General features: G+C 68.4%; 50 protein-coding genes and 1 tRNA gene (1 of these 51 only partly in view). 18 read left to right on the forward strand and 33 right to left on the reverse strand.

Annotated elements, in window-relative coordinates; genetic code table 11:
- Positions 1-1,517: CoA-acylating methylmalonate-semialdehyde dehydrogenase (locus tag AC3FOF_RS19195; protein ID WP_488727494.1), on the reverse strand; the 1,517-nt coding region annotated here is incomplete at its 3' end.
- A 37-nt stretch (positions 1,518-1,554) separates the two neighbouring features.
- The gene (aptA, locus tag AC3FOF_RS19200; protein WP_017226371.1) at positions 1,555-2,886 is read right to left on the reverse strand and encodes an omega-aminotransferase AptA; all 1,332 of its coding nucleotides are present in this window, start codon (positions 2,884-2,886) and stop codon (positions 1,555-1,557) included.
- A 353-nt stretch (positions 2,887-3,239) separates the two neighbouring features.
- Between aptA and AC3FOF_RS19205 the strand changes: the two genes are divergently transcribed.
- Positions 3,240-4,757, forward strand: coding sequence for an aminotransferase-like domain-containing protein (locus tag AC3FOF_RS19205; RefSeq protein WP_488727495.1), 1,518 nt, complete (start codon positions 3,240-3,242; stop codon positions 4,755-4,757).
- 198 nt (positions 4,758-4,955) lie between these two features.
- Here AC3FOF_RS19205 and AC3FOF_RS19210 read toward each other — a convergent pair whose 3' ends face one another.
- From AC3FOF_RS19210 to leuC, 6 genes are all read right to left on the reverse strand, one after another.
- Positions 4,956-6,146: a M24 family metallopeptidase gene (locus AC3FOF_RS19210; protein WP_488727496.1), complete on the reverse strand. Its 1,191-nt coding sequence runs from the start codon at positions 6,144-6,146 to the stop codon at positions 4,956-4,958.
- Between the two features lie 104 nt (positions 6,147-6,250).
- Complete coding sequence (locus tag AC3FOF_RS19215; RefSeq protein WP_488727497.1) at positions 6,251-7,219, reverse strand: Bug family tripartite tricarboxylate transporter substrate binding protein; 969 nt, start codon at positions 7,217-7,219, stop codon at positions 6,251-6,253.
- Between the two features lie 184 nt (positions 7,220-7,403).
- Positions 7,404-8,045, reverse strand: coding sequence for a TetR family transcriptional regulator (locus AC3FOF_RS19220; protein ID WP_017224562.1), 642 nt, complete (start codon positions 8,043-8,045; stop codon positions 7,404-7,406).
- A 114-nt stretch (positions 8,046-8,159) separates the two neighbouring features.
- The gene (locus AC3FOF_RS19225; RefSeq protein ID WP_017224563.1) at positions 8,160-9,044 is read right to left on the reverse strand and encodes an alpha/beta fold hydrolase; all 885 of its coding nucleotides are present in this window, start codon (positions 9,042-9,044) and stop codon (positions 8,160-8,162) included.
- A 17-nt stretch (positions 9,045-9,061) separates the two neighbouring features.
- Positions 9,062-9,712, reverse strand: a complete 651-nt coding sequence (gene leuD, locus AC3FOF_RS19230) for a 3-isopropylmalate dehydratase small subunit (RefSeq protein ID WP_276264222.1) — start codon at positions 9,710-9,712, stop codon at positions 9,062-9,064.
- Positions 9,705-11,123 (reverse strand): 3-isopropylmalate dehydratase large subunit, encoded by a 1,419-nt coding sequence (gene leuC / locus AC3FOF_RS19235; RefSeq protein WP_488727498.1) that lies wholly within the window; start codon positions 11,121-11,123, stop codon positions 9,705-9,707. The genes leuD and leuC overlap by 8 nt, the downstream gene beginning before the upstream one ends.
- A 212-nt stretch (positions 11,124-11,335) precedes the next feature.
- Between leuC and AC3FOF_RS19240 the strand changes: the two genes are divergently transcribed.
- Positions 11,336-12,256, forward strand: coding sequence for a LysR family transcriptional regulator (locus tag AC3FOF_RS19240; protein ID WP_488727499.1), 921 nt, complete (start codon positions 11,336-11,338; stop codon positions 12,254-12,256).
- Positions 12,257-12,301: 45 nt separating this feature from the next.
- Here AC3FOF_RS19240 and AC3FOF_RS19245 read toward each other — a convergent pair whose 3' ends face one another.
- Together AC3FOF_RS19245 and AC3FOF_RS19250 are read right to left on the reverse strand one after the other, a co-directional pair.
- The gene (locus AC3FOF_RS19245; protein ID WP_276264219.1) at positions 12,302-13,186 is read right to left on the reverse strand and encodes a response regulator transcription factor; all 885 of its coding nucleotides are present in this window, start codon (positions 13,184-13,186) and stop codon (positions 12,302-12,304) included.
- Entirely contained in the window at positions 13,170-16,583 is a 3,414-nt protein-coding gene (locus AC3FOF_RS19250) for a hybrid sensor histidine kinase/response regulator (protein WP_488727500.1), read from the reverse strand. Before AC3FOF_RS19250 ends, AC3FOF_RS19245 begins: the two co-directional genes overlap by 17 nt.
- 289 nt (positions 16,584-16,872) lie before the next feature.
- Here AC3FOF_RS19250 and urtA point away from each other — a divergent pair, with 289 nt between their 5' ends.
- From urtA to AC3FOF_RS19285, 7 genes are all read left to right on the forward strand, one after another.
- Positions 16,873-18,177: an urea ABC transporter substrate-binding protein gene (urtA, locus tag AC3FOF_RS19255; RefSeq protein ID WP_488727501.1), complete on the forward strand. Its 1,305-nt coding sequence runs from the start codon at positions 16,873-16,875 to the stop codon at positions 18,175-18,177.
- A gap of 233 nt (positions 18,178-18,410) precedes the next feature.
- Positions 18,411-19,325 (forward strand): urea ABC transporter permease subunit UrtB, encoded by a 915-nt coding sequence (urtB, locus tag AC3FOF_RS19260; protein WP_017228065.1) that lies wholly within the window; start codon positions 18,411-18,413, stop codon positions 19,323-19,325.
- Positions 19,326-19,431: 106 nt separating this feature from the next.
- Positions 19,432-20,574 carry an urea ABC transporter permease subunit UrtC gene (urtC, locus tag AC3FOF_RS19265; RefSeq protein ID WP_488727558.1) on the forward strand — a complete coding sequence of 381 codons (1,143 nt, stop codon included), beginning with the start codon at positions 19,432-19,434 and terminating at the stop codon, positions 20,572-20,574.
- Between the two features lie 123 nt (positions 20,575-20,697).
- Positions 20,698-21,441, forward strand: a complete 744-nt coding sequence (gene urtD / locus AC3FOF_RS19270; RefSeq protein ID WP_017228062.1) for an urea ABC transporter ATP-binding protein UrtD — start codon at positions 20,698-20,700, stop codon at positions 21,439-21,441.
- 27 nt (positions 21,442-21,468) lie between these two features.
- A complete protein-coding gene (gene urtE, locus AC3FOF_RS19275) occupies positions 21,469-22,158 on the forward strand; it encodes an urea ABC transporter ATP-binding subunit UrtE (protein WP_488727502.1) in 690 nt (229 codons plus the stop codon).
- A 53-nt stretch (positions 22,159-22,211) separates the two neighbouring features.
- Positions 22,212-23,444: a formamidase gene (fmdA, locus tag AC3FOF_RS19280; protein WP_017228060.1), complete on the forward strand. Its 1,233-nt coding sequence runs from the start codon at positions 22,212-22,214 to the stop codon at positions 23,442-23,444.
- 66 nt (positions 23,445-23,510) lie between these two features.
- Positions 23,511-23,837 (forward strand): zinc ribbon domain-containing protein, encoded by a 327-nt coding sequence (locus AC3FOF_RS19285; RefSeq protein WP_017228059.1) that lies wholly within the window; start codon positions 23,511-23,513, stop codon positions 23,835-23,837.
- Here the strand turns inward: AC3FOF_RS19285 and AC3FOF_RS19290 are convergent.
- From AC3FOF_RS19290 to AC3FOF_RS19305, 4 genes are all read right to left on the reverse strand, one after another.
- A complete protein-coding gene (locus AC3FOF_RS19290; protein WP_488727503.1) occupies positions 23,827-24,933 on the reverse strand; it encodes a bifunctional nicotinamide-nucleotide adenylyltransferase/Nudix hydroxylase in 1,107 nt (368 codons plus the stop codon). The two genes, AC3FOF_RS19285 and AC3FOF_RS19290, sit on opposite strands and share 11 nt — an antisense overlap.
- A gap of 63 nt (positions 24,934-24,996) precedes the next feature.
- Positions 24,997-26,691, reverse strand: a complete 1,695-nt coding sequence (locus tag AC3FOF_RS19295; RefSeq protein ID WP_488727504.1) for an NAD+ synthase — start codon at positions 26,689-26,691, stop codon at positions 24,997-24,999.
- A 37-nt stretch (positions 26,692-26,728) separates the two neighbouring features.
- Positions 26,729-27,961, reverse strand: coding sequence for a nicotinate phosphoribosyltransferase (gene pncB / locus AC3FOF_RS19300; protein WP_276268981.1), 1,233 nt, complete (start codon positions 27,959-27,961; stop codon positions 26,729-26,731).
- 42 nt (positions 27,962-28,003) lie between these two features.
- The gene (locus AC3FOF_RS19305; RefSeq protein ID WP_488727505.1) at positions 28,004-28,813 is read right to left on the reverse strand and encodes a cysteine hydrolase family protein; all 810 of its coding nucleotides are present in this window, start codon (positions 28,811-28,813) and stop codon (positions 28,004-28,006) included.
- A 249-nt stretch (positions 28,814-29,062) separates the two neighbouring features.
- Here AC3FOF_RS19305 and AC3FOF_RS19310 point away from each other — a divergent pair, with 249 nt between their 5' ends.
- Both AC3FOF_RS19310 and AC3FOF_RS19315 read left to right on the forward strand, forming a co-directional pair.
- The gene (locus tag AC3FOF_RS19310; RefSeq protein ID WP_017225204.1) at positions 29,063-29,722 is read left to right on the forward strand and encodes an NUDIX hydrolase; all 660 of its coding nucleotides are present in this window, start codon (positions 29,063-29,065) and stop codon (positions 29,720-29,722) included.
- A gap of 29 nt (positions 29,723-29,751) precedes the next feature.
- Entirely contained in the window at positions 29,752-30,672 is a 921-nt protein-coding gene (locus AC3FOF_RS19315; RefSeq protein ID WP_488727506.1) for an ADP-ribosylglycohydrolase family protein, read from the forward strand.
- 61 nt (positions 30,673-30,733) lie between these two features.
- Here the strand turns inward: AC3FOF_RS19315 and AC3FOF_RS19320 are convergent, their stop codons facing one another.
- Positions 30,734-31,177: a GNAT family N-acetyltransferase gene (locus tag AC3FOF_RS19320; RefSeq protein WP_017225202.1), complete on the reverse strand. Its 444-nt coding sequence runs from the start codon at positions 31,175-31,177 to the stop codon at positions 30,734-30,736.
- A gap of 318 nt (positions 31,178-31,495) precedes the next feature.
- On the opposite strand from AC3FOF_RS19320, the gene AC3FOF_RS19325 reads away from it, so the two are divergent.
- Complete coding sequence (locus AC3FOF_RS19325) at positions 31,496-31,771, forward strand: hypothetical protein (protein WP_017225201.1); 276 nt, start codon at positions 31,496-31,498, stop codon at positions 31,769-31,771.
- Between the two features lie 105 nt (positions 31,772-31,876).
- On the opposite strand, the gene AC3FOF_RS19330 is transcribed toward AC3FOF_RS19325, so the two are convergent.
- Both AC3FOF_RS19330 and AC3FOF_RS19335 read right to left on the reverse strand, forming a co-directional pair.
- Positions 31,877-31,952: transfer RNA gene (locus tag AC3FOF_RS19330), tRNA-Cys, on the reverse strand.
- 92 nt (positions 31,953-32,044) lie between these two features.
- Complete coding sequence (locus AC3FOF_RS19335) at positions 32,045-32,464, reverse strand: hotdog fold thioesterase (RefSeq protein ID WP_276268986.1); 420 nt, start codon at positions 32,462-32,464, stop codon at positions 32,045-32,047.
- 186 nt (positions 32,465-32,650) lie between these two features.
- On the opposite strand from AC3FOF_RS19335, the gene AC3FOF_RS19340 reads away from it, so the two are divergent.
- Positions 32,651-33,673, forward strand: a complete 1,023-nt coding sequence (locus AC3FOF_RS19340) for a helix-turn-helix transcriptional regulator (RefSeq protein WP_488727507.1) — start codon at positions 32,651-32,653, stop codon at positions 33,671-33,673.
- Positions 33,674-33,822: 149 nt separating this feature from the next.
- A complete protein-coding gene (locus tag AC3FOF_RS19345; RefSeq protein WP_276268988.1) occupies positions 33,823-35,259 on the forward strand; it encodes an amidase in 1,437 nt (478 codons plus the stop codon).
- A gap of 184 nt (positions 35,260-35,443) precedes the next feature.
- Here the strand turns inward: AC3FOF_RS19345 and AC3FOF_RS19350 are convergent, their stop codons facing one another.
- The 5 genes from AC3FOF_RS19350 to glmU all read right to left on the reverse strand — a co-directional run bounded on the left by AC3FOF_RS19350 (position 35,444) and on the right by glmU (position 42,299).
- On the reverse strand, positions 35,444-35,806 hold the full coding sequence (locus AC3FOF_RS19350) for a hypothetical protein (RefSeq protein WP_488727508.1): 363 nt from the start codon (positions 35,804-35,806) through the stop codon (positions 35,444-35,446).
- A gap of 168 nt (positions 35,807-35,974) precedes the next feature.
- Complete coding sequence (locus AC3FOF_RS19355) at positions 35,975-36,721, reverse strand: response regulator transcription factor (RefSeq protein ID WP_276268990.1); 747 nt, start codon at positions 36,719-36,721, stop codon at positions 35,975-35,977.
- Positions 36,718-38,697, reverse strand: a complete 1,980-nt coding sequence (locus AC3FOF_RS19360; RefSeq protein ID WP_488727509.1) for a sensor histidine kinase — start codon at positions 38,695-38,697, stop codon at positions 36,718-36,720. The genes AC3FOF_RS19355 and AC3FOF_RS19360 overlap by 4 nt, the downstream gene beginning before the upstream one ends.
- Positions 38,698-38,978: 281 nt before the next feature.
- The gene (gene glmS / locus AC3FOF_RS19365) at positions 38,979-40,817 is read right to left on the reverse strand and encodes a glutamine--fructose-6-phosphate transaminase (isomerizing) (RefSeq protein ID WP_276268992.1); all 1,839 of its coding nucleotides are present in this window, start codon (positions 40,815-40,817) and stop codon (positions 38,979-38,981) included.
- A 120-nt stretch (positions 40,818-40,937) separates the two neighbouring features.
- Complete coding sequence (glmU, locus tag AC3FOF_RS19370; protein WP_488727510.1) at positions 40,938-42,299, reverse strand: bifunctional UDP-N-acetylglucosamine diphosphorylase/glucosamine-1-phosphate N-acetyltransferase GlmU; 1,362 nt, start codon at positions 42,297-42,299, stop codon at positions 40,938-40,940.
- A gap of 179 nt (positions 42,300-42,478) precedes the next feature.
- Here glmU and AC3FOF_RS19375 point away from each other — a divergent pair, with 179 nt between their 5' ends.
- On the forward strand, positions 42,479-43,423 hold the full coding sequence (locus tag AC3FOF_RS19375; protein WP_276268994.1) for a DUF6279 family lipoprotein: 945 nt from the start codon (positions 42,479-42,481) through the stop codon (positions 43,421-43,423).
- A 33-nt stretch (positions 43,424-43,456) separates the two neighbouring features.
- On the opposite strand, the gene ttcA is transcribed toward AC3FOF_RS19375, so the two are convergent.
- The 3 genes from ttcA to AC3FOF_RS19390 all read right to left on the reverse strand — a co-directional run bounded on the left by ttcA (position 43,457) and on the right by AC3FOF_RS19390 (position 45,852).
- Entirely contained in the window at positions 43,457-44,398 is a 942-nt protein-coding gene (gene ttcA / locus AC3FOF_RS19380; RefSeq protein WP_017226191.1) for a tRNA 2-thiocytidine(32) synthetase TtcA, read from the reverse strand.
- Positions 44,399-44,558: 160 nt separating this feature from the next.
- Positions 44,559-44,960, reverse strand: a complete 402-nt coding sequence (locus AC3FOF_RS19385; protein ID WP_035810337.1) for a dihydroneopterin aldolase — start codon at positions 44,958-44,960, stop codon at positions 44,559-44,561.
- A gap of 58 nt (positions 44,961-45,018) precedes the next feature.
- Complete coding sequence (locus tag AC3FOF_RS19390; protein WP_276266445.1) at positions 45,019-45,852, reverse strand: SDR family oxidoreductase; 834 nt, start codon at positions 45,850-45,852, stop codon at positions 45,019-45,021.
- Positions 45,853-45,867: 15 nt separating this feature from the next.
- Here AC3FOF_RS19390 and AC3FOF_RS19395 point away from each other — a divergent pair, with 15 nt between their 5' ends.
- Together AC3FOF_RS19395 and AC3FOF_RS19400 are read left to right on the forward strand one after the other, a co-directional pair.
- Positions 45,868-47,073 carry a class I SAM-dependent methyltransferase gene (locus AC3FOF_RS19395; protein ID WP_488727511.1) on the forward strand — a complete coding sequence of 402 codons (1,206 nt, stop codon included), beginning with the start codon at positions 45,868-45,870 and terminating at the stop codon, positions 47,071-47,073.
- 34 nt (positions 47,074-47,107) lie between these two features.
- On the forward strand, positions 47,108-47,302 hold the full coding sequence (locus AC3FOF_RS19400; protein ID WP_017224937.1) for a DUF2905 domain-containing protein: 195 nt from the start codon (positions 47,108-47,110) through the stop codon (positions 47,300-47,302).
- Positions 47,303-47,515: 213 nt separating this feature from the next.
- On the opposite strand, the gene AC3FOF_RS19405 is transcribed toward AC3FOF_RS19400, so the two are convergent.
- The 4 genes from AC3FOF_RS19405 to AC3FOF_RS19420 form a co-directional block, all read right to left on the reverse strand.
- Complete coding sequence (locus AC3FOF_RS19405) at positions 47,516-48,751, reverse strand: multifunctional CCA addition/repair protein (RefSeq protein ID WP_488727512.1); 1,236 nt, start codon at positions 48,749-48,751, stop codon at positions 47,516-47,518.
- A gap of 8 nt (positions 48,752-48,759) precedes the next feature.
- The gene (locus AC3FOF_RS19410) at positions 48,760-49,449 is read right to left on the reverse strand and encodes a glutathione S-transferase family protein (RefSeq protein WP_488727513.1); all 690 of its coding nucleotides are present in this window, start codon (positions 49,447-49,449) and stop codon (positions 48,760-48,762) included.
- A 213-nt stretch (positions 49,450-49,662) separates the two neighbouring features.
- Positions 49,663-50,688, reverse strand: coding sequence for a complex I NDUFA9 subunit family protein (locus AC3FOF_RS19415; RefSeq protein ID WP_488727514.1), 1,026 nt, complete (start codon positions 50,686-50,688; stop codon positions 49,663-49,665).
- A 130-nt stretch (positions 50,689-50,818) separates the two neighbouring features.
- Complete coding sequence (locus tag AC3FOF_RS19420) at positions 50,819-52,765, reverse strand: lytic transglycosylase domain-containing protein (RefSeq protein WP_276269580.1); 1,947 nt, start codon at positions 52,763-52,765, stop codon at positions 50,819-50,821.
- A gap of 102 nt (positions 52,766-52,867) precedes the next feature.
- Between AC3FOF_RS19420 and AC3FOF_RS19425 the strand changes: the two genes are divergently transcribed.
- Entirely contained in the window at positions 52,868-53,515 is a 648-nt protein-coding gene (locus tag AC3FOF_RS19425; protein WP_488727515.1) for a 5-formyltetrahydrofolate cyclo-ligase, read from the forward strand.
- A 25-nt stretch (positions 53,516-53,540) separates the two neighbouring features.
- Here the strand turns inward: AC3FOF_RS19425 and AC3FOF_RS19430 are convergent, their stop codons facing one another.
- The 4 genes from AC3FOF_RS19430 to AC3FOF_RS19445 form a co-directional block, all read right to left on the reverse strand.
- Complete coding sequence (locus tag AC3FOF_RS19430; RefSeq protein WP_276265935.1) at positions 53,541-54,308, reverse strand: Mut7-C RNAse domain-containing protein; 768 nt, start codon at positions 54,306-54,308, stop codon at positions 53,541-53,543.
- 48 nt (positions 54,309-54,356) lie between these two features.
- A complete protein-coding gene (locus AC3FOF_RS19435) occupies positions 54,357-54,719 on the reverse strand; it encodes a TfoX/Sxy family protein (protein WP_017226153.1) in 363 nt (120 codons plus the stop codon).
- Positions 54,720-54,747: 28 nt separating this feature from the next.
- Positions 54,748-55,578 (reverse strand): methylenetetrahydrofolate reductase [NAD(P)H], encoded by an 831-nt coding sequence (metF, locus tag AC3FOF_RS19440; RefSeq protein ID WP_017226152.1) that lies wholly within the window; start codon positions 55,576-55,578, stop codon positions 54,748-54,750.
- A gap of 80 nt (positions 55,579-55,658) precedes the next feature.
- Positions 55,659-55,836, reverse strand: the 3' portion of a protein-coding gene (locus AC3FOF_RS19445; RefSeq protein WP_017226151.1) for a phage holin family protein. The gene runs 176 nt beyond the window's last position; 178 of the gene's 354 nt are visible here — the last part of the coding sequence; its start codon lies off the right edge, out of view — the gene reads right to left on this strand; the stop codon is at positions 55,659-55,661.

Raw genomic sequence — 55,836 nt, forward strand, 5'->3', positions numbered from 1 at the left:
TACTTCGCCACCGGCATGGTGAACTCCGCGCCCTTGCCGATGCTGTCCGGCCAGCGCTGCATGATGCTCTTGTAGCGCGTGTAGAAGCGGATGCCCTCCTCGCCGTAGGCGTGGTGATCGCCGAACAGCGAGCGCTTCCAGCCGCCGAACGAATGCCACGCCATCGGCACCGGGATCGGCACGTTGATGCCGACCATCCCCACCTGGATCTGCCGCGAGAACGCGCGCGCCACGCCGCCGTCGCTGGTGTAGCACGATACGCCGTTGCCGTACTCGTGCGCGTTGATCAGGTCCACCGCCTCGGCAACATCGTGCACGCGCACCACCGACAGCACCGGGCCGAAGATCTCTTCCTTGTAGATCGTCATGTCCGGCGTGACGTGGTCGAACAGCGTGCCGCCGACGTAGAAGCCGCCTTCATGCCCATCCACCTTGTGGCCCCGGCCATCCGTCACCAGCTGCGCGCCCTCTTCCACCCCCTTGGCGATATAGCCTTCCACCTTGGCCTTGTGCGCGGCGGTCACCAGCGGGCCCATCTCGGCATCGGCCTCCATGCCGTTGCGGATCTTCAGCGCCTGCGCCCGTGCGGCCAGGCGCGGCACCAGCCGGTCGGCCACCTCGCCCACCGCCACCGCCACCGAGATCGCCATGCAGCGCTCGCCCGCCGAGCCGTAGGCCGCGCCGATCAGCGCGTCCACCGCCTGGTCGAGATCCGCGTCGGGCATCACCACCAGGTGGTTCTTGGCGCCGCCCAGCGCCTGCACGCGCTTGCCGTGCCGGGTGCCCTCGGCATAGATGTACTCGGCGATCGGCGTGGAGCCGACGAAGGACAGCGCCTGCACGTCCCGGTGCGCCAGCAGCGCGTCCACGGCTTCCTTGCCGCCCTGCACCACGTTGAACACGCCGTCGGGCAGGCCGGCCTGCTTGAGCAGGTCGGCGATCAGCAGCGAGGGCGAAGGATCGCGCTCGGACGGCTTGAGCACGAAGGTGTTGCCGCAGGCCAGCGCCACCGGGAACATCCACATCGGCACCATCACCGGAAAGTTGAACGGCGTGATGCCGGCCACCACGCCCAGCGGCTGGCGCAGGTTCCAGTTGTCGATGCCGCCGCCGATGTTGTCGGTGAAATCGGTCTTGAGCAGGTTGGGAATGCCGCAGGCGAATTCCGCCACCTCGATGCCGCGCGTGACCTCACCCTTGGCGTCCGAGAACACCTTGCCGTGCTCGCGCGTGATCAGCGCGGCGAGGTCGTCGTGGTGGCGGTCGAGCAGTTCCTTGAACTTGAACAGGATGCGCGCGCGCTTGAGCGGCGCGGTCTCGGACCAGGCCGGGAAGGCCGCGTGCGCGGCGGCCACCGCGGCGTCCACGTCCTGCGCCGAGCCCAGCGCCACACGCCCGGCCACGGCGCCGGTGGCCGGGTTGAAGACGTCGGCAAAGCGGTCCGACGAAGCGGCGCGCACGGTGCCGCCGATGTAGTGCGCGATTTCGGCGATCTGCCGGTTTTCTGCGATGTTCACGTCAGTATTCCTTGCGTTGTCCCTGCCATCGATGCAATTACTGCACCTCTTGCAGGACCTTCTTCACGGTGTCGAACATGTCGCCGATCTGCGCTTCCGTGATGATCAACGGCGGCGAGAAGGCGAGGATGTCGCCGGTGTAGCGCACCAGCACGCCGCGCTCCAGGCATTTGAGGAAGGCTTCGTAGCCGCGCGCGCCAGGCTGGCCGGGACGCGGCTCAAGCTCGATGCCGGCGACTAGGCCGAGGTTGCGGATGTCCTTCACATGCGGCGCGCCGCGCACGGCATGCGCCGCAGCCTCGAAGACGGGCGCCAGCGCGGCAGCGCGGCCAAACAGGTTCTCGTTCTTGTAGATATCCAGCGTGGCGATGGCCGCGGCCGCGGCCAGCGGATGGCCGGAATAGGTGTAGCCGTGCAGGAACTCGATCGCGCCCGGCGCGGCGGAGTTGACCACCGTGTCGTGCACTTCGCGCCTGACCGCCACCGCGCCCATCGGCACGGCTGCATTGTTGATGGCCTTGGCCATGGTGATCAGGTCCGGCGTGACGTTGAAGCGCTCGGCGGCAGTGGCCGCGCCCAGGCGGCCGAAGGCGGTGATGACCTCGTCGAAGATCAGCAGGATGCCGTGCTTGCTGGTGATCTCGCGCAGCTTTTCCAGGTAGCCCACCGGCGGCACCAGCACGCCGGCCGAACCGGCCAGCGGCTCGACGATCACGGCGGCCACATTGGACGGATCGTGCAGCGCCAGGATGCGTTCCAGGTCCTCCGCCAGGTGCGCGCCCCATTGCGGCTGGCCCTTGGAGTACGCAGCCTCGGCAATATTCAGCGTGGCCGGCAGGTGGTCGGTGCCGGGCATCAGGTTGGCCGAGAAGACCTTGCGGTTGCCGCCGATGCCGCCCACCGCCATGCCGCCGAAGCCCACGCCATGATAGCCGCGCTCGCGGCCGATGAAGCGGGTGCGCTGGCCTTCGCCGCGGGCACGGTGGTAAGCCAGCGCGATCTTCAGCGCGGTGTCGACCGATTCCGACCCCGAATTGGTGAAGAAGATACGGTCCAGCCCGGACGGCATGATGGCGGCCAGCTTGGTGGCGGCCTCGAAGGTCAGCGGGTGGCTCATCTGGAACGGCGGCGCGTAGTCCAGGGTCTGCACCTGGCGCGCGACCGCTTCCGAGATCTCCTGGCGGCAGTGGCCGGCGGCCACGCACCACAGGCCGGCGCAGCCATCGAGGATCTGGCGGCCGTCATGCGAGGTGTAGTACATGCCGCTGGCCGAGGCGAGCAGGCGCGGCGCCGCCTTGTACTGGCGGTTGGCGGTAAACGGCATCCACAGGGCATCGAGATCGGGGATCACGGTCTTGGCGGCATCCATACGTCCTCCTCAGGGCTTGTTTCGTGGGCGGCGGCCGTGGCCGCCGCGCCGGGGTTGTCAGGCGATTCCGGTGAATGCGGCCACTGTAGCGGGCCGGCCTGGCATAAAGAATATACGGTCGGCAAAACGCCGCCTTACCGTACAGCCGAGACTGAGACAACTGTACAGTTTCGCCAGCGCCTCCTGCGCCCCGGCGGGTCGATGCGTCCTGCCGCTTCGCTTCCACCAGGACGGAAAGTCAGCCCTGATGCGGTTTTTGCGTTGCGGTGCCGCAATCCTCGATCGCATGAAGACGCTTCCCAGTGAACGGCGACGGCTATTAAACTGTACAGGTCGATTCTTACACGTGACGCATGCTTAACCTTGAACTCGTCCGCAGCCGCCGCAGCGGAGACACCCTGACCGAGCAGATCGTGGCCGGCATCGCCGGCCTGGTCGACCGGCGCGTGCTGCGCGCCGGCGTGGCGCTGCCCTCGGTGCGGCGCTTTGCCCAGCAGCATGGCGTCAGCACCTTCACCGTGGCCGAGGCCTATGGCCGCCTCACCGCGCTGGGCTACCTCAGCGCGCGGGTGGGCTCGGGCTATACGGTGGCGCACCGCCACGCGCCGGCCGGCCAGCCGCCGGCGGCGCGCTGGGAAGCGCCGGGGCTGAACGCCGCCTGGCTGCTATCCGACGTGTTCGCCGACCATTCGGTGCCGATCAAGGCCGGCGCGGGCTGGCTGCCCGGCGACTGGCTCAACGAGGAAGGGCTGCACCAGGCCATGCGCGCCGCGGCGCGGGTGCCGGCGGCGCAGGTCTCCGGCTATGGCCATCCCTATGGCTTTGCCGCGCTGCGCGAGCATATCGCCGCCGGGCTCAGCCAGTACGGCATGCCGGTGCAGGCGCAGCAGGTGGTGCTGACCCAGGGCGCCACCCAGGCGCTGGATCTGGTGGTGCGTACGCTGCTGCGCCCGGGCGACACCGTGCTGGTGGAGGACCCGTGCTACTGCAACCTGCTGCAGATCCTGCGCCTGGCCGGCCTGCAGGTGGTGGGCGTGCGCCGCACCGCCAGCGGGCTCGACACCGACGCGCTCGACCACGCCATCCGCACCCACGCGCCGCGCGCGCTGTTCGTCAATACGGTGCTGCAGAACCCGACGGGCGGCACGCTCACCAGCATGAATGCGCACCGCGTGCTGCAACTGGCGGAGCAGTACCGGCTGCTGGTGGTGGAGGACGATATCTACCGCGAACTGGCGCCTGCCGGCTCGCCCATGCTGGCGGCGATGGACGGCCTGTCGCACGTGATCTACGTGAATGGCTTTTCCAAGACGATCACGCCGTCGCTGCGGGTGGGCTATCTGGCGGCCAGCCCGGAGCTGGCCAAGGCGCTGGCGCGCACCAAGATGGCGGTGGGGCTGACCTCGTCGGAAGTGACCGAGCGGCTGGTGTACTCGGTGCTGACCAGCGGCCACTACGGCCGCCACGTGGCGGCGCTGGCCGAGCGGCTGCGCGCCCAGCAGGACCGCATCACGGAGAAGATGGAAGCGCATGGCCTGGAAGTGCTGCTGCGGCCGGAAGGCGGGATGTTTGCCTGGGCGCGGGTGCGGCCGGATGGAGACAACGATCCGGCCGCCCTGTCGGGCAACCGGCTGGCGACGCTGGCGCTGGAGCATGGCATCTGGCTGGCGCCGGGCTCCTACTTCGTGCCGGAAGAAAGCGATTCGCCGTGGATACGGTTCAATGTCGCGACCAGCGACGCGCCCGCGCTATGGCGATTCTTCGACGCGCTGCGCAGTGAAGAAGGGATGCCGGCCGTGCCGGCCAGGCTCCCGGAATCGTCCTCGCGCACCGCGCGCGGTGCGCGCGCAGGCATGGCCAAGCTGGCCTGAGCCTCAGGACCAGAGACGCTCCACCACCCAGCCCGCGGTCACGCAGATCGCAAGCCAGGCGCCAAGGCATCCGGCAATAAAACGGTAAGTCATAGTCAATTTCCGCAACAAACGCTCGGGGGACAAGCGAATCAAGCCGGAATTATACATCCATCCGCGAATGTATGTTTGACCGGACCCATCCCAGGGCACGGCGCGTCAGGCCACCGTGGCGTACTCCAGTGTCTTCGGTGTCGTCACGATCACTTCCGGGCGCTCCCCTACCACCACGGTATCGTCCAGGCGGAAGCCGCCCAGCCCGTAGACATAGATGCCAGGCTCGGCCGAGTAGACTTCGCCCGGCAGCAGTGCCCGCGTATTGAAAGCCATGTCTTCCGGATACTCATGCAGCATCAGACCGACCGCGTGTCCGGTACGGTGGAAGATATATTCGCCCAGGCCGGCGCGCTCGATCACCGCCTGCGCGGCCGCATCCATATCGCACACGCGGCGGCCGGTCACCGCGGCGGCCACGGCGGCATCGGTGGCCTCGGCGGCGACCTGGTAGCAGCGGGCCTGGCGCTCGTCCGGCCGGCCGCAGAACCACGTCCGTTCGTTCTCCACGTAGTAGCCGTTCAGCCGCGGCAGGATCAGGTTGACGACCGTGTCGCCGGCGGCGATGCGCGCACCGCACGCGGCGCCGTCGCCATGCGGCGAAGCCGAGGCCGGCCCGGTCAGCGTCCAGCACTTGAGGATATCGAAATCCTCGCCGGGAAAGCGGCGCGCCGCCTCCTCGACCATCAGCGCCGACATGGCATGGTCGAGCTCCTGCACCAGGCGGCCCGGGCGGATGTTCTCGCGATAGCGGTCCTGCACCCAGTCGGTCAGCGCGCCCAGTTCACGCATCACCTGCAGTTCCTCCGCATGCTTGACCCAGCGCATGCCGCGCATCTCGGCCAGCGCCGGGCGCAGCGTGAGCTCCGGCAGGTAGCGCTGCGCCGCCGCCAGGATCGGATGGGGCAGGTCCACGGCGATGCGCGAGCCCGCCAGTCCGTGCGCAGCCAGCAGCGAGGCCACCACTTCAGGCAACTGCGGCGCCAGCGCCAGCCGCTGCGAAACGCGCGGATGTTCGGCGTAGTAGGTCACGTCGCGCAGCCACACCTTGTCCTTCTCGGTGCACAGGCGCATGTGGTTGGTGGACAGTTCGTTCATCACCGCGAAGGGCTCGCCGTTGCGCGGCACGAACACGAACACCGGCCGCTCCCACGGCCAGACATCGAGCTGGAAGTTGGTGGCGAACTGGAAAAAGTCAGGCGTGCCGAAAACCAGCGCGTCGACGCGCAGGCGATCCATCAGCCTGTGCATCATGGCGAGGCGATAGTCGCGTACGGCCGTGGTGATCTGGGGCATGAAAGTCTCCTTGTTCCCGTGTGGGATGTCGTTGAAGAATGCTGCGGCGAATCTTGCGGCGAGCCGCGCGCCTGCGGCACCTGCGGCAGCGCCTGCAACACCGCCTATAGCGCGATACCGAGCTTGCGGATCAGCGGCCCCCAGGTCTGCGCATCGCGCCGCATATAGCGCTCCACCTCGGCCGGGGGCCCCTTGATGGGGTCGAGGAACTGGTAGCCAAGCTTGTCCTTGAACGCCGGCTCGTCCATGGCGGCATTGATATCCGCGTTGATCTTCTGCACCAGCGCCTGCGGGGTGCCCGCCTTCGCCACGATGGCGTACCAGCCCGGCACCGCCACGTCGTAGCCGAGTTCCTTGAAAGTGGGCACATCCGGCAGCGCGGCAAGCCGCCGCTCGCCGGTCACCGCCAGCGGCACCAGTTTCTTGCCGGCGATATAGGGCTGCACGCCCGCCACCACATTCATCATCGCGGGGGTCTCGCCCGACATCAGGCTGGTCGAGCCACCGGCGCCGTTGAACGGCACATGCATCAGCTTGATGCCGGCACGCTCGGCTACCAGTTCCATGGCCAGGTGCGTCGAATTGCCGATACCGCCGGAGGCATAGCTGATCGCCCCGGGCCGAGCCTTGGCCATGCGCACGAACTCGGCGAAACTGCCCGCATGCAGCGATGGCGCGACCACCAGCATGAAGGGCGAGTTCGCCAGCATGGCCACGCCCGCGAGGTCACGCTGGGGAACATACGGCAGCGTGGGATAGAGAAAGGGATTGAAGGCCAGGTTGGAGACGCCGGCAAAGAACAGCGTGTGGCCATCCGCAGGTTGCTGCAACACATGGCTGATCGCCAGCACGCCGTTGGCGCCGGGCTTGTTTTCCACCACGACGCTGCCGCCCCAGCGCTTGCCCAGCGCCTCGGCCAGCGCCCTCGCCAGCACATCGTTGCCGGTGCCGCCTGCCTGCGGCACCACCAGCCGCACGGGGCGCTGCGGCCAGGCCTGCGCCTGGGCCAGGCCCGTGCATGACAATCCAGCCGCGACCAGCGCGGCACCCAACAGCAGCTTGCGTCTCTCCACCTCGATCTCCTTTCACGGCCCGGAAACGGCACCTGTCCGCCAGTGCTTCCGGTTTACTGTACCACGTGGTACATCAAAAGCAAGATACGGATGAAACGCAGCGTTTGCGGTCTTGCAGACCGGAGAAAATCCGGCGCGATCGTGAAACGGAGAAGGCAGCGCCGGTCGCGGCGTCGCGCGGGATTCAGGCTTCGGGGTCGGGGTTCCCGTCCTGCGCCCTGGGGGCGTTGAGCATGCGGGCGAAGTATTTGAGCGCGGCGGTGGTGCCCTTGCGATCGCCCGTCGTGACCAGGTCAAGCAGCAGTCCACGCACCGTGGCCACCTCGATGCGCGCCCGCAGCCTGGCTTCGCCCGTGCTCAAGCCCAGCTGCTTGTGAAAGCGCTCGGTCAGCGCGCCGGTCCAGCTGCCGATGACATCGTCCAGGAAGATGTGAAAGCGCTCGCGATCCCGGATGGCACGGCCATAGATCTCGAACAGCAACTGGATGATGGGCAGGTAGTTGTCCGCCGAATAGCGCGCCCAGGCCACCTCCAACGCCCGGGCGGGATCGGTTTCGGTGGCGGCCAGGCTGGCGCGCGCATCCAGCTCGGCATGGCGGATGCGACGCAGCACCGCCTCCCAGAACTGGTCGGCCGAGCCGAAATAGTAGATCAGCATGCGATGGCTGGTACCGACCGCTTCGGCGATATGGCGCAGCGACAGGTCGCCGATGCCATGCTCCATCACGTGATTCACGGCACTGTCGAGCAGCTGGATGGCCTGGTCGCTGGTAGCGCGGCTTTCCGCAAGGGTTTCGGTGGCGGCAGTGGGCTTGCGGGGCGGCATGGGCAGGACGGAACGCGTTCGGTTGGCACGGGTGCGAAGACAGCGAGTGTAAGCCAGCCCGCTTCGCCATGCATCCGTGCCGCGCCAAAATGCCGCCGCAGTTGCCGCCCTGCCTCAGGCGCCGGCCAGCAGGAAAGGCAAAGTCTCCTCCAGCAGCAGTTCCGGCATTTCCTCGGCGATATAGTGCCCGCACGGCAGGCTCTTGCCGCTCGCGCGGCGCGCCACCTTGCGCCACTCTTCCAGCGGCGCGAAACAGCGGCCCACCGCACCTTGCTCGCCCCATAGCGCGAGCATGTCGCACTCGACCTTGCGCCCAGCGGCCAGGTCGGCGCGATCGTGCTCGAGGTCGATCGAAGCGCTGGCGCGGTAATCCTCGCACAAGCCATGCGCCGCGCCCGGCAGGCTGAGGCAACGCAGGTACTCCGCCATCGCGGCCTCGGTGAAAGGCGCCAGGCCGGCGCTGCGGCTGCCCATGGTGCTGCGCAGGTAGAGCGCCGGGTCGGCCTCGATCAGCGTCTCCGGAAACGGCGCTGGCCGGATCAGGAAGAACCAGTGGTAGTACGCCAGCGCGAACTGCAGGCTGGTCTGCTCGTACATCGCCAGCGTAGGCGCGATATCCAGCGTGACCAGCCGCCGTACGGCATCCGGATGATCCAGCGCCATGCGGTGGGCCACGCGCGCGCCGCGGTCGTGCGCCATCACCAGGAAACGCGCGAAGCCCAGCGCGCGCATGGCCGCCACCTGGTCCCGCGCCATGCTGCGCTTGCTGTAGTTGGCATGGTCCGGCAGCCCCGCGGGCTTGCCGCTATCGCCGTAGCCGCGCAGGTCGGTGGCGACCACCGTGAAATGCCGCGCCAGCGCGGCGGCCACCTTGTGCCAGATCACATGCGTCTGCGGATGGCCGTGCAGCAGCAGCAAAGCGGGGCCCTGCCCGCCAACCACCGCATGGATCTCGACGTCGCCGCAAGGCATGCGGTGCTGCGTAAAACCTTCAAACACGTTGTCTCCTTGTCTTCTCAGGCAGCGGCCAGCCGCGCCATGGTCTTGGCGGCGACGTCCTGCAGCCAGGGCTGTTCCCGGTGATGCCGCTGCGCGAACGCCGCGATCCGCGCCTGCTGCGATAGCGTCGCGCCGATCATGTCCAGTCCCTGGCGGAACAGCTTGCGATGGCGCTCGGCCAGCGTGAAGACGGTATGGAAAGCGCCCGCCCTTACCGTCATCGCATCGAGATCGAGCTCGATGCGCACCGGCGCCTCACCTGACACTTCGGCCATCAGGGCATCGACCTCCGCCTGCGGCAGCATCACCAGCAGCAGGCGGTTGTTGATGGCGTTGGAATAGAAGATCTCGCCAAAGCTCGGCGCGATGACCGCGCGGATGCCGGCCTGCTGCAGCCCCCACACGGCATGCTCGCGGCTCGAGCCGCAGCCGAAGTTCGGGCCGGCCACCAGCACGCCGGCGCCCCGGTAGCGCGGCTGGTTGAGCACGAAGCCGGGGCGCGGCTCGCCCTGCGCGTCGAACCGCATATCGTAGAACAGGCCACGGTCCAGTCCCGCCTTGTCGATGATGCGCAGGAACTGCTTGGGCATGATCTGGTCGGTGTCGAGATTGCCGATGGGCAGGGGTGCGCCAAGGGCGGCGATCAAGCCGGAATCACGGTCAGGCATCGGCTTGCTCCAGGCGGCGTACATCGGTAATGCAGCCGGTCAGTGCCGCGGCGGCGGCCATGGCGGGACTCATCAGGTGGGTGCGCCCGGCGCGTCCCTGGCGTCCCTCGAAATTGCGGTTGGTGGTGGAGGCGCAGCGCTCGCCCGGGGCGAGCACATCGTCGTTCATGGCCAGGCACATCGAGCAGCCCGGCTTGCGCCATTCGAAGCCGGCCTCCTGCAGCACCCGCGCGATGCCCTCGTCCTCGGCCTGCCGGCGCACCGCGCCGGAGCCCGGCACCACCATCGCGCGCACGCCCCCGGCCACCTTGCGCCCACGCACGATGGCGGCCACCGCACGCAGGTCTTCGATGCGGCCATTGGTGCAGGAGCCGATGAACACGCGTTGCACCGGCAACCCTTCGAGCGTGGCGCCCGCTTGCAGGCCGATATAGTCGAGCGCCTTGACGGCGGCGGCGCGCGCCACGTCGTCCACGGCATCGGCGGGCAGCGGCACGCGCGCGTCGATGGGGATGGCCTGGTCAGGGCTGGTGCCCCAGCTCACATACGGCGCCACCACGCCGGCATCGAACACCAGCTCGCTGTCGAACCGCGCGTGCGGATCGGAACGCAACTGCTGCCAGCACGCCAGCGCGCGTTCGCGCATCGGCGCATCGATATCGGCGGCCCGCGCCAGCACGTAGCCGATGGCCGCCGCATCCGGCGCGATCAGCGCGCCGCGCGCACCGGCTTCCACGGTCATATTGCACAGGGTCATGCGCGCTTCGATGGACAGCGCATCGATGGCCGGGCCCGCGAACTCCACCACGTAGCCGCGTGCGCCCTGCGCGCCGATGCGGCTGATGATATGCAGGATCAGATCCTTGGCGGTAGCGCCGCGCGGCAGCACGCCGTCCACGCGGACGCGCATGGCCTTCGCCACGCGGTACACCAGCGTCTGCGTGGCCAGCACATGCTCCACCTCCGACGTGCCGATGCCGAAGCCGAGCGCGCCCAGCGCGCCGTAAGTGGTGGTATGGCTGTCGCCGCACAGCACCACCATGCCCGGCCGGATCATGCCGTGTTCGGGCGCGATCACATGCTCGATACCCTGCAGCGCATCGTCGGTATCGAACAGCCCAATGCCGTGCCTCTCGCAGTTGCGTTTCAGATTGCGCGCCTGCAGCGCCGAGGCCGGATCCTGGATGCGGCGCGGGTGCTCGGCATGGGTGGGGATGACATGGTCCACCACCGCCACCTGCTGGCCCGGCGCGGGCACGCCACGGCCCTGCGCGGCCAGCCCGGCGAAGGCCTGGGGGCTGGTGTATTCGTTCATCAGGTGCAGATCCGCATAGAGCAGCACGTGGTCGGCATCGAGCGCGGCCACGGTGTGCGAATCCACCAGCTTGCGGTAAAGGGTAAGGCCTGGCATGGGACAGCCTGCATGAAGATGGAAGGAGAGAAGGTGAGTCGGAACGTGGCTGGGGAGGATCGCCATGAAGACTCGCGCGTCGTGCCTCCAGACGCGATGGCTGGCAGTTTAACCATTGAATCCATCGCTATAATTTCATTCTCGGACTTTCATTCATTCCTTCTATTCACGAATCATTTCGTGAATCCGATCGCTTCCAGGGGCATCGCAACGTGGACACCTTCTCCGACCTCGCCTTCTTCGTCACGCTGGTCAAGCGCGGCAGCCTGGTGGGCGCGGCGCAGCAGTTCGGCATCACGCCCTCCGCCGCCAGCAAGCGGCTGACGGCGCTGGAGGCACGCCTCGGCGTGCGCCTGCTCAACCGCACCACGCGCCGCCTGAGCGTGACCCAGGAGGGTGAGGCCTACCTGGCGCAGGGCGCGCGCATCCTGGCCGAACTGGAAGAACTGGAACAGGGACTGGCCGGCAGCCGGGTGGCGCCGCGCGGCCTGCTGCGGGTCAACGCCACGCTGGGCTTTGGCCGGCGCCATGTGGCGCCCGCGGTGGGTGCGTTCCTGCTGGCCTGCCCGGAGGTGGAAGTGCAGCTCGAACTCACCGACCGGCCGCTCAACCTGGCGCAAGCCGGCTTCGATGTCGGCATCCGCGTGGGCGACCTGCCCGACGCCCGCCTCGCCGCCCGGCCCATCGCGCACAACCGCCGCCTGCTGTGCGCGGCGCCACGCTACCTGGCCAGCCACGGCGAGCCGGCTTCGCCGCGCGAACTGCAGCAGCACCGCTGCATCGTGCTCCGGGAAAGCGACGCCACCTATGGCACCTGGCACCTGCGCTCGGCCAGCCGCCAGGAAACCGTGAAGGTGCGCGGGCCGGCCAGCACCAACGATGGCGAAGCGGCACTCGGCTGGGCCCTGCAGGGCCACGGCATCCTGATGCGTTCGGAATGGGAGGTCGCGCCGATGCTCAGGTCCGGACGGCTGCGCCAGGTCTTGCCCGACTGGTCAACGCCGGCGGCCGACGTGTTCGCGGTGTTTCTCACGCGCGACCACCTCACCGCCAAGGTGCGCGCCTTCGTCGATTTCCTGGCAGAGCGCTTCGCGGCGCACCGTGTGCCGGACGCGCCTTATAGCGGTTGGTAGCAACGCCTGGCGCGGCGGCGGCGCACCGGCAGGCCGGGCAGCGTACTAAGCCAGGCCGCGCCGCGCGGCCGCCACCGCAGCCGTGCGCGTTTCCACGCCGAGCTTCTCGTAGATGTGCTCGAGGTGCTTGTTGACCGTGCGCGGGCTCATGCCGAGTATCTCCGCCACGTCGCGATTGGTCTTGCCGCGTGCCACCCATACCATCACTTCCGCCTCTCGCGGCGTCAGTTCCGCCGGCGCCGCACCGTCACCCGCCGCTGCCTGCGCGGCCAGCTCCACCACGGTCACGCCCGCCGTCACGCCAGTCAGCCGGCGCAGCCGTAGGCCGCCCAGCCGCAAGTCCTGCGTGCCCGGGTCCTCCTGCAGCGCCTGCAGCGCGCCCGCCAGCGGCGGCGCCAGCGTCCCGCCCGGCGGCACCGCCGCCCAGCCGTGTGCCTGCAGCAAGGCCGCTGCGCTGGCATTCATCCACATCAGCTGCCCGCCCGCGCTGGCCGCCAGCATGGCCACCGCGCTGCCCAGCACGGCCTCGCGTGCGCTGCGCGCCAGACGTGCCTTGGCGGCGTGCGAGCGCACTCGCGCCACCACCTCGGCAACCGCCACCGGCTTGGTCACGTAGTCGCACCCGCCCACCTCGAAGCCGCGCACGATGTGCCCGGTCTCGCCCAGCCCGGTCATGAAGATCACCGGCAGGTCCGCATGGCGGTCCACCATCGCCGCGCAGGTAGCGAAGCCGTCCATGCCCGGCATGTCCACATCGAGCAGCACCGCGTCGGGCTCGAAGAATGCCAGCGCAGCGAGCGCGGCGTCGCCGCTGTGTGCGGCATGCACCGCCATGGCCTCGCCGCCGAGTGCTCGGGCCAGGAAGCCGCGCGCATCGGCGTTGTCGTCCACCACCAGCACGCGGGTCTGCAGATCAGGAGCGGGAGTCATGGAGCGCCTCGCCGAGAGAGTGTGTCAATGCGGCACCGTCCGTGCGGGCCAGCACCAGCATGCGTGCCGCCCAGGCCGAGGCGGCATCGGCGCCGTCGGCCAGCTCGGCCAGTTGCGCCTCGAGCGCGCGCTGTCGGCCAGTGGCGCCAAGCAGCAGCAGTTCACGCAGCAGTTCCGGCGCGGGCGCGCCATGGGCATCGATAGCAGCGCCATCCATCGCAGTCACGGTGGCTGCGCCCGTCTGCGCCTGCGCATCTTCGCGCGGTGCGGCGCCCGCCAGCGCGCGCCGCACCACCTCGATCAGTTCCGCCTCGCGCACCGGCTTGCTGATGAAGGCGAAGTGCCCATGCGTGGCGCGCGCCTCTTCGGTGTTCTCATGCGCATTGGCCGAGACGATCACCACCAGCGGCGCAGGCGCCTGCGCGCGCAGCAGGCGGCACAGGTCCCAGCCCGATGCATCGGGCAGGTTGAGATCGAGCAACACCAGTTGCGGGCGCCAGCGCTGCACCGCCGGCAGCACCCCGGCGCCGTCGCCAATTTCATGTACCACGAGGCCCAGCGGCGCCAGGAAGCCGAGCAGCACCGCGCGATGCGCGGCGCGGTCGTCCACCACCAGCACCCGCGAGCCGGCCGGCAGCCGGGTGCCCGGCGCGGCGGCCCGGCACGCAACCGGCGCCGTCACCGCCGGCAGGTACAGCCGCACCGTGAACTCGCTGCCGGCGCCGGGCGCGCTGCGCAGGCGGATCTCGCCGCCCATCAGGTCGGCCAGCAGCCGCACGATCGCCAGCCCCAGGCCGATGCCTTCGCGGTCATCGTGGCCGCCGGCGCGCTCGAAGGGATCGAAGATACGCTCCTGATCGGCGATCGCAATGCCCGGCCCGGTATCGCTGACGGAGATGGTGGCCAGCTCGCGCTGGTGCCGCACGCTCAGGGTGACCGCCCCTCGCTCGGTGAACTTGATGGCGTTGCTGACCAGGTTGATCACGATCTGCCGCAGGCGCTTCGGGTCGCCATGCACATGGGACGGCAGCATGCCTTCCACGCGATAGTGGAACGCCAGCCCGCGCGCGGCCGCCAGCGGGCGGAACATGCGCACCAGATCGTCGAACAGGCCTTCCAGCGCCACCGCCTCCTGCGCCAGGCGCAGCTTGCCGGCCTCGATGCGCGACAGTTCCAGCAGGCCGTCGACCAGGCTGGAAAGATGCTCGCCAGCACGCCCGATGGTGCGCACGTCCTCGCGCAGCGCGCCGGGCAGCGTGGCGGCGCGCAACAGCAACTGCGAATAGCCGAGGATGGAATTCAGTCCGGCGCGCATCTCATGGCTCATGCCGGTGATAAAGCGGCTTTTGGCCAGGTTGGCCTTCTCCGCCACTTCCTTGGCGCTTTGCAGCAGCGCATCGGTATGGCGGTGCGCATCGATTTCCTTTTGCAGCAGCATGTTCTGCCGCTCCGACTCCTCCTGCGCCACCACCCGGCTCTCATTGGCCAGCACCAGCCACCACGCCGCCACCGCGGCGAACAGCAGCAGTCCGGCGAAGATCTTGATGAACAGCCCGGCTCGCGGCAGCGTGGCCGCACCCTGCCCGACCGACCCGACTGACAATTGCTCCTGCGTGTACAACAGCCACAGGAAGGTGCCGAACACGAACACCATGCCGGCCAGCACCAGGCAGAACTGGCCGATGCGGCGCGCCATCACCGGCGGCGTGCCCGCCGGCAGCACGCGCGTGAGCGCGGTCACGATCTGCTCCTGCGCGCTGGCGCCGGGCTTGCAGCGGTCGCCGCAGCGCGCGTCGAGCGTGCAGCACAGCGAGCAGATCGGCCCGCGATACGCCGGGCAGGAGGCCACATCCTCCACCTCGAAGGGATTGCGGCAGATGGTGCAGCGAACCACCTTGTGGCGCGGCCCGAAATCCGCCGGCGCACGCGCGATGAAGTAGCGGCTCTGGGTGGCCAGCGCGATCAGCGGCGGAATGGCGATGGCAAGCAGCAGCGCCGCCCCGATCGAAGCCGGACGCAGCGTCTCGCCGAACACACCCAGGTGCACCAGCAGCGACGCCGCCGAGGCCAGCATCATGCCGCCGAACCCGGCCGGGTTGATATCGAACAGGTAGGCGCGGCGGAACTCGATGGCGCGCGGCGACAGCCCGAGCGGCTTGCTGATGACGAGATCGCCGACGATGGCGCCGACCCACGCCACCGCCAGATGCGCATACAGCGCCAGCACCTGCTCGAGCGCCTCGAACACGCCCATGGCCATCAGCATCACCGCGATCAGCACATTGAAGGCCAGCCACACCACCCGGCCCGGATGGCTGTGCGTGAGCCGCGCGAACACGTTCGACCAGGCCAGCGAGCCGGCGTAGGCATTGGTGATGTTGATCTTGGTCTGCGACAGCAGCACGAACAGGCCGGTCAGGGCCACCGCCGTCCAGCCTGGCCACCCGGCGCCGAGGGCGCGCGCGAAGCCCGCCAGGTACATCTGGGTAGGCTCCAGTGCATGCGCGATCGGCACTTCGGCCTGCAATGCCACAAAAGCCAGAAAGGCCCCGCCCGCCATCTTGGCCGCGCCCAGCACGATCCAGCCCGGGCCGGCCGCGATCAGCGCGCTCCACCAGCGCAGCCGGTTGCGCGGCGTCAGCTCCGGCATGAAGCGCAGGAAATCCACCTGCTCGCCGATCTGCGCGATCAATGCGGCGGCGACGGTGGCCGCGGCGCCGAACGCATGCCAGGAAAAACCGTCGCCTTCGGCCACGCGTCCGTTGAAGGAGAGGAAATCGGCGTAGAGGCCCGGCTCGCGCCACCCGATCGCCGCATAGGGCAGCGCCAGCAGCAAGAGCCACAGTGGCTGGGTCCATAGCTGGATGCGGGAGATCAGCGTCACGCCGTGGGTCACCAGCGGAATCACCACCAGCGCGGAGAGCAGGTAGCCCAGCGGACGCGGCAGGCCGAACAGCAGCTCGAAGGCCTGCGCCATGATGGCCGCCTCGAGCGCGAAGAAGATAAAGGTGAAGCTGGCGTAGATCAGCGAGGTGATGGTGGAACCCAGGTAGCCGAAGCCGGCGCCGCGCGCCAGCAGATCCATGTCCACGCCGTGGCGGGCGGCGTAGTAGGAGATCGGCAGCCCGCTCAGGAAGATGGCCAGGCTGACCACGCCGATGGCCCACATCGCATTGGTGAAGCCGTAGCTGAGCGTGATGGCCGCGCCGATGGCTTCCAGCGCCAGGAAGGCCACTGCACCAAAAGCGGTATTCGCGACCCGGAAGGCGCTCCACTTGCGGAACGTCCTTGGTGCAAAACGCAGCGCGTAGTCCTCCAGGGTCTCGTCGGCAACCCAGCGGTTGTAGTCGCGCCGGATCTTGCTGATGCGCTGTACGGGCTGGCTGGCGGTGGGCATGGGAGGTCTGGACTCCGGAGGGTGCTCGCGTGGGTCGTGCCGCGCTGATGCAAGAGCCGTGCCGTGTCGCGGGGCCCGGCGGGCGCAAAGGAAGCATCCACCACAAAGGTCGCCAGCAGGTGATCCACGGGCCAACGGCGCGGCGCGCGGGATCGTAGCGCAGCCGGGGTGCGCACGCGCGTACGTTGAATGACGTATGGAAGGTGCCGCTGCACTGCACCATGATCCAGCCACCGGGTCATTCAAGCAACGCCGTCTCAACTCACCACGTCTCCAAGGAGCGTCGATCATGCGTGACAAAGAAACCAACGGGTCCCTTCCTTCCCAAGATGCCGGCGCCGCCGACGCAGTCTCGCCCCAGCGGCGCCGCATGATGCAGGGCCTGGCCGCATTGCCCGCGCTCTCGCTCGCCGGCATGGCCGGCATCGGCGCCCAGGCGCGCGCGGCGGTGCCCACCTCGGTCGCCAACACCACCAGGCTCGCTGTCACCGACACCGAAGTCACGGTGGGCCAGTTGCACTCCGCCACCGGCACCATGGCCATCTCGGAGACCGGCTCGATCCAGGCCGAGCAACTGGCGATCGACCAGATCAATGCCGCCGGCGGCATCCTCGGCCGCAAGATCAAGGTCATCAAGGAAGACGGCGCATCCGACTGGCCCACCTTTGCAGAGAAATCCAAGAAGCTGCTGGTCAACGACCGCGTGGCGGCCGTGTTCGGCTGCTGGACCTCCGCTTCGCGCAAGGCCGTGCTGCCCATCTTCGAGAAAGAGAACGGCCTGCTCTACTACCCGACCTTCTACGAGGGGCTGGAGCAGTCGAAGAACGTGATCTACACCGGCCAGGAAGCCACCCAGCAGATCCTCTGGGGCCTGGAGTGGGCGGCCAGGCAGAAGAACGCCAAGAGCTTCTTCCTGATCGGCTCGGACTACATCTGGCCGCGCACCTCCAACAAGATCGCGCGCAAGCACATCGAGAATTTCCAGAAGCTCAAGGTGGTGGGCGAGGAGTATTACCCGCTGGGCCACACCAACTTCAACTCGCTGATCAACAAGATCAAGGTGGCCAAGCCGGACTGCATCTACGCCATCGTGGTGGGCGGCTCCAATGTGGCCTTCTACAAGCAGCTGAAGGCGGCGGGCATTACCGCGGACAAGCAGTTCCTGCTGACCATCTCCGTGACGGAAGACGAAGTACTGGGCATCGGCGGCGAGAACATCGCCGGCTTCTACGCGGCCATGAAGTACTTCCAGTCGCTCGACAACCCCAACAACAAGGCCTTCGTCGAAGCGTTCAAGAGCAAGTACGGCGGCAAGTCGGTGATCGGCGATGTCACGCAGGCGGCGTACCTCGGCCCGTGGCTGTGGAAGGCGGCGGTGGAAAGAGCCGGCAGCTTCGATATCGACAAGGTGGTAGCCGCCTCGCCCGGCATCGAACTGAAGACCGCGCCGGAAGGCTATGTGAAGGTGGACCCCAACCACCACCTGTGGAGCAAGACGCGGGTGGGCCTGGCGCAGCTCGACGGCCAGTTCAAGGTGGTGGCGGAATCGCCGGCGCTGATTCCGCCGAATCCGTTCCCGAAGGGCTATCAGTAGGCCGTTCTGTTTGGGCTGATCCACCGCTGGTTTGCTCCTCCCAGTTGTCGGAAAGGGGCCGGGGGAGAGGGTGGGCGCTGCAAATGCTGTCGCGCTGGATAAAACCAATGGCTCCGCTTGTTGTGGCTCCTGGCCAAACCACCCACTCCAAACGGCGCCGGCGCACCCTGCCGGCTTCGTCCGGCGCTCCCGATGCGCCTTTCCTTCTCCTCCTCCCGATGCCGGAGCGCAACATGAATCTGTCCGACATGCTGAACATCACCCTCATGCAGGGCTTTGCCGGCCTCAGCCTGTTCTCGGTGCTGCTGCTGATGGCGCTGGGCCTGGCCATCATCTTCGGCCAGATGGGCGTGATCAATATGGCGCACGGCGAGTTCATGACGATCGGCGCCTACACCATCTTCCTTGCCTCCACCCTGACCGAACGGCTGGCCCCGTCGTGGATGCCCTTCTACTTTCCGCTGGCCATCGGCGCCGCCTTCGCACTGGCGTTCTGCGCCGGCTGGCTGGCCGAGTGGGCGCTGATCCGGCATCTGTACCGCCGGCCCCTGGACACGCTGCTGGCCACCTGGGGCCTGTCGCTCGGCATGCAGCAGAGCTTCCGTTCCACGTTCGGCCCCAAGGAAGTCAGCCCCACCCTGCCCGACTGGCTGATGGGCTCGTGGTCGCCCGCCGCGGGGCTCGATATCCCCATCAACGGCATGTTCGTGATGGCGCTCACGTTGTTCGTCACCGGCATGGTATGGCTGGCGCTCTATCGCTCGCGCTGGGGCCTGCGCGTGCGCGCCACCACGCTCAACCGCGCCATGGCCAATGCGGCGGGCATCAACACGCGGCGCACCGACCGCCTCACCTTTGCCATCGGCTGCGGCATCGCCGGCGTGGCTGGGGCGGCCTTCACCACCATCGGCTCCACCGGTCCCACCAGCGGCTCGCTCTATATCGTCGATTCCTTCCTGGTGGTCACCTTCGGCGGCGCGGCGAGCCTGCTCGGCACGGTGGCCTCGGCCTTCGGCATTGCGCAGGCGCAGTCGATCAGCGAGTTCTTCCTGACCGGCTCGATGGCGCGCGTGCTGACGCTATTGCTGATCGTGACGATCCTGATGATCCGCCCTCAGGGATTGTTCGCGCCGGCTGTACGCCGCTGAAGACGCCACCGCCTTCACCGCCACCCATCAAGCACAGGAGCTTGCGATGTCTTCCTCCTCTTCCACCGCGCCGACGGCGCGCCGCCTGCCCGCACCCCTGCGCCTGATGCGCGGCGAACTCTCCGGCTACCTGCTGCTGGCGCTGGCGCTGCTGGTCGTCATGCCGCTGGCGCTCGACGTGTTCCGCCTCAACCTGCTCGGCAAATACCTGAGCTATGCCTTCGTGGCTGTGGGGCTGGTCATGCTGTGGGGCTACGGCGGCGTGCTGAGCCTCGGCCAGGGCGTGTTCTTCGGGCTGGGCGGCTACGCCATGGCGATGTTCCTCAAGCTCGAAGCATCCGACGCCAGGAGCACCGCGATCCAGTCCACGCCCGGCATTCCGGACTTCATGGACTGGAACCAGCTCACCGCGCTGCCTTGGTGGTGGGAGCCGTTCCGCCACCTGCCCTTCGCGCTGGCGGGCGTGATCGCGGTGCCGGTGGCGCTCGCCTTCGTCGTGAGCTTTGCCATGTTCCGCCGGCGCGTGGGCGGGGTGTACTTCGCCATCATCACGCAGGCCGTGGCGCTGATCCTCTCCGTGCTGATCATCGGCCAGCAGGGCTATACCGGCGGCGTCAACGGCATCACCGATCTCAAGACCATGCTGGGCTGGGATATCCGCAGCGACAGCGCCAGGGTGACCCTCTACTTCGCCAACGTGATCCTGCTGTTCGGCGCCATCGCCATGTGCCGCTGGATCCAGCGCAGCAAGCTTGGCGTGCTGCTGCTTGCCATGCGCGACAAGGAAGACCGCGTGCGCTTTTCCGGCTACGACGTGGCGATGTTCAAGGTCTTCGTGTTCTGCCTGGCCGCGGCGCTGTGCGCGGTGGGCGGCGCGCTGTTCACGCTGCAGGTGGGCTTTATGTCGCCGTCCTTCGTCGGCATCGTGCCCTCCATCGAAATGGTGATCTTTGCCGCGGTGGGCGGTCGCATGAGCCTGGTGGGCGCGGTCTGGGGCACGCTGCTGGTCAACTTCGGCAAGACGTATTTCTCCGAAAGCTTCCCCGACTTGTGGCTGTTCCTGATGGCGGCGTTGTTTATCGGCGTGGTGGTGGCCTTCCCCGACGGGCTGGCCGGTCTCTACGGCAGATACATGTCGCGCCGCGGCACCGCCGGTGGCCCCGTGGAGCCCGGCGAAACGGCCGCGGATGCGGCCTCGCCTGCCGCGGCGCCCTCCGCCGGCAAGGGGATTGCGGGCCGCATTGCGTGAAACCATGGCTGACGTTCCGCCCGAAACCGCGCGCGATGTCGGCCCCAGCACCGAACCCGGCGCCGCGCATGGCATCGCGCTTGGCGCCTGGTTCGCAGTCCCGTCCAAAGCGAGGAAGACGCCATGAGCAATACCGATTTCATGCTGGCGGTGGAAGACCTGACCGTGTCCTTCGACGGTTTTCGCGCCATCGACAATCTGACGCTGTATGTGGACCGCGACGAACTGCGCGTGATCATCGGCCCCAACGGCGCCGGCAAGACCACCCTGCTCGATCTCGTCTGCGGCAAGACCCGCGCCACCGGCGGCAGCATCAAGTTCGCCAACCGGGAAATGACCGGCCTGCCCGAATACCAGATCGTGCGCGCCGGCGTGGGCCGCAAGTTCCAGACGCCCTCCATCTACGAAAACCTCAGCGTGTTCCAGAACCTGGCCGTGTCGTTCCCGCGCGGACGCGGCGTGTTCGGCGCGCTCACCTTCCGCACCACGCCCGAAGTGCGCCAGCGCGTGGCCGACGTGGCGGCGGAGATCGGCCTGGTGGATGCGCTGGAGCGCGAGGCCGCGCAACTCTCGCACGGGCAGAAGCAATGGCTGGAGATCGGCATGCTGCTGATGCAGGAGCCGCAATTGCTGATGCTGGACGAACCCATTGCCGGCATGAGCGTGCGCGAGCGCGAGCAGACCGCGGCACTGCTCAAGCGCATCAGCCGCGGGCGTGCGGTGATCGTGATCGAGCACGACATGGATTTCGTCAAGCGCATCGCCGACAAGGTCACCGTGATGCACCAGGGCAAGATCCTCGCCGAAGGCTCGATGGAGCAGGTGCAGAACGACCCGCGCGTGATCGACGTGTATCTCGGCCATTGAACGGCCATTGAATCGAGGGAGACCAGCATGCTCGCAGTCGACAACGTGGTGGTGAATTACGGACAGAGCGAAGCGCTGCACGGCGTATCGTTCGCCGCCGCACAGGGTGAAACGGTGGCCATCATGGGCCGCAACGGGATGGGAAAGACGACGCTGTTCAAAGCCATGATCGGCATGTTGCCGGTACGCTCCGGCCAGGTCTGCGTGGACGGCCGCGACGTGGCGAACGACGAGAGCTATCGCCGTGTGCGCGCGGGCCTCGCCTACGTGCCGCAAGGCCGCATGATCTTCTCGCACCTTACCGTGGAAGAAAACATCCTGACCGGCATGGAGCAAGGCGGGAGCCGCCGCATTCCAGACGATGTCTTCGCCATGTTCCCGGTGCTGTTCGAGATGCGCCGCCGCAAGGGCGGCAACCTCTCCGGCGGGCAACAGCAGCAACTGGCGATCGCCCGCGCCCTGGTGGCCAACCCCAAGGTGCTGTTGCTGGACGAACCCACCGAAGGCATCCAGCCGTCCATCGTCAAGGACATCGCGCGCGCGCTCAACGAGATCCGCCGCACGCGCGACATCACCATCGTCTTCTCCGAGCAGGTGCTCAGCTTCGCGCTGGATGTGGCCGACCGCCTGCTGGTGATCGAAGGCGGCCGCTTCGTGCACGAGACGCACCGCGACGGCACCGACCTCGAGCGCATCCGGCAACTGCTGTCCGTATAGCCATAGCCGTACCCACCACTCCACCTACCCCACGCCAACACAGGAGGCATATCATGACGGATACCCTGATCAAGGTCGACCTGGCCGAATCCCCGTACGAGAACCCCAACGTCCACAACCGCTGGCACCCGGACATCCCGATGGCCGCCTGGGTCAAGCCCGGCGACGATTTCATCCTGGAGACCTACGACTGGACCGGCGGCTTCATCAAGAACAACGACTGCGCCGACGACGTGCGCGATATCGACCTGTCCATCGTGCACTTCCTCTCCGGCCCGGTCGGCGTGGAAGGCGCCGAGCCCGGCGACCTGCTGGTGGTGGACCTGCTCGACATCGGCGCCAAGGCGGAAAGCCAGTGGGGCTTCAACGGCTTCTTCTCCAAACAGAACGGCGGCGGTTTCCTGACCGACCACTTCCCGCTCGCGCAGAAATCGATCTGGGATTTCCACGGCCTCTACACTTCCTCGCGGCACATTCCCGGCGTCAACTTCGCCGGGCTGATCCACCCCGGGCTGATCGGCTGCCTGCCGGACAAAGCGCTGCTGGAAACCTGGAACAAGCGCGAGCTGGACTTTATCGCCACCGAGCCGGACCGCGTACCGCCGCTGGCCAACCCGCCCTTCGCTGCCACCGCCCACATGGGCCGCCTGCAGGGCGACGCGCGCGACCAGGCCGCCGCCCACGGCGCACGCACCGTGCCGCCGCGCGAGCATGGCGGCAACTGCGACATCAAGGACCTGTCGCGCGGCGCCAAGGTGTATTTCCCCGTCTACGTCGACGGCGCGGGCCTGTCGGTGGGCGACCTGCACTTCTCCCAGGGCGATGGCGAAATCACCTTCTGCGGCGCCATCGAAATGGCCGGCTGGGTGCATATGCGCGTCTCGCTGATCAAGGGCGGCATGGCCAAGTACGGCATCAGGAATCCCATCTTCAAGCCCAGCCCGGTCACGCCGAACTATAACGACTACCTGATCTTCGAAGGCATTTCGGTGGATGAAGCCGGCCGGCAGCATTACCTGGACGTGCACGTGGCCTACCGCCAGGCTTGCCTTAACGCCATCGAGTACATGACCAGGTTCGGGTACTCGCGCGCGCAGGCCTACTCCATCCTCGGCACGGCGCCGGTGCAGGGGCATATCAGCGGCGTGGTCGATATTCCCAATGCCTGCGCCACGCTGTGGCTGCCCACGCAGATCTTCGACTTCGATATCCGGCCGAGCGCGCAAGGGCCGGTCAAGCATATCAACGGGGATGTGGACCTGCCGATCTCGCCGGACATCGGCTGAACGCCGGCTTGCCGCCGGGTGCCGTCGCGCCCGCCAATGTCACGATCCATGCATGGAGACCACCAGATGCCGACCTACGATTACCGCTGCCAGGACTGTGGCGAATTCTCCGTGATGCGGCCCATCGCGCGGCGCGACGAACCTTGCGCCTGCCCGGGCTGCGGCAAGTCATCCGAGCGCGCGTTGATCGCCGCGCCTGCGCTGGCGAGCATGCCGGCCGCATCGAGGCGAGCCCATGCCATCAATGAACGCAGCGCCGCGGCGCCACGTGAATCGGCGCGTAGCGGGCATGGGCCGGGCTGCGGTTGCTGCGGCAAGGTGAAGCTGGCGGAGGCACCGGCGCATACCGCCAAGGGCAACCCGGCCGGGAGGCCCTGGATGATCAGCCACTGAAGGGGACGGGCGCCGCCTCGCCCCCGAACAGGTGCAGGAAGCGGTCGAGGATCAGCAGGTGATCCTCGAACATCTGCCCTTCCAGCGCCAGCAGTTCCTGCTGCGGCACCCAGCGCACGGCCGCCGCGTCATCGGCGGCGGCCACCGCCGGCAGCGCTTCCAGCGGCAGGTCGAAGAAGAAGGCGTGGGTCAGCGTGCGTCCGCGCAGGCTGCGCTCGGGGTGGTCGAACAGCGCCTGGTCGCGGCACGATTGCTGCAGCGCGGCCTTGGGCAGGCCGAAGCGGGTTTCCTCGTCGAGTTCGCGCAGGACCGCATCGGCCACGCGCTCATGCTGGTCGAGGAAGCCGCCGGGCAACGCCCATGTGCCACGCCCCGGCTGCCCGCCGCGCCAGATCAGCAGCACCTGGCCGCAGCAGCGCACCACCGCGTCCACGGTCACGAACACCGGCGGATACGGCGCCGCCGCCCAGCGGCGCCGGTGGTCTTCCAGGAAACGGTATTCGGCCAGCAGGACCGCGAACGCTTCCTGCCGGGCGAACTCGCGCAGGAAGACGGCGACCGGCGCGGGCAGCAGGCTGTCCAGCGTGCCCAGCTCGCCCTGCTGCTCGAACCACTGGCGGCGGACGTCGGCGGCATTGAGCTGTCCGAAGTTCGGCTGCGGCACCAGCGGCCAGCCGGGAAAGTCATTGAGATAGCCGGACGAGGCGTCCTTGAAATGTCCGAACAGGCCAACGCGCGCGGCGCCCGTTGCCAGCGCTCCGGCTTGCGCGGCAAGGGCACCGGCAACCGCGCCACGCACGGCAGCCGCCCAGCGCGGGCCTTCGTAGTAGTCCCGCACCGCCACGAAATGCAGGTCGGCGACGCGCGCGGGATCCCAGCCCGCCACGGCCCGCTCGATCATCTCGCGGCGCTCGGCGGCGGTGAAGGGATTCTTGACCGTGCGCGCGCCGCCCGCCGAACCCAGCACCACCACCACCCTGCGCGCCTGCGTCAGCGCCTGGCGCAGCATGGCCAGGTGGCCGTTGTGAAAGGGTTCGAAGCGGCCGATGTAGACCAGGTAGTCGAACGATCCGTCCGCATTCTCGTTGTCGCGCATCTCGTTATTCCTTGTGACCTGCCAGGCCGGCCTGGCCGGCAAACATGCATGATAGCCCGCGCATCAATCGCGGTAGCGCGCCGCGATCGGCATCTGCCGTCCGTTGCCAAAAGCGCGGTTGCGCAACCGGATGATGGGCGGTGCCTGGCGGCGCTTGAACTCGGACCGCGCCACCAGGTCCAGCACGCGCGCGACCAGCACCTGTTGCCCGTCCTCCTGCAACTGCCGCACGAAGGCGCGCGCCGTGTCGTACTCCGCCGGGCGCAGCCGCTCGCCCTCGATATGGAACTTGAGGATCTCGTCGAGCACCGGGTAGGGCGGCAGCGAATCGCTGTCGCGCTGGCCCTCGGACAACTCGGCGGAGGGCGCCTTGTCGATGATCGCCTGCGGGATCAGCTCGCGGCCGTGCCGCGCGTTGTAGTGGCGCGCCAGCGCGAACACCTCGGTCTTGTAGAGGTCGCCGATGATGTTGAGGCCGCCGTTGGTGTCGCCGTACAGCGTGCAGTAGCCCACCGAGATCTCGGACTTGTTGCCGGTGGTCAGCAACAGGTGGCCGAAGTGGTTCGAGTAGGCCATCAGGATGGTGCCGCGGATGCGCGCCTGCAGGTTCTCCACGGTCAGCCGCGAGGGGTCCGCGGCGAAGGCCGTATCGAAGCCGCCGCGGTATGCCGCCACCAGTCCGGCGATGGGATGCTCGAGCAGCGTCACGCCGAGGTTGCGGCACAGCGCGGCGGAGTCCGTCACGCTGCCCGCGCTGGAGTACTGCGAGGGCATGGTGATGGCGACCACGTTGTCCGGCCCCAGCGCATCGGCGGCCAGCGCCAGCGTGAGCGCGCTGTCGATGCCGCCCGAGCTGCCGATCACCACCTTGCCGAAGCCGATCTTGGCGGCGTAGTCCCGCAGGCCGAGCACCACCTGCCGGTAGTAGAACTCGCTGTCCGGGAGCTCGATGCCGACCCGCTCGCGCAGCGGCCCGCCGGCGTCCGCGAAACCGCCGTCGAAGTCCACCGTGGCCACCGCTTCCTCGAAGCAAGGCAACTGGCGCACGACGCCATGGCGCGGATCGAGCGCGAAGGACGCGCCGTCGAACACGATCTGGTCGTTGGCGCCCACCTGGTTGACGTAGACCAGGGGCAGCTTCCAGCGCGCGCCGATGCGCTCGAACAGCGCATGGCGCTGGTCCAGCTTGCCGACGTTCGAAGGGCTGGCATTGATGCACACCAGCAGCTGCGCGCCAGCAGCGGCCAGCGCGCCCACCGGGTCGAGCGCGTAGTCCGTGCCGCGGTCGTTCCACGCGTCCTCGCACACCAGGAAGCCAACCCGCACGCCACCGATGGCGAGCAGCGCGGGATTGGCCGGGCCGGGCTCGAAATGGCGCAGGTCGTCGAAGATGTTGTAGGTGGGCAGCAGCTGCTTGTGATAGGTCAGCGTCACCGCGCCGCCCTGGATCACCAGCAGGCTGTTGTGCAGCGGCTTGCCCACGCCCGCATTGCGCGTCACCGCACCGATCACCAGCGCTGCGCTGGTCTGCCCGGACAGCGCCAGCACCGCATCGAGCGCGCGCTGCTGGCGCGCCAGGAAGTCCGGTTCCTCGACCATGTCCTGCGGGTAATAGCCGGACAGGCACAGTTCGGAAAACACCACCAGGTGAGCCCCGGCGGCCTCGGCCTGCGCCACGGCGGCGCGGATGCGCGCCAGGTTGGCGGAGAAGTCGCACAGCTTGTAGTCGAGCTGCGCCATTGCGATACGCAAGGTCATTTCGATTGCCTCCATCGGAGCCGGCGCGCCAGCGCGCTCAGCCTCCCTTGATCTCGAACACATCGGACAGGTAGTTGAGGAAATGGACGTCCTCGCACATGCCCTTGCCCGGACTGTCGCTCACCTTGGCCACGGGCTGTCCGTTGCAGGACACCAGCTTCATCACGATCTGCAGCGGCTCGGGTCCGCAGTCGTTGGACAGGTTGGTGCCGATGCCGAAACCCACCCGCGTGCGTCCGGCGAAGTGGCGGTACAGCGCGAAAGCGCGCTCCAGGTCCAGCCCGTCGCTGAACACCAGCTGCTTGGTGGCGGGATCGATCTTCATCGCCTGGTAGTGCGCGATGGCCTTCTCGCCCCAGGCGAAGGGATCGCCCGAGTCGTGCCGCAGGCCGTCGAACAGCTTGCAGAAGTAGAGGTCGAAGTCACGCAGGAAGGCATCCATGCCGACCACGTCGGTCAGCGCGATGCCGAGGTCGCCGCGATACTCGCGCACCCAGTGTTCCAGCGCATTCTTCTGGAAATCGCGCAGGCGCGAGCCGAAGCACTGGAAGGCCTGCAGGTATTCATGCGCCATGGTGCCGATCGGCGTCAGGCCGTGGCGCATGGCCAGCAGCACGTTGCTGGTGCCGCGCATCAGCCCGCCCGCCTCGCGCGCCAGCGTGGCCACCACCTCTTCATGCCAGTCCCGCGAGAAGCGGCGGCGCGTGCCGAAGTCGAAGAAGACAAAGGGAAAGCGCTGCGCCGGCTGCGCCTCCAGGTCCTTGAGCAAGGCCAGCTTGGCGCCCAGCCGCGCGCGGCCCTCCGCCAGCGCGGCAGCCTGCGGAAACTGGCGGAAGTAGACCTCGTTGACGATGGCCAGCACATAGATCTCGAACAGCATCACATGCAGCATCGGGCCCTTGACGCGGATCTCCAGCGCGTCGGGCGCACCGGCCGGCACCGTCACGGAGATAAAGCGCCGCTGCAACTGGAACAGACGCAGGAAGTCGACGAAATCGGATTTGATAAAACGCAGGCTGCCGAGATAAGCCAGCTCCGCCTCGGTGAAGCGCAGCGCGCACAGCGCGTCGAGCTGCGCCTCGATCTCGGCGCGCAACGCGGCCAGCGGCCGCTCAGGCTGGTTGCGGCACTTGAAGGCGTACTCGGCCTGGGTCTCGGGCTGGTGGTGCAGGATCTCCTGCATCATCGTGAACTTGTAGAGATCGGTGTCGAGCAGCGACGCGATCACGGGCGAGAAGCGGGACGGGAGCTTGCGCGGGGTGGCGGTCATGGTGTCCTCTGGCGGAAATCGTGGGATTGGCGGATTGCGCGCTCAGGCCAGCCAGCCGGTGCTGGTGGCGGTGCGCATGCCGCGCGAGCGCATGTCGTCGATAAAGGCTTGCCCCTGTGCTTCGAAGCCCGGCACCGGGCTGGCGCAGTCGGTCAGCAGCACCAGCTTGCCGACGCCATCCGCGCCGAGCCGGTCGGCCAGGTCGCGCACCGTGCTGGCCACGCAGTGCGAGAGCGCCTCGCCGCCCACCAGGATGGTGTCGGCCGCTGCCAGGCGCGCGATCCAGCGGGGGTCGGGCAAGGTGGCCGCATCGGCCGCGTCCGGCACCTCGGCCTGGATCGCTGAGTAGTGCTCGGTGCCGGCATTGGTGCCCTTGGCCACATAGCCGACCGGCCTCAGCCGGCCGCGGCTCCAGTTCGCCAGCGCGCCGGCCAGCGCCTGCTGCACGCCATGGCCCCAGCTGCCCACCAGGCAGTGCTCGGGCCAGACCAGCAACTGGTAGCGGCCACGTTCGGCCAGCGCGCGCACATAAGCCAGGCTTTGCGCCTGCCGCGCCGGATCCCGCGCCAGCCAGCGGCCCGTCTCCACCTCGGCCACGCTGATCGGGGTGAACGGTGCCGGCGCCGCGCCGTCGGCATCGCGCCACCAGGTGGGATGCGCGATATCGAAGGCGCTGTGGGAATCGAGCGTGACGTCCACCGCGTCGATGGCATCGCCCCGGCGTGCCAGCAGGGCGGCCAGGCGCGTCAGGTCGGCATTGGCGCCGGGCACCGGCAACGCTGCGCCGGGCAGGTCGCAGAAATCATTCTGCGGATCGATGATCAGGAGTTGCACGATGGGTCGGCCGGTCATGATGGCTGCTCACGGTCTGAGTGGGTGGTTGACCGAATATTGGCAGACTTATTTCTATTTTGCAACTAAGTATTTTAATGTGCAGAAGATCGGCGGCCAGCGATACGGCCACGCAGCCACTTTTCCTCGGCAAGAAAAATGCGAGTTTCTGCCGATATCGAGTCGACCCTCACAATCTTCTTGCCAGGAAGCCGAGTCTTAGTGCTAAATTGCACCTAACAAAGAGACAATGAAAAGCTGAGTCACAGGATGGAATCCCAGATCATCGTCACGGTCGACGTGGTGCTGCTGACCCTGAGCGAAGGCGCGCTCAAGACCGTGCTGCTGCGGCGTGACAACGAGCCCTACGCCGGCCAGCCGGCCCTGCCGGGCGGCTATATCCACCCCGGGGAGGATCGCGACGCGCTGGCAGCGGCCGGCCGCGTGCTGCGCCAGAAGACCGGGCTGGTTTCCCCTTACCTGGAACAATTGTTCACCTTCAGCGGCGGCGTGCGCGACCCGCGCGGCTGGTCGGTCAGCGTCGCCTATTACGCCCTGGTGCACGAAAGCCTGCTGCGGCCCGGCCCGCGCCACCACTTCGAACTCGCCCCGGTGGACGCCTTGCCCGACCTGCCGTTCGACCACAACCGCATCGCCGCGCAGGCCGCGCAGCGCCTGCGCGACAAATCGGGCTACTCGGCGCTGCCCTGCCATCTGCTGCCTCCCGCCTTCACCCTGCGCGAGCTGCAGCAGACCTATGAGCTGGTGCTGGGCAGCAGCCTGGACAAGAGCGTGTTCCGCCGCAGGCTGGGCGAGCTCGACTTCCTGGAAGCGGTGCCCGACGCGGTGCGCCAGGGCAAGCACCGGCCCGCCCAGCTGTACCGGCTCAAGCCGCAGGCGCGGCTGGCGCTGTTCAACAAGACCATGTAGGCCCTCGCCGAGGGCACAGGAGTCGCACCATGACAACACCCGGCCAGCTCGACCGCTACCTTGGCTGCCTGCTCGGCCTGGCCAGCGGGGATGCGCTCGGCACCACCGTGGAGTTCAGCCCGCGCGGCAGCTTCGCGCCGCTGACCGACATGGTCGGCGGCGGGCCTTTCGACCTGCCCGCCGGCGCCTGGACCGACGACTGCTCGATGGCGCTATGCCTGGCGCACAGCCTGCTCCATCGCCAGGGCTTCCATGCCGTCGACCAGATGAACCGCTACTGCAACTGGGCGGAACTGGGCTACCTCAGCAGCACCGGAGAATGCTTCGATATCGGCAGCACGGTGGCCCGCGCACTGGCGGCCTACCGTGGCAGTGGCGACCCCTTCAGCGGCTCGACCGATCCGTCCTCGGCCGGCAACGGCTCGCTGATGCGGCTGGCGCCGGTGCCGATGTACTACTGGCGGGACCCGGCACGCGTGATCCATTTTTGCGGCGAGAGCGCGCGCACCACCCACGGCGCCCCCGAGGCGGTCGATTGCACGCGGCTGTTCGGCGCGCAACTGCGTGCGGCGCTGGCCGGCGCCGACAAGGAAACCGTGCTGTTCCGCAGCGGCTACCAGCCAGGCGAGCCCAAGGTCGGCGCCATTGCCGCAGGCGAATGGCGCGGCAAGGACGAGTCCGCCGTCCGTGGCAGCGGCTATGCGGTGGCGTCGCTGGAAGCCGCGCTGTGGTGTTTCTGGCAAAGCGAGGATTTCGCGACGGCCGTGCTGCGCGCGGCCAACCTGGGCGACGATGCCGACACCACCACCGCCATCTGCGGCCAGATCGCGGGTGCGTACTACGGCGTGGATTCGATCCCGGCGCACTGGCGCGAGCGGCTGGCGATGGGCGAGGAGATCGCCGGACTGGCCACGCGGCTGTACCAGGAACGCGAAGGCGGAGCGGACTGAGGAACGGCAAGGCGGGCGATGCGTGGCGGCAGGCGCCGGCCGGATGCCGCCAGGCACTGCGCTAACGCAGCTCGCAACACATGCAGAGCGGCAGCGCGCCTTCGTTGCGGCGGAACTCGCGCGAGGCGCGAACCTCCTCCGGCAAGCGCTCGGCCGAGATCAGCGAGAAACCATAGCGGGCGAAGTAGTTCGGGCAATCGGCCGAAAGCAGCACCGCGCGCCGGCAGCCGTTGGCCCTGGCGCGCATCAGCAAGGCCGAAACCAGATGGGAGGCGATGCCGCGATCGCGATAGGGCGGCAGCACCGCCACCGAGCGCACCACGATGGTTTCGCCATAGGATTCGGCCCCTGCGCAACCGACGGTCTTGCCGTCGAGCAGGGCAATATGGAACATCGCCAGCGACGCATCGAGGTCGTCGCCGGCGAGGCCACAGAGTTCGAGGACTTCCGCGATGGCCGGCCAATCGGCCGGTTGTGCGGCGCGGACACGCAGATCTCTTGTCATTGCTAATATCTCCCCGCCACGCACGATGGCGGAGGTTGTCATGGATGGACTGCGGTAGCCTGACAGTACCTGATTCGGGCGACTTGTTCCAGCCGGGAAAACGGCAAAAAAGACGCTTGTTCCACCGAATAACTCAAATGGGTGAGACCGGAACGGGTGAGACCGGAAACGGTACTGACGAGGCCTGCCCGGCCTGGCTGGCCGAACGCGGAGATATGACAAGCGATGCGTTTTATGGTTCGCGCTGGCGCACGGCAAATCTGAAGTTCGTGTATCGTGCCCACCCGATACCGCGCAACCCTTCCGGACATGACACATATGCTCCGCGCCGCCCTACTCGCTACCAGCTCCGTGCTCGCGGCTTGCGCCGGCGCTTCTTTTGATTTCAACCAGGCGCGCGCCGTGAAACCGGGCATGAGCGACGCCGAACTGCAGCAGATCATGGGCGCGCCCGACGCGGTCACCACCCCAGGGGCCGACACGGTGTGGATTTGGATTTACAGGTCGGCCGACCCGGCCGCTGGCCTGCGCAGCGTGAGATGTATCGTCAAGGACCGGAAGGTGGTGGAAATCATCATCCCGGACGAGCACTGACGACGCACCGCGGGCGGCAGCCGGCCCGATACCACCGGCAATCGTCCCTCCGGCCATTCATGGCAGCGCCAGAACAAAGAAAAGCCCCGAAGAATCAGGGCCTTATGGAGGCGGGGGGAACGGAATCGAACCGCCGTGTACGGCTTTGCAGGCCGTCGCATAACCACTCTGCCACCCCGCCGCTGACGGGACGCCTCGATCGGCGTCCGCGCTACAGTGCGGGGCGCAGTGTAGCCGGAAATGAAAAATCCTGCACGGCACGCGATCGCTTGCTCAGCGCGACAGGATCGACATGGTGATTCGCGAGACGCACACCATCTTGCCCTCGTCATCGCGAATCTCGATGGCCCACACGTGCGTGGTGCGGCCGATGTGGATCGGCGTGGCCGTGCCGGTCACGAAGCCGGTCCGCGCGGCGCGCACATGGTTGGCGTTGATGTCGAGTCCCACGCAGTATTGCGCCTCGCTATCCAGGCACAGGCTGGCGGCGCAACTCCCCAGGGTCTCCGCCAGCAGCACCGAGGCCCCGCCATGCAGGATGCCGTGCGGCTGCACGGTGCGGCGGTCCACCGGCATGCGGGCGCTGAGCGAGGTGTCGCCGATTTCCGTGAACACAATGCCCAGCTGTTCGACGGCGGTGTCCTTGTGACGAGCCTGGAGCGTCTCCAGGGAGGGGGGCGATTTCCACAGCACGTTTCGTCTCCTGTTTGGCTTGAGCACGATTCTAAGGCCCTGGCGCAGATCGCGCCGGGGCCGCCGGCGCTGCGTATGGACTGGTATCCTGAAGCCTTGGACAAAGACAACGCCAAGGCCCGGGACAGGGCCTGCCACCCTGCCCACGCACGATCGCCACGTCCTGCGGCAGGACAGGAGACGACAATGCATCCGCACACCACGCGCGACACCGCGGCGCAGGCCAGCGAGGTCCATCTGGCGGCCAGCGTCAGCGGACTGCTGCTGTCGCTCTACCGGCTTGCCGCGACGGAGCGCATCGGCGCGTTCGAGCAGCGCGTCTTCACACTGCTGCACGAGCATATGGAATTCGACAGCGCCTGGCTCGGGCACTCCACGCTCACGCCGCTGGGACCGCAGTTGCACAGCAGCCATACCGATAACGCGGTCCCCGGCTTTGTCACCGACTGGGAGCAGGTAAAGGGACAAGACCCGCTGGTCGGCCTGGTCGCCGGCAGGCCCGGCGGGACGGTCGCGCTATCCGTGCAGCGCGAGGCGCTGGGCCTGCCGCTTCGCGCGCTGTGCCGGCGGCAAGGCATCGCCCATGTCCTGTGCGGGGCGCACCTTGCCGCGCCGGCGCGTCGCACCACCCACCTCTCGCTATATCGCAAGCCAAGGCGGCAGCCCTATGCCGAACGCGACCTCAGGATGGTGGAATGCGTGATCGCCCACCTGGCCGCGGCGCTGGAGCAGAACCGGCTGTGCCGGATGCGCGAAATGCGGGACAGCGGCAACGACAGCGACAGCGACAGCGACGGCACGGCGACCGCGCTATTCGACGCCGACGGCTTCCTGCAGTATGCCGACGAATCCTTCTGCGAGCGGATGGCGCTGCAATGGCGGGCATGGGACGGGCTCACGCTGCCGGGCGAAGCGCGCCAGCCTCTGCTGCACGCGCGCGGCGCGGGATTCACCGGCGCATGCCTGCGGCTGACGGCGGAACGGGTGGGCGACCTGGTGCTGGTGCGCGCGTGCCCGCGCGGAGCCGCCGGCCTGCTCACGCCGCGCGAGCTGGCCGTGGCCCGGCTGTTCGGCAAGGGCTTGAGCCACAAGGTCGTGGCCCGGCAACTCGGCATCGCCCCGACCACCGTGCGCCACCATCTCCGGCAGGCCTACGCCAAGCTGGGGGTCGGCGACAAAGGCGCGCTGGCCGGGCGGCTGCGCGGCTAGCCGGTACGTGGCCGCGGCCGGGACCCCGGGGGGTCCTGCAATTGAACGGTTTCCACCGCGCCACCCCGCTGTTCAAATGCCTGTACCGCCAGCCACGGCTGGCGCCGCGGAGCCGATCGTGAATCCGCCCGGACAGGAGACGACACCAGATGAACATCGCCGAATATGCGAGCTACGACGCCACCGGACTCGCGCAGGAGATCCGCGCGCGGCGCCTATCCCCCGACGAGGCAATGGCGGCTGCGCGCGCCGCCGCGGCCAGCATCAACCCGCAGCTGAACGCGCTGATCGATACCTTTGCCGCGCCGCTGGACTATGCGCCCGACGGCCCGTTCGCCGGGGTGCCGTTCCTGCTCAAGGACCTGGTGCTCCATGCGCGCGGCGTGCCTTGCGACAACGGCTCGCGGATGACGGCCGGGCGCATCGTGCCGCAGGCCGATACGGAACTGATGGCACGGTTCCGGCGCGCCGGCTTTGCCACCTTCGGCCGCACCACCACGCCGGAGTTCGGCTTCAATGCCAGCACCGAATGCCGGCTGCACGGCCCGACCCGCAACCCGTGGCAGCCGCAGCACAGTCCCGGCGGCTCCAGTGGCGGCGCGGCGGCAGCGGTGGCGGCCGGCATCGTGCCGGTGGCGCACGCCAACGACGGTGGCGGCTCCATCCGCATCCCGGCCGCCGCCTGCGGGCTGGTCGGACTCAAGCCATCGCGCGGACGCACGCCGGCCGGGCCGGACCACGGCATGCCGCTGCTCGGCCTGGGCGCCGAGTTCGTATTGACCCGCAGCGTGCGCGACTGCGCGGCCATCCTCGACGCCGTCGAAGGGCCGGACACCGGCGCGGTATTCCATATCGAACGCCCCGCCCAGCGCTATGCCAGCGTCACGGCAACGCCGCCACGGCGCCTGCGCGTGGCCGTCTCGACCCGCTTCCCCGGCGCCGGTGAAACCCATGCGGACTGCATTGCCGCGGTGCAGACCGCGGCGCAGGCGCTGGAGGCGATGGGGCACCAGGTCGAGTTCGCCAGCCCGGAGTACTGCGCCGAGTCCTTCGCCCGCGCCAATATGACGGCCTGGACTTCCTTTCTGGCGGCCAGCGCGCTGGGGGCCGGCCAATGGATAGGCCGGCCCTATGACGGCAGCGGCGTGGAGGCCTGCACGCGCGCCTGCATCGAGCACGGGCTGGCGCTGAAGGCGCTCGACCTCGAACTGGCCCTGGCCGACATGAATACAGTCGCGCGCGCGGTCGGCCGCTTCTTTACCCGCTACGACCTGCTGGTGACTCCCGTCACGCGCGTGCCTACCGCTCCGCTCGGCCTGCTCGACCAGGATGACCCTTCGCTCGATGCGCGTGGCTGGTGCGACAAGGTATTCGACTACTGCCCCTTCACGCCGCTGTTCAACGTCACCGGCACGCCGGCCATCTCGCTGCCGCTTGGCCGGTCCGGCGAACTGCCGCTGGGCGTGCAATTCGCCGCGCCGATGTGCGACGAGGCAACGCTGCTCCAGGTCGCCGCGGCGCTCGAGGAGGCGCTGCCGTGGCGGGCCAGGCTGCCGCGCATCCATGCCGCGCGCATGCTGGCCTGACGGGCACCGTGGCGTCCTCCGGACTGCTGACGGCGCCTGATCTGCGTTGCCGGTCTCCGCTCGCGTTTGCGGGGGCGGCGGATTCTTTGCCGGCATGAGCGCCTGCCCGGCCAGCGGCGACCGCGGCAAGACGCCGCCGCCGCTGATCGTGCGGGAGATCCCGGAGCGCATTCTCGACGTGCCGCTATCCCCGGCGGAAGCCGCCTTCCTGCAGCGGCACCAGGCCGGCGAGGACGCCGCCGGCCCGGCGTGACGAGCCAGTGCCAGGCCAGGGCGGGTTCAGGCCGGATGCGTGAACCCGCGCATGCCCTCCCGTCTCGCTGCGCGTCCTGGCGCGATGCCAGGCATTGCCGGTAGCGAGCCCGGCGACCGTCGGGCGCAGCAGGCTGGAATCCTCCAGCGTATCCCCGTCGTACTCCAGCAGGCCCGAATCCAGCATCTTGCGGATCTGCCAGCCATGGACGAACGCAATCTCGCACTGCGATGCCTGGTCGACCAGGTTCACGCCTGGCAGAAGCTTGCCCCATGGGTCACGGGAAATGCGCAACACCGCCCCAGCGACCACTCTTCCCAATAGTTCGCCCTGTCTCATCTGCACCTCACGCTTCGCTTCGTTGTATCCCGGCGGGACAGCACCCGCCCGGGCGTGAGGATACAAAGTTCCGCGGCGGCAAAGCTCACAGATGCTCACAAGCGGCCGCGCCGCTGGCGATGCCTAAGCGACGGCCTGTTCCTGCCAGCGCTGCAGCAGCATGTAGCCAACGCCGCGCACGGTGCGAATGGCCTGGCCGTGCGGCCAGGCTTGCGCCAGCTTGCCGCGCAGCCGGCTGATGGCGACTTCCAGCCGGTGTTCGTCGAAATCGAAATAGCTGCCGCCCAGTGCCTCGACCAGTTGCCGCCGCCCGGCCGGATCCGGGGCGCTGCGCAGCAGCGCCTGCAGCAACTGGCTCTCGATGCGGGTGAGCATCAGCGCCTTGCCCTCCGGCGTCGTCGCCGTGAGACGCCGCGCATCGAGGCGCCAGCACGCGGCCGGCGCCAGGGACGGAAGCGCGACGCCCGCGGCGGCAGGAGCGGGACCCAGCCGCCGCAGCAGGTTGGCGATGACCGCCAGCAGTTCCTCCGCCGGCGCCGGCTTGACAAGATAGGCATCGGCGCCGCGGCGCAGCCCGGCCAGGCGGTCGGGCGCCATGCCGCGCGCCGTGAGCATGACGATGCCCAGCTCGGGCCGGGACTGGCGCAGCCGCTCGCAAATGGAAAGCCCATCCTCGCCAGGCAGGCCCAGATCGAGGATCACCAGCCGGCATGGCTGGCCGGCCAGGTGGGCGTCGAGCGCGGCACCGTCGGCCAGCCCGGTCACCGCATAGCCCGCATAGGTCAGGTGGAAGGCCAGTTCCGTGCGCAGCCGCTCGTTGTCTTCGACCAGTGCGATCGGGAGCCGGGACGCCCCAGGCGAGATCGTCATGATGCCTCCGGCAGCCAGACCACGAAGCTGGCGCCGTCACGCCTGCGGGTATCGCACCACAGGCGGCCGGCATGCTGCTCGACGATCTTGCGCGCCAGCGGCAATCCCAGCCCCAGCCCTGGCTGGTCCGCCGCGCCGTCGAGACGGAGAAACCGTTCGAAGATCGCCTCTTCCTTGCCTTCGGGCACACCCGGGCCGCTGTCGCTGATGCGCCAGACCACGCCGCGCCGGCCCTCGTTGGGGCCCGGTGCGATCCCTATCCGGATCGGCGTCGCCGGCTTCGCGTACTTGACCGCGTTGTCGAGCAGGTTGAGCAGGACGAAATACAGCAGGCGGGCTTCGCCCTCGTGCCGGGGCAGCGGGGCATCGACCTCGAGCACGACGCGCTCGGCGACCTGCGGCTCGACCGTGGCCAGCACCTCGCGGCTGAGATCGGCCAGGTCCAGTGGCGCCGCCTCGATCCGGTGCCCGTCAGGCATCAGCCGCTCGCGGGCCTCGGCCAGCTCCATCAGCGACTTCAGGCGCCGCACGGCGAGCTGGATACTCTCGTAGCGGCTGCCCCGCTGGCCGCGATCGGCGCCGGACTCATCCAGCAGACGCAAACTGTAATTGGCGGCATCGATCACGGCCACGGGCGTGCGCACCTCGTGCGTCATCATGGCCAGCAGCCGGCTTTGCTCCTCGCGCGCGGCCCGCTCGCGCAGGGAAGACGCCAGGGCGTCGCTGGCCTGCCGTTGGGCCTCGCCGCTGGTGCGTTCGGCATCGCGCACCTGCAGCACGATGCTCAGGTGCAGGATCAGCACCAGCGGCAGGTCGACGAGGTGGGCGGCCTGCAGGGCGGCGGGATCGAGCCGGATCAGTCCGAGCGTGCCCAGGATGCTCGGCAGGATGCTGAGGCAGTAAAGGATGAAGCCGGCCGCGGTCAGCCGGCCGGAGACGATAAAGGCGGCCGCGGTCAGCCGGCCGGAGAAACTGCCGCTTCGCCACTGGCGCAGGTAGGCGGGTATCGACAAGGCGTGTCCCAGCAGCCCAGCGGCATAGAGCACCGTTGCAAAGGCGCCGAAGTGGCCGGTGAAAGACGCGACGACGACCAGCACGCCCATCAGCATGATGAACTGGGCGTAGCGATACAGGAACGGGAAATACTCCCGGAACTGCAGCAGCCGGGACTGGAACAGGCTGACGCAGAAGAAATGGACGCCCAGCAGCACGTTGGTAAACAGCAATGTCGTCGCCGTGTCGTGCGGGAACAGGAACTGGCCGGCCAGCCCGTCGGCAGCAAACCAGCGCGTGGTCGCGGCCAGCACGAACAACGCGAACAAGCCATAGAGACTGCGCCGGGTCGCCAGCCAGCCCGCGAGATTGAACAGCACCACCGTCAGCATGAAGCCCAGGTAGAGGCCATAGCCGACGTTCTCCCTCTCGTTGGCCGCCTGCAGGGCCGGGCCGTGCCAAAGGTAGAGCATCACCGCCATGGTCCTGGCGCTCTGGACGCGCAGATACAGGACCTCGCCCTGGCGCGCCTGCGCAAGGCGGAAGCTCGCCGCGCGATAGGGCGCTTCGCGCAGATCGAAAGGCACCGCATTGCCGCTGCGCCGCTCGGACCAGCTGCCATCCGCCCGGGGCTCGTAGAGGCGCACGTCGTCCAGCACGCCGGGCGGCACCTCCAGCCAGCGTTCGCCACCTTGCGCGGCGGCCGGCAGCACCACGCGGAACCAGTAGGCGTCGCGCGTAAAGCCTGCGCTCAGTCCACGCTGCAGCGGCTGGAAGCTGGCGGCGCGCGCCGCCGCCTGCTCCACCGTCATGCGCCCACCGGGATCGCGCAGCCATGCCGCGTCGGGCGCCTGCAGCAGCAACGGGTCCGTATCGGCGGCCCAGGCCCTGACAGCCGGCAGGGAAAACAGGATCAGGAAAAGCCATGCAAGCCGCGCGGCGGCGCAGCGTCCCAGGGCCCGGCGCCGGGCTGTGGGTGTCACGCGACCGTCTCCGGCGGCGCGCTCACCAGACGTTCGCCATCGCGCCAGCCGCTGCGGCGCGGCCGGCTACTGCAGGACGTACGGGAACGCGGGAAAGGAAAGTGGGACAGATGACGATTGCCTGATGAGGATTGCAGCAAGCCAGGCCGGCCCGCGTCGGCAAGGCGGCAGACGGGATGGCCCGCCCTCGGCCGCTGTTGCGCGCCGCGCTTCCAGCCATCATGCCAACGCGTACAACCCGGCCGGCCGTGCCAGCCGCCGGGCCTCCCCGGCGGCCCACCTTACTCGACCGTGACCGACTTCGCCAGATTGCGCGGCTTGTCCACGTCCGTGCCGCGTGCGCAGGCCGTATGATAGGCCAGCAACTGCAGCGGCACCGTGTGCAGGATCGGCGAGAGGTCGCCGTAGTGCTCCGGCAGGCGGATCACCTGGATGCCGTCGGTGGACTGGATATGGGTGTCGCTGTCGGCGAACACATAGAGCCGGCCACCGCGGGCGCGCACTTCCTGGATATTGGACTTGAGCTTCTCGAGCAGGGCGTCGTTGGGCGCCACCGTGACTACCGGCATGGCCTCGGTCACCAGCGCCAGCGGGCCGTGCTTGAGTTCGCCGGCGGGATAGGCTTCCGCGTGGATATAGGAGATTTCCTTGAGCTTGAGCGCGCCTTCGAGGGCGATCGGGTAATGCAGGCCACGGCCCAGGAACAGCGCATTCTCGCGGCGGGCGAAGTCTTCCGACCAGGCGATGATCTGCGGCTCCAGCGCCAGCACGCCATGCAGCGCGACCGGCAGGTGGCGCAGGTTGGTGAGCGCGGCGGCCTCGGCCTCGGGCGTGATCTTGCCGCGCACCTTGGCCAGCGCGATGGTCAGCATGTACAGCGCGGCGAGCTGGGTGGTGAAGGCCTTGGTCGAGGCCACGCCGATCTCGGTGCCGGCGCGGGTCAGGAAGCGCAGCTCCGTCTCGCGCACCATGGCGCTGGTGGCAACGTTGCACACCGCGAGCGTGTGGGCGTGGCCGAGCGACTTGGCATGGCGCAGCGCGGCCATGGTGTCGGCGGTTTCGCCGGACTGCGAGATCACCACCACCAGCGCGCGCGGATTGGGCACGGTCTCGCGATAGCGGTATTCGCTGGCCACCTCGACCTGGGTCGGGATCCTGGCGATGGATTCGAGCCAGTACTTGGCGGTGCAGCCGGAGTAGTAGCTGGTGCCGCAGGCCAGGATCAGCACGCTGTCGATCTCGCTGAACACGCTTTGTGCCCGCTCGCCGAACAGGTCCGGCGTGATGGCGTCGATGCCTTCCAGCGTGTCGCCGAGCGCGCGCGGCTGCTCGAAGATCTCCTTCTGCATGAAGTGGCGGTACGGCCCGAGCTCGACCGCCGCGGCGTGGGTTTCGACCACGCGCACTTCGCGCTCGACCAGGTGGTCGTGCACATCGCGGATGGTGGCGCCCTCGCGGGTGATCTCCACCACGTCGCCCTCTTCCAGGTAGATGATACGGTTGGCGGTGCCGGCCACGGCCAGCGCGTCGGATGCCAGGAACGACTCGTTCTCGCCCAGCGCCACCACCAGCGGCGAGCCGGCGCGGGCGCCGACCACGCGCTCCGGATGGTCCTTGGAGAACACGGCGATGGCATAGGCGCCATGCAGGCGCTTGGTCACCGCGCGCACCGAGGCGAACAGGTCGCCGCGGGTGGCGCTGCTGGGATAGGTGTAGACCTGGTGGATCAGGTGGGCGACCACCTCGGTATCGGTCTGCGACTCGAAACCGTAGCCGGCGGCGCGCAGCTCTTCGCGCAGCGGCTCGTAGTTCTCGATGATGCCGTTGTGCACCAGCGCAATGGTCTCGCCCGAAAAGTGCGGGTGGGCGTTGGTGGTGTCGGGCTTGCCGTGCGTGGCCCAGCGGGTATGCGCCACGCCGGTCAGGCCAGACAGGCCGGAGGCGCGGGTCTGCTCGTCAAGGTCGGCCACGCGCGATACCGTGCGGGCGCGCTCGAGCGCGCCCTCGCGCACCACCGCCACACCGCAGGAATCATAGCCGCGGTACTCCAGGCGGCGCAGGCCTTCGATCAGGACAGGAACGATATTGCGCGTGGAAACCGCGCCGACGATGCCGCACATAGTCTTCTCCCACAAGGTGCGGCCATTGCCGCACCGGATAATTGGCGCGGGGACGGCAATGCCGCCCACCGCGGATTGCCACCGCCGCCAGGCCTCAGCCCGGCCAGGCGGTGGCCGGGTTCATTTCTTGGCCTGCTTGACCGGCCGCTTCCAGGCATCGAGCGTCATCTGCCTGGCGCGCGACAGGGTCAGCTTGTCTGCCGGCGCATCCTTGGTCAGCGTGGTGCCGGCGCCAATGGTGGCGCCGCGCCCCACCGTCACCGGCGCAACCAGCTGCGTATCGGAGCCGATGAAGACATCGTCCTCGATCACGGTGCGGAACTTGTTGGCGCCGTCGTAGTTGCAGGTGATGGTGCCGGCGCCGATATTGACGCGCGAGCCGATCGTGGCATCGCCCACGTAGGCCAGGTGGTTGGCCTTGCTGTGCGCGCCGAACTGGCTGTTCTTGACCTCGACGAAGTTGCCGATATGCACGTCCTCGCCCAGTACCGTGCCGGGGCGCAGGCGCGCATAGGGGCCGATGCGGCCTTGCGCGCCAACGCTGGCGTCCTCGAAATGGCAGAAGGGCTGAACCCGCGCGCCCGACGCGACGGTGCTGTTGCGGATCACGCAGTTGGCCCCGATGTGCGCACCGTCTTCCAGGTGCACGCGCCCTTCGAACACGCAGTTGACGTCGATGGTGACATCGCGCCCGCAGGTGAGTTCGCCGCGGATGTCGATGCGCGCGGGATCCAGCAGCGTCACGCCGGCCTCGAGCAGGCGCTGCGCCAGATTGCGCTGATGGATGCGCTCGAGCTCGGCGAGCTGCACCTTGCTGTTGACGCCCAGCGTCTCCCACAGCGCGCCGGGCTGGGCCGAGACCACCTCGATGCCGTCGGCTACCGCGCGCTCCACGGTATCGGTCAGGTAATACTCGCCCTGGGCGTTGTCGTTGCGCAGCGTGGACAGCCAGCGGCGCAGGTGGCCGGTGGGCGCCATGATGATGCCGGTATTGATTTCGCGGATGGCGCGCTGCGGCTCGGTGGCATCCTTTTGCTCGACGATGCGCACGATGCTGCCGGCTTCGCGCACGATACGCCCGTAGCCCGTGGGATCATCCATCTCGACGGTGAGGATGCCGAAGCGCTCGCTGCCGGCCTCGGCCACCAGCCGCTGCAGCGTGGAGGCCTCGGTCAGCGGCACGTCGCCGTAGAGCACCAGGGTGGGCTGGCTGTCGTCCAGCAAAGGCAGCGCCTGCGCCACGGCGTGGCCGGTGCCGAGCTGCTCGGCCTGCAGGGCAAAGGCGACGTCGTCGGCACCGACCGCCTCGCGCACGCGCTCGGCCCCATGCCCGACCACGACAACCAGCCGTGTCGGCAACAGCTTGCGTGCCGTATTAATCACATGCGCAAGCAGCGGCAGGCCGGCGAGCGGATGCAGCACCTTGGGCAGCGCGGAGTTCATCCGCTTGCCCATGCCTGCAGCGAGAATGACGATATTCACAAGGAGGGTCCTAAGTGAGTGTGTCCAAAAACCTGTTTGAAGCTCCCTCTCGGACAGGCCGGAGGTCTGCAGCGTTGGCCCCGGTTCCGGCCCGGCCCCCGGGACAGGCGATCGCGCCTGCGCCGGTCGGGGATAGCGCGCGCAAACGGGCGCCTGGACGTGCGGAAAAGGATTCTATCATGTGGGTTTTTCGCCGTTTGGCGCCATTTCCCTTCCTGCGAGGGGAGCGGCTGCGGCGTCTCTTGCTGGCCTGCGCGGTGCTCGGGCTGACGGCCTGCAATGCCATGAAGCTGGGCTATCAGCAAGGCGACCGCCTGGCCTACTGGTGGATCGACAGTTATGTGGATGTCTCCGCCGCCCAGGAGCCGCTCACCCGCGACGCCATCGCCCGCTTCTTCGCCTGGCACCGCACGGACCAGCTGCCCGAAATCGCCGGCCTGCTGGGGCGGGCAAGGAATATGGTGCAGCAGCCGGTTTCCGCGGAGGCGGTGGGCAGGATCCAGGACGGTGCCCACCGCCTGGCGCGCGTGGCCTTCGACCGCTGCGCGCCGGACGTGGCCGACCTGCTGCTGACGCTCACGCCCGAGCAGATCGCCCGCATGGAAAAGAAATTCGCCGATGCCAACGCCAAATACCGCAAGGAATACCTGCGCCCGGACCCGGAGGCGCGCGAGGAGGCCCGCTTCGACAAGGTGATGGACTATGCGCGGCTGATCTATGGGCGCTTCTCGAGCGACCAGGAAACCACCATCCGGCGTGCCATCGCGCCCGTGGCGCAAGGCGCCGAGGCACGCTACGCCGAGCGCATCAAGCGCCAGCAGGAATGGCTGGCGCTGGTGCGCCAGGTGCAGGCGGAGCATCCGCCCAAGGCCCAGGTCCTCGCCATGCTCAAGCGCTACGGCGACCACTGGCAGAACCCGCCGGGCCAGGAGCGCAACGCGCGCCGCGAGGCAGATAACGAGGCAGGCCTTGCCCTCACCGCGACCATCGCCAACCTGGCCACGGCGGAGCAGAAGAGCCACGCCGCCGAGCGCCTGCGGAAATGGATCGACGACGCCAATGCGCTGATGCGCGAGCGCCCCTCCGGCGCGGCGGCGGCAAACCCGGCACGCGCGGAGAACTGAGCCAGCCCGCGCGGGCTGGCGTGCGCCGCTGGCTTATTCGGCGCCGGCCTGCTCCGGGCTGGCCGGCGCGGATTTTTCGAAGCGCACGAACTCCAGCTTGTTCTCTTCCATGCCGCCGGCAAACACCAGGGGCTGCTGGGAGAAGGTGGTCTCGCCGAACAGCGAGTTCTCATCCACCTTGGCCAGCCCCGTGGCCAGGCCGTTGAAGTCGAACAGCTCGGTATCGGCCAGGTGCGAGGGCACCACGCTGCGCAGCGCGGCAAAGATATTGTCGGTCCGGCCCGGGTTCTGGCGCTCCCACTCCACCAGCATCTCCTTGACCTTCTTGCGCTGCAGGTTTTCCTGCGAGCCGCACAGGTTGCACGGGATGATGGGATATTCCATGGCGCGCGCGTAGGCGGCGATGTCCTTCTCAGCGCAGTAGGCCAGCGGACGGATCACGATATGCTGGCCGTCGTCGGTGGCGAGCTTGGGCGGCATCGCCTTCATCTTGCCGCCGAAGAACAGGTTCAGGAAGAAGGTCTGGATGATGTCGTCGCGATGGTGGCCCAGCGCGATCTTGTTGGCGCCAAGCTCCTTGGCGGTACGGTAGATCACGCCGCGGCGCAGGCGCGAGCACAGCGAGCAGGTGGTCTTGCCCTCGGGGACCTTCTCCTTGACGATGGAGTAGGTATCCGCGTCGACGATCACATACTCCACCCCCACCGATTTCAGGTAGGCGGGCAGGATGTGCGCGGGGAAGCCCGGCTGCTTCTGGTCGAGATTCATCGCGATCAGCTTGAACTTGACCGGCGCGCGCTTCTGCAGCGCCATCAGCACCGACAGCATGGTGTACGAGTCCTTGCCGCCCGACAGGCACACCAGCACGGTGTCGCCGTCCTCGATCATCTTGAAATCGCCGATGGCCCGGCCCGTCTGCGACTGGAGATGGGTTTCCAGGCGGAAGAAGTTCTTGGAATGCGTGGTGGCGGTCATGGCGATGGGGCGACGAAGCGAAGAAAGCGATGGGGCGAGGGACAAGGCGGCCCGCGATGCGGCAATTACATCACACGCGAGAGCCGGCAGGGCCGGGCAACCGCGTATTTTACCGTGAGCCGGCGGCCCGCGCGGGGCGCGCGGGCCGCCGGGGACAGGCTTATTCGCTCTTGATGTGGAAGACTTCCACGCCGACCGAATCGCAGTCCGGGTAGACATCCGGCTTTTCGGTCGAGACGCGCACGGCGCGCACCTTGGGGTGCTTGAGCATGGCGCGCGCCACGTCGTCGCACAGGGTTTCCTGCAGGTGCACGTGGCCTTGCGCCATGCGCTCGGCCACCGTGCTGCGCATGAAGTCGTAGTCCACCACTTCCTGCAGCTTGTCTTCCTGCGGCGTGCTCTGGGCCAGCGGCACGAACAGGTCGATATTGACCAGCACGCGCTGTTCGCCTTTTTTCTCGAATTCGTGCACGCCGATATTGATCTGCACTTCGTAGTTGCGCAGGAACATGCGGCGGCAGTCCTGCAGGCTGGGGTGAGAGAGGGCGGCGAGCATGGTCATGATGGGAGGGAGAAAGAAAAAGTAAGCGCGCGCGGCCCGGCCGCACGCGCCGGATACGTCATTCGGTGAGGAACATCACGTCGCGCGCCAGCGGCATCAGGTGCTGGCCGCCATCGACGTAAAGGGTGGTGCCGGTCACCGCGCGTGCTTCGGCCAGGTAGGCCACGGCCTGCGCGATGTCCTCGGGGGTGGACGACTGCCCCAGCGGCGTCATGCGGTGGGCGCGCCGGAAGCCGGGACTGGACTGGTCGCCCGAGACCATGGTGATGCCGGGCGCCACGCCCACCACGCGCAGTTTCGGCGCCAGGGCCTGGGCCAGTTGCACGGTGGCGGTCTGCAGCGCCGCCTTGGACAGTGTGTAGGACAGGAAATCCGGGTTCAGGTTGTCCAGCTTCTGGTCGAGCAGGTTGATCACCACGCCGCGCTGGGCATCCGACAGCGCCCGGTGCAGCTCGCGCGCCAGCAACAGCGGCGCGGCCACGTTGGTACGCATATGGGTGTCGAGCGAGGCATAGGAAAAACTGGTGGCCACGTCGTACTGGAACAGCGAGGCATTGTTGACCAGGCAGGTCGGCACGCCCAGCGCCTCGCCGCAGGCGGCGATCAGCTTCGCGGTGGCGGCTTCGTCGGCGAGGTCAGCCTGCAGCACCGCGGCACGCCGGCCGCCGGCGCGGATCTGTCCGGCCAGCGCCTCGGCCTCGGACAGCGAACGGTGGCAGTGCACCGCCACGTCCCAGCCGCGGGCAGCCAGCTCCAGCGCGATCACGCGCCCGAGCCGGCGGGCGGCACCGGTCACGAGGGCAACGCCGCGCGCGGGGGCGGCCGTGGCGGAGGCTGCGTCGGCGGGAGCGCCGGCAGGCGATGCGGAGTCGGGGGATTCGGAGGCAGGCATTGCTACAATCGCGGTATGCACAAAGGCGCTAGTTTACCCCTTCCCCCCGCCGACGCACTGTCGGCGTCCGCAGCGCTCTGCGCGCACATCGGCCAGGCCATCGACGAAGCCGGTGGCTGGCTCGGTTTCGACCGCTATATGGCGCTTGCGCTATATGCGCCCGGCCTGGGCTACTACAGCGGCGGCGCCGCCAAGTTCGGCCGCGATGCGCGCGACGGCAGCGACTTCATCACCGCCCCCGAACTCAGCCCCTTCTTCGCCCGCACCCTGGCGCGCCAGTTCGCGCCGCTGCTGGCGCAGGGGCTGGGCCAGGTGCTGGAATTCGGCGCGGGCACCGGCCGGCTGGCGGCCGACCTGCTGCTGGCGCTGGAGCAGGAGGGCCAGTTGCCCGAGCGCTACGCCATCGTCGAACTCTCCGGCGAGCTGCGCGCGCGCCAGCAGGCCACCCTCGCTGCCCGCGCGCCGCACCTGGCGCCGCGCGTGAGCTGGCTGGATACCTTGCCCGGGCATTTCGAAGGGATCGTCGTCGGCAACGAAGTGCTCGACGCCATGCCTGTGCGTCTGTTCGCCCGCAGCCATGGCCGCTGGCTGGAGCGCGGCGTGATCCGGCAGGAAACCGATGCCGGGGCCGGCGAGACGGCACCCGCCTTCGCTTTCGCCGACCGCCCGCTGGCGGCCGGCGCCCTGCCCGAGGCGCTGCATGCCGTGGCCGGCGACCACGACATCGTCACCGAGACGCACGCCGAGGCGGAGGGCTTCATGCGGGCGGTGGGGTCGATGCTCGCGCGCGGCGCGGCGTTCTTTATCGACTACGGCTTCCCCGCCGCCGAGTACTACCATCCGCAGCGCGTCGGCGGCACGCTGATGTGCCACTACCGCCATCACGCCCACCCGGACCCCTTCCTCTATCCCGGCCTGCAGGACATTACCGCCCACGTCAACTTCAGCGGCATCGCCCATGCCGCCGCCGATGCCGGGCTGACCGTGGCCGGCTTCGCCTCGCAGGCGCGTTTCCTGATGAATGCCGGCATCACCGAACTGCTGATGGCGCTGGACCCCAACGACACGCGCAGCTTCCTGCCCGCGGCCAATGCGGTGCAGAAGCTGCTCTCGGAAGCCGAGATGGGCGAACTGTTCAAGGTCATCGCGCTGACCCGCGGCCTCGACGCGGCCCTGCCCCTGGCAGGATTCGCACGCGGCGACCGCAGCCACGCGCTATAGTCCGCGCATCCACCCCACCCTTCAGGCACGCACCATGCTGCGCTGGACTTTCACCATCTTCCTGGCCGTCATCGTGCTGTCGGCGGCGTTGCCATGGCTGCAGAAGCTGGGGCTTGGGCGCTTGCCGGGAGACCTACGGTTCCGGCTGTTCGGGCGGGATTTCATGCTGCCGTTTGCGTCGACGATCCTGCTGTCCATGGTGGCGCTGGTGATCGGGAAGCTGCTGTAGCGGCCGGGCATGCTGCGGCGACGGGACGGATATCGCTCCTGCGTGCGCCCGCCCTCTAGCAAACCGGCGGCATTTGCCGAAGCGGACAGGATGCGCCAAAAACGCCTGCATGACGATGGCGTCGACTCCCCTTCCCCTCGGGAGGAGAGGGGTGGCTTGGCCAGGCGCCACGGCAAGCGCAGCCGCCGGTTTTTTTCCGGCACGGCAAGCCCCCTACGCCTCCAGCCGCGCCTCCACCGCCGCCACCCGCGCCGCATGCACGCGGCCCTTGATCAGGCTGACATTGCCCGCGCACGCCAGCGCCACCGCGCCGGCATCCACCGACGAAGCCGCCTCCAGCGCCTGCACCAACCGCTGCGCCTGCGGATAATCGCGGCCCTCGAAGCCAAGCCGCCCGCGCGCATCGGCCTCGCACGCCTGCAGCGCTTCGGCAAAGCGCGCCGGCTTGCGCAGCGCATCGCAGCGCTCCAGCAAACGCGTCAGGGCCGCCGCGCCGAACTCCGCCGAGCGGTGGATATTGCCGTGCTCGCGCGCCACCACCAGCGCCAGGTCGCGGCAATCGGTGGGCACGCGCAGGCGCTTGCACACCGCCTCGAGCAAGTCCACGCTGCGCTCCTCGTGCCCGATATGCCGCGGCAGCACGTCGGCCGGCGTGGTGCCCTTGCCCAGGTCGTGCATCAGCGCGGCGAAGCGCACCGCCAGCGAGGCACCCATGGCGGCAGCCGTATCGACCACCATCATCACATGCACCCCGGCATCCACCTCGGGATGGTATTCGGCGCGCTGCGGCACGCCCCACAGCCTGTCCAGTTCCGGCAGCAGGCGCGCCAGCGCGCCGCATTCGCGCAGCACCTCGAACATGCGCGAGGGCCGCGCTTCCATCAGGCCGCGCGCGAGTTCCTGCCAGACGCGCTCGGCCACCAGCGCATCAACCTCGTCCGCCGCCACCATGCGGCGCATCAGCACGAGGGTCTCGGGCGCCACGGTGAAATCGACGAAGCGCGCGGCAAAGCGCGCCACGCGCAGGATCCGCACGGGGTCTTCGGCAAAGGCATCCGACACATGCCGGAACAGCCGCGCGGCCAGGTCCCGCTGTCCGCCATAGGGATCGATCACGGGGCCGCTCAGCGTGCCGTCCTCGCCCACCGCCTGCGCCATGGCGTTGATGGTGAGGTCGCGGCGCACCAGGTCGTCTTCCAGCGTCACGTCCGGCGCGCAGTAGAAGGCGAAGCCCTTGTAGCCGGCCGCGGTCTTGCGCTCGGTGCGGGCCAGCGCGTATTCCTCCTTGGTGCGTGGATGGAGGAAGACCGGGAAATCCTTGCCCACCGGCTTGTAGCCGGCGGCTTCCATCGCCGGCGGGGTGGCGCCCACCACCACGTAGTCGCGGTCCTGGCTGGGCTTGCCCAGCAGGGCGTCGCGGATGGCACCGCCTACGGCATATACCTGCATGGGCTCGCTCAATGGTGGATCACGATCGCGTCGGCACGATCGGGGGCCAGCCGGTAGGGTTCGTCGGAGGCGAGGAAATCCCGCTCTTCGCGCGCATCGGCAATCCATGCCTGCATGGCCGGCAGCGCCAGGACAAAGTCCGCGTAGCGCTTGGCCGCCTCGGGCAAGTGGATGCCGTAGGTGGCAAACCGGCTGACCACCGGCGCGAAATAGGCATCGGCGATGGTGAAAGCGCCGAACAGGAAGGGGCCGGCGCCGGCATGGCGCGCGCGCAGGCCGGACCAGATCGCGGCAATGCGGTCGACGTCGCGCTGCACCGCCACGTTCCAGCCGCGGCCCGGCAGCACCGCGGTGACGTTCATCGGCAACTGGCTGCGCAGGTTGCCGAAACCCGCATGCATCTCGGCGCAGATGGAGCGCGCGAGCGCCCGTTCGGCGCGATCGGCCGGCCACAACTGCTTCTCCGGGAAACGCTCGGCCAGGTATTCGGCGATTGACAGCGTGTCCCACACCGTCACGTCGCCATCGACCAGCACCGGCACCTTGCCCGCTGGCGAGTAACGCGCGATCGCTTCATCGAACCCGGCCGTGAACAGGCGCACCTTGATCTCTTCGAACGCAATGCCGGCATGCTGCATCAGCAGCCAGGGGCGCAGCGACCAGGACGAGTAATTCTTGTTGCCGATGACGAGCTTCATCGCGAGATCCTTGCAGGAGACGTAGGGAGGAGAGAGGCCGGGGCAAGCCGTCCGCGAAAAAGCGGGCTGGACCGCACGCCGGCGAACGGATCATTGTAGCGAGCGGTCCCAGCCCCCTCCAAGCGAATTGCGCTCGCAGCGATGTGAATCCAGGTCACATGGCGCGGGCAGCGGCCGGACGCCCCGCCAGCCCTCCCCTGCGCCGCCTGCCGCTCAGCGATAGATGCTGCGCCGTAGTCCCTGCATGCGGCTTTCGTGGCCGCGGCCCGCCAGCACGTCGGTCATCACGACTTCGAGCCCCACCGGCTGGGCCAGGCCCAGCTCCGGCGCGATCGGCCCCGTCATGACGTTGTCGAGCTGCATGGAGTCGAGGTTGTCGCGCGACATCACCGGGCCGCCGGGCATATGCTCCAGCATGGCCGCCTGCACGCGCGCCAGGGCGTCCGGCAGGTGCAGGACCGGGCGCGGGTTACCGCTGGCGCGGCCGGCGAAGCGCACCAGTTCCTCCAGCGTGTAGACCTGCGGCCCCGCCAGGTCGTAGGCGCGGCCGATGGTCGCCATGGTGGCCATGGCGTTGACGAAGGCCTGCGCCACATCCTGCACATAGACCGGCTGGAACTTCGCCTGCGCGCAGGCCAGCGGCACCACCGGGGCCAGTTGCTGCATATTGGCGAACAGGTTGAGGAAATGATCGTCGGGGCCGAAGATCACGGACGGCCGGAACATGGTCCAGTCCAGGCCGCTCTCGCGCACGATGCGCTCGCCGTCGCCCTTGCTGCGCAGGTACATCGAAGGGCCGGCGCTGCCGGCGCCCAGCGCGCTCATGTGCAACAGCCTGCGCACGCCGGTGCGCAGGCAGGCTTCGACGATGCGCCGTGGCAGGTCCACATGGGCCGCGGCAAAGGCGGCGCCGTAGGGTTCGGCGCGCTCGCCATGGAGGACGCCCACCAGGTTGACCACGATGCCGTCGGTGCCGAGCGTGCCGACGGCTGCATCCAGCGCGGTCTCGTCTTTCACGTCCAGCTCGATCACCTCGACCCGTGGCAGCAGCAGCAGGTGCTGCGCATGCTCGGCATCGCGGGTGGCAACGACGATGCGCTCGGGGTCGAGCGGCGGCTCGACGACGGTGCCGGGCTCGAGCGGCGTGTTCGACGCGGTGGCAACGCCCGCCAGCCGGGCCACCAGGTGGCTGCCGACAAAGCCGGCCCCGCCGATCACTAGAACATTGCTGGTCTGCATGGATTTCTCCGTGGCAAGGCATGACTGGCGCGATCCCCGTGCCCGGGGATCGCACCGGCAACCGCATTGGCCGGCAGACCGCGCCGCCCTTGAGGCCTCGTCAATGCCGCGACGAGGCCCCGGGACGGGCTCAGGGCAGGCTGGTGGTGGTGATCTGCGCCGGTGCCACCGTGCCCAGGCGATCCTTGAGCGACTGCGGCCGGCCGCTCATCAATGCAGCATAGTACGTGGCGTTGGACAGCACATTCTTGACGTAGGTCCGGGTTTCCGAAAAAGGAATGGTCTCGGCGAAGATCGCACCCTCGACCGGGCGCGTCAGGCTGGAGCGCCAGTTCTTGGGACGGCCGGGGCCGGCGTTGTAGGCGGCGGACGCCAGTGTCCAGGAGCTGTCCAGGTCGGTGAACACCATGCTCATGTAGTTGGTGCCGAGCATGATGTTGATATTGGGATCGCTCATCATCGAAGGCGAGAAATCGCTCATGCCGATCTTGCGCGCTACCCACTTGGCCGTGGCAGGCATCACTTGCATCAGGCCATGCGCGCCGGCCGAGGAGCGTGCGTTCATGATGAAGCGCGATTCCTGGCGCACCAGCCCGTAGGCCCAGGCCATGTCCAGGCCCACGTCGTCGGTGGCGCGCTGCATGATGTCGCGGTAGGGCATCAGGAAGCGCAGCGAGAAGTCGTGCTCGGCCTGGGTGCGGTCGGCCGTATTGACGGCGCGGTCCAGCAGCTCGATGCGGCGGGCATAGTCGGCGGCGGCCAGCAGTTGGCGGTCGGTCATGCCGCGCAGTTCCCAGTTCCACTCGCGGTTGCCCTCGAAGCGCAGGTTGAGGTCGTAGAACTTCTGCGCGCGCAGGAAGCCGGGGCGGGTGCGCATGGCATTGACCTCGGCGTCGCCGACCTGCGTGCGGGCCGGCAGCACGATGCGGTTGCCCAGTTCCTCGCTGGCCAGCTGGCCGTAGAAGTTGAACTGGCCGGCGATCGACTGGAACTGCTGCTGGGCCTCGGCGGTACGGTTATCCGCCTTGAGCGCGCGGCCGTACCAGTAGCTCCAGGCCGGATCCTTGGCGCGCAGTTCGGGGCGCATCAGCTCCACCGCCTGGCGCACCTGCTTCCAGTCGCCCTGGCGCAGCGCGGCGCGCACGCGCCACTCCTGGGTTTCATCCGACAGCCACTGGTTGCCGCCCAGGTCCATCTGGCGGCGGTAGTAGCCGGCCGCCTCGGGCGCCAGCTTCTTGGCAGCGAACTGGCCGATCACGCCCCAGCCGGCGCCCTGCTCGTCGCGCGACAGGCTGCCGGCGCTGGCGGTGAGGTAGGCCGCGGCCTGGCCGGGATCGTTGCGCGCCATCTTGACCACGGTGGCCAGCGTATTGCTGTCGCCGCGCGCGTCGGGCGCCGTGGCGGCAATGCGGCCAGCCAGCGTCACGTAGTTCTGCTCCAGCGCCTGGCGTGCCTGGAAGGCCACGTCGCTGGGCTCGATCTGGCGGCTCTGGGCCAGATAGCCGATCAGGTCGACGCAGCCTTCGCCGTAGCTCTTGGGGTCGCTGAGCGTGGCGCGCGCCTCGGCAGCCACGTTCTGGCCCTTGAGGGCGCGCGACAGCAGCGCATAGCACTCGACCTGGGTATCGTCCTTGAGCGCGAACTGCGGGTATTCTGCATCGAAATTGGCCCAGTCGCGCTTCTTGCCCAGCACCAGCAGCCAGTCGTTGCGCATGCGGTCGGCGATGGCCTCGCCCTTGTAGCGCTGCAGGAAGGCGCGCACCTGGTCGTCGGGCGCGTCGATGCGGGCCAGCCCGCTGGCATCGAACATCTGCGGCTTGATGCGGAAATACTCGACGTAGGACGGGATCGGGTAATCCACCAGGGTCGCCGAGATCGCATCGGTGCGCGCCACGTCGTTCTTGCGGGCGGCATCGCGCAACGCCACGAAAGCGTCGTCGGGGTTGCTCGGAATCGTCAACGACTGGGGCTGCGGCTGTGGCTTCTTCTGCGCAAATACCGGCGTGGCAAGCATGGCGCACGCGATCGCCGCCAGCGCGGCCTTGGCCACGCGCTGCGGATATACTCCCTTCGGCATTCTTAGCTTCCTTGTTGTTACGGCCGGCCCGCCCTCGCGAGGGCGCGACGCCAGCCGTGCAATATTTGGTCAACGCAACAGTCAACATTATCCCACGCGCCCATGCCGCCGAGTGACCACATTGGCAGCCCCTCCGGCAATTCGGACGATTCCGGCAAGCCCGCTGCACCGGGCGCATCCAGCGCCTCCGGCCCGGCCGCCGAACGCAGCACATTGCGGCGCCGGCTGCTGGCGCTGCGCGCCGCGCTGCCGCAGCGCGCCGACGCCGACGCCCGCATCGAGGCCGGACTCGCCGCCCTGCTGGAGCGCCTGCCGGTGCACCGGCTGGGCTTCTACTGGCCGATCCAGCAAGAGTTCGACGCCCGCGCCGTGGTCTCCCGCTGGCTCGCCGCCGGCCCGGGGCGGCAGGCAGCCCTGCCGGTGGTCAGCCGCCCCGGCGCGCCGCTGGATTTCCACCGGTGGGAGCCGGCCACGCCGATGGCCACCGGGCACTATGGCATTCCGGTGCCCGACGGCACGCCGCCCCTGCTGCCCGACGTCCTGCTGATTCCATGTGTCGGTTTCAGCCCGGATAAGTTCCGTCTTGGCTATGGCGGCGGCTTCTACGACCGCACCCTGGCGGCGCTGGCCGCCGCCGGCAGCACACCGCTGGCGATCGGTATCGGCCACGAAGCCTGCCGCATCGCGCTGGCGCCGCAGGCGCACGACCTGCCGATGGACTGGGTGGTCAGCGAGGCCGGCGCTTTCTGAGCTTGCGGGCTTGCGGACGTCCAGGTCAGGCCGTGCCGGGCGGCAGCAGCTCGTCCACCAGTGCGCGCATGCGCCGCCAGTGCGAGCCTTCCCAGAACACGCGCCGGCAGCAGGCGCACGTCGCGAAGCGGTCGTGCCGCGCCAGCACGCCCGGCGGCACGCGGCCGTCCACTTCCGTCTTGTCGATCCGGCGCAACGGCGCGTTGCAGTCCAGGCACAGGGAGAACGGCCGCGCGCTGCGGCCCAGGTCGAGCCGGGAGAAGATTTCCCGCAACTGCGGCGTCGCCTTGATGGCGCGGACATAGCAGCCGTGGGTCACGCCGCGCCGCTTAAGCAGCTCGCGGTCCCGCGTGAGCACGATGCGGCCCTCGCGCATGGCGATGGATTCGATCTCGCTGTCGGCGAAATGATTGTCGTAGAGGGTGTCGAAGCCGGTCATGCGCAGCAGGTGGGCCAGCCCGCCCAGGTGCGCGTCGGCGACAAAGCGCGTGGTGCGCAGCGGCTCGCCGCGTACGCGCAGCAACGGCGTGATGTCGAAGGCCTCGAACCTGGGATAGACCGAGACGCGGTCGCGGTCCTGCAGCAGGCGGTCGAAACCGCATGACTCGCCGTTGACCAGGATCAGCTCGACCTCGGTATGCGGCACGCCCAATGCCTCGATCATGTGCTTGACGGTGGCGGCGCGCGCGCAGGCGCAAACGCAGTCCCGGCCGCGCTGGGCACGCGGCAGGAAGTCGTTCAGTTCCTCGTAGAAACGAAACGTGGCGGTAACGGCATCGACGGCGCTGGCCATGGAGCAGAGTATGCCACCGCCGGCCCGGGCGCCGCACGCGCTGCGCGCTCAGCGGGCCTGGTTGGCCAGCCGCAGCGCGGACTCCACCGACAGCCGCGCCCATGCCGTCATGGCCTCGGCCGATTCCAGGCAGGCCGGCGGCGGACTCAGGTAGTGGTGCATGGCGATCTCGCGCCCGGCGCGGCTGTAGCGGAAGGGCTCGCCGCCCTCGGCCTCGAAGCGGGCGCGGGTCTTGTCGTCGACCTTCAGGTAGCAGCGCCCGCCCAGCACCAGCGCGAACACCAGGCCGTCGTAGTAGAGGGCATGGCCGCCGAACATGCGGCGCGTGGTGATCGGGCCGATGCGCGCCGCCAGCGGCCCCATCAGGTCGAGCAGATGGTCGATGAAGGGATCGGGGCGGCGGGCTGGCATGACGCTGGCGGGTCGGCTGGCCGGCGCCTCAGAGCTTCAGGCGTTGCCAGATGGCCTTGGTGGCGCTGGCGGTGTTGAGCGTATAGAAATGCAGGCCCGGCACGCCGGCCGCCAGCAGGCGCTCGCACAGCGCCGTGACCACATCCAGGCCAAAGGCGCGGATCGACTCGCGGTCGTCGCCGAAGCTCTCCAGCCGCTTGGCCACCCAGCGCGGCACTTCGGCGCCGCACATTTCGGAGAAGCGCATCAGCTGCGAGGAATTGGTGATCGGCATGATGCCCGGCACGATCGGCACCTCCACGCCCATGGCGCGCACGTCGTCGACGAAACGGAAGTACGCGTCGGCGTTGAAGAAGTACTGGGTGATGGCCGAATTGGCACCGGCCTTGACCTTGCGCACGAAATTCTCGAGGTCGTGGCGTGGCGACTTGGCCTGCGGATGGTACTCCGGATAGGCCGCCACCTCGATATTGAACCAGTCGCCGGTCTCGGCGCGGATAAACGCCACCAGCTCATTGGCGAAGCGGAACTCACCGATCTCGCCCATGCCGGAAGGCATATCGCCGCGCAGCGCCACGATATGGCGGATGCCGCCGTCGCGATAGGTCTGGAGGATATTGCGGATGCTCTCGCGCGAGGAGCCCACGCACGACAGGTGCGGCGCGGCCTCGATGCCGTCGCGCTGGATTTCCAGCACGGCGTCCAGCGTGCCCTGCTGGGTGGTGCCGCCGGCGCCGAAGGTCACCGAGATGAACTTGGGGTGCAGCGGAGCGAGCTGCGCGCGCGTGTTGCGCAGCTTCTCGGTGCCCTCCGCCGTCTTGGGCGGGAAGAATTCAAAGCTGAAGTAGCGGTCTTGCATGATGGTGGCGCGCCGCCTATGGCGCGGCGCGCTGAAAAATTGGCACAGGCGCCGAACGGCGCCACGCGAAATGCATTGCCTCAGGCGCTGCGGCGCTCGCCCAGCAGCAGGCTCGACAGCGCCCAGGAGATCACGCTGTAGAGAATCGAGCCGAGCAAGGCCGCGCCAAAACCGGTGACCACGAAACCGGCCAGCAGCTTGCCCACGAACAGGAACAGCAGCGCGTTGATCACGAAGATGAACAGGCCAAGCGTCAGC

The organism is Cupriavidus sp. 96C5-1 (genome assembly GCF_057798855.1).

Excerpts from the sequence above, each read along its gene's own strand:
- aptA (WP_017226371.1), bottom strand. The coding sequence starts at position 2,886 with ATGGATGCCGCCAAGACCGTGATCCCCGATCTCGATGCCCTGTGGATG.
- AC3FOF_RS19205 (WP_488727495.1), top strand. The coding sequence starts at position 3,240 with ATGCTTAACCTTGAACTCGTCCGCAGCCGCCGCAGCGGAGACACCCTG.
- AC3FOF_RS19210 (WP_488727496.1), bottom strand. The coding sequence starts at position 6,146 with ATGCCCCAGATCACCACGGCCGTACGCGACTATCGCCTCGCCATGATG.
- AC3FOF_RS19220 (WP_017224562.1), bottom strand. The coding sequence starts at position 8,045 with ATGCCGCCCCGCAAGCCCACTGCCGCCACCGAAACCCTTGCGGAAAGC.
- leuD (WP_276264222.1), bottom strand. The coding sequence starts at position 9,712 with ATGCCTGACCGTGATTCCGGCTTGATCGCCGCCCTTGGCGCACCCCTG.
- leuC (WP_488727498.1), bottom strand. The coding sequence starts at position 11,123 with ATGCCAGGCCTTACCCTTTACCGCAAGCTGGTGGATTCGCACACCGTG.
- AC3FOF_RS19245 (WP_276264219.1), bottom strand. The coding sequence starts at position 13,186 with ATGACTCCCGCTCCTGATCTGCAGACCCGCGTGCTGGTGGTGGACGAC.
- AC3FOF_RS19250 (WP_488727500.1), bottom strand. The coding sequence starts at position 16,583 with ATGCCCACCGCCAGCCAGCCCGTACAGCGCATCAGCAAGATCCGGCGC.
- urtA (WP_488727501.1), top strand. The coding sequence starts at position 16,873 with ATGCGTGACAAAGAAACCAACGGGTCCCTTCCTTCCCAAGATGCCGGC.
- urtB (WP_017228065.1), top strand. The coding sequence starts at position 18,411 with ATGAATCTGTCCGACATGCTGAACATCACCCTCATGCAGGGCTTTGCC.
- urtC (WP_488727558.1), top strand. The coding sequence starts at position 19,432 with ATGCGCGGCGAACTCTCCGGCTACCTGCTGCTGGCGCTGGCGCTGCTG.
- urtD (WP_017228062.1), top strand. The coding sequence starts at position 20,698 with ATGAGCAATACCGATTTCATGCTGGCGGTGGAAGACCTGACCGTGTCC.
- urtE (WP_488727502.1), top strand. The coding sequence starts at position 21,469 with ATGCTCGCAGTCGACAACGTGGTGGTGAATTACGGACAGAGCGAAGCG.
- fmdA (WP_017228060.1), top strand. The coding sequence starts at position 22,212 with ATGACGGATACCCTGATCAAGGTCGACCTGGCCGAATCCCCGTACGAG.
- AC3FOF_RS19285 (WP_017228059.1), top strand. The coding sequence starts at position 23,511 with ATGCCGACCTACGATTACCGCTGCCAGGACTGTGGCGAATTCTCCGTG.
- AC3FOF_RS19290 (WP_488727503.1), bottom strand. The coding sequence starts at position 24,933 with ATGCGCGACAACGAGAATGCGGACGGATCGTTCGACTACCTGGTCTAC.
- AC3FOF_RS19295 (WP_488727504.1), bottom strand. The coding sequence starts at position 26,691 with ATGACCTTGCGTATCGCAATGGCGCAGCTCGACTACAAGCTGTGCGAC.
- pncB (WP_276268981.1), bottom strand. The coding sequence starts at position 27,961 with ATGACCGCCACCCCGCGCAAGCTCCCGTCCCGCTTCTCGCCCGTGATC.
- AC3FOF_RS19305 (WP_488727505.1), bottom strand. The coding sequence starts at position 28,813 with ATGACCGGCCGACCCATCGTGCAACTCCTGATCATCGATCCGCAGAAT.
- AC3FOF_RS19310 (WP_017225204.1), top strand. The coding sequence starts at position 29,063 with ATGGAATCCCAGATCATCGTCACGGTCGACGTGGTGCTGCTGACCCTG.
- AC3FOF_RS19315 (WP_488727506.1), top strand. The coding sequence starts at position 29,752 with ATGACAACACCCGGCCAGCTCGACCGCTACCTTGGCTGCCTGCTCGGC.
- AC3FOF_RS19320 (WP_017225202.1), bottom strand. The coding sequence starts at position 31,177 with ATGACAAGAGATCTGCGTGTCCGCGCCGCACAACCGGCCGATTGGCCG.
- AC3FOF_RS19325 (WP_017225201.1), top strand. The coding sequence starts at position 31,496 with ATGCTCCGCGCCGCCCTACTCGCTACCAGCTCCGTGCTCGCGGCTTGC.
- AC3FOF_RS19340 (WP_488727507.1), top strand. The coding sequence starts at position 32,651 with ATGCATCCGCACACCACGCGCGACACCGCGGCGCAGGCCAGCGAGGTC.
- AC3FOF_RS19345 (WP_276268988.1), top strand. The coding sequence starts at position 33,823 with ATGAACATCGCCGAATATGCGAGCTACGACGCCACCGGACTCGCGCAG.
- AC3FOF_RS19355 (WP_276268990.1), bottom strand. The coding sequence starts at position 36,721 with ATGACGATCTCGCCTGGGGCGTCCCGGCTCCCGATCGCACTGGTCGAA.
- glmS (WP_276268992.1), bottom strand. The coding sequence starts at position 40,817 with ATGTGCGGCATCGTCGGCGCGGTTTCCACGCGCAATATCGTTCCTGTC.
- AC3FOF_RS19375 (WP_276268994.1), top strand. The coding sequence starts at position 42,479 with ATGTGGGTTTTTCGCCGTTTGGCGCCATTTCCCTTCCTGCGAGGGGAG.
- ttcA (WP_017226191.1), bottom strand. The coding sequence starts at position 44,398 with ATGACCGCCACCACGCATTCCAAGAACTTCTTCCGCCTGGAAACCCAT.
- AC3FOF_RS19385 (WP_035810337.1), bottom strand. The coding sequence starts at position 44,960 with ATGACCATGCTCGCCGCCCTCTCTCACCCCAGCCTGCAGGACTGCCGC.
- AC3FOF_RS19390 (WP_276266445.1), bottom strand. The coding sequence starts at position 45,852 with ATGCCTGCCTCCGAATCCCCCGACTCCGCATCGCCTGCCGGCGCTCCC.
- AC3FOF_RS19395 (WP_488727511.1), top strand. The coding sequence starts at position 45,868 with ATGCACAAAGGCGCTAGTTTACCCCTTCCCCCCGCCGACGCACTGTCG.
- AC3FOF_RS19400 (WP_017224937.1), top strand. The coding sequence starts at position 47,108 with ATGCTGCGCTGGACTTTCACCATCTTCCTGGCCGTCATCGTGCTGTCG.
- AC3FOF_RS19405 (WP_488727512.1), bottom strand. The coding sequence starts at position 48,751 with ATGCAGGTATATGCCGTAGGCGGTGCCATCCGCGACGCCCTGCTGGGC.
- AC3FOF_RS19410 (WP_488727513.1), bottom strand. The coding sequence starts at position 49,449 with ATGAAGCTCGTCATCGGCAACAAGAATTACTCGTCCTGGTCGCTGCGC.
- AC3FOF_RS19415 (WP_488727514.1), bottom strand. The coding sequence starts at position 50,688 with ATGCAGACCAGCAATGTTCTAGTGATCGGCGGGGCCGGCTTTGTCGGC.
- AC3FOF_RS19420 (WP_276269580.1), bottom strand. The coding sequence starts at position 52,765 with ATGCCGAAGGGAGTATATCCGCAGCGCGTGGCCAAGGCCGCGCTGGCG.
- AC3FOF_RS19425 (WP_488727515.1), top strand. The coding sequence starts at position 52,868 with ATGCCGCCGAGTGACCACATTGGCAGCCCCTCCGGCAATTCGGACGAT.
- AC3FOF_RS19430 (WP_276265935.1), bottom strand. The coding sequence starts at position 54,308 with ATGGCCAGCGCCGTCGATGCCGTTACCGCCACGTTTCGTTTCTACGAG.
- AC3FOF_RS19435 (WP_017226153.1), bottom strand. The coding sequence starts at position 54,719 with ATGCCAGCCCGCCGCCCCGATCCCTTCATCGACCATCTGCTCGACCTG.
- metF (WP_017226152.1), bottom strand. The coding sequence starts at position 55,578 with ATGCAAGACCGCTACTTCAGCTTTGAATTCTTCCCGCCCAAGACGGCG.